The sequence below is a fragment of the Alterinioella nitratireducens genome, from assembly GCF_013155465.1.
GTDB lineage: Bacteria > Pseudomonadota > Alphaproteobacteria > Rhodobacterales > Rhodobacteraceae > Alterinioella > Alterinioella nitratireducens.
In genome coordinates this window covers 108,187-164,969 of sequence record NZ_JABJVX010000002.1, presented here as the reverse complement: position 1 = coordinate 164,969, position 56,783 = coordinate 108,187, and the positions used below count along the sequence as shown (strand labels likewise).

The window sequence follows — 56,783 nt, the reverse complement described above, 5'->3', positions numbered from 1 at the left end:
GAGCACATGCTCTACACCACCAATAATGACATGCCGGGGATCATCGGCACCCTGGGCCAGACCATGGGCGAAAACGGCGTCAACATCGCCAATTTCACCCTGGGCCGGTCCGGTGCGGGCGAGGGCGCGATTGCGCTGCTTTACCTCGATGAACAGCCGCCCGCGCATGTGCTGGAGAAACTGCGCGCCACCGGCATGTTCATGCAGGTCACGCCGATGGAGTTCACCGGTGTCTGACGCCGCGTGACGTGTCGCCGCGCGTCAGATCAGACGATAGCGACGCGCGGCGAATCCTCCTAAGGTTTCGCCAAATCCCAGTGGAGGCACATATGAACGATATTGTAATCCTGTCCGGCGCGCGCACCGCCATCGGCACGTTCGGCGGATCGCTGGCGGCCACACCGCCGATCGACCTCGCCAGCACGGCGACCAGGGCGGCGCTGGAACGTGCGGGCGTCGAAGGGGGCCAGATCGGCCATGTCGCCTTTGGCCATGTCATCAACACCGAACCGCGCGACATGTATCTGAGCCGCGTCGCCGCGATGGATGCGGGCATCCCCGACAGCACGCCCGCGATGAACGTCAACCGGCTGTGCGGGTCCGGCGCGCAGGCGATTGTCTCGGTGGTCCAGAACCTCGCGCTGGGCGATGCCGATTTCGGCGTTGCGGGCGGGGCCGAGAACATGAGCCGCTCGCCCTATATCCTGCCCGCCGCGCGGTGGGGCCAGAAGATGGGCGATGCGGGCGCGCAGGACATGATGCTTGGCGCGCTCTCCTGCCCGTTCGGCACCGGCCATATGGGTGTGACGGCGGAAAACGTCGCGGGAGAACATGACATCAGCCGCGAGGCGATGGACGCTTTCGCGATGGAAAGCCAGGAGCGTGCCGCCAAGGCCATTGCCGAAGGCCGGTTCAAGGACCAGATCACGCCGGTGCAGGTGCGGGTCAAGCGCGACATGGTCGATTTCGACACGGATGAACATCCCAAGGCCACCAGCCTCGAACAGCTGGCGGGCCTGCGCCCGGTGTTCCAGAAGGATGGCCGCGTCACGGCGGGCAATGCCTCGGGCATCAATGACGGCGCGGCGGCGATTGTGCTGGCGCGATCCGAGGCGGCGGAAAAGGCCGGGCTGAAACCGCGCGCGCGTGTGTTGGGCTATGCCCATGCCGGTGTGCGCCCCGAGGTGATGGGTATCGGCCCGGTGCCTGCGGTCGAGGCGCTGCTCAAGCGGATCGAATTGAGCGTCGAGGATTTCGACGTCATCGAATCGAACGAGGCGTTTGCCGCGCAGGCGCTGGCGGTGAACAAGGGGCTGGGGCTGGACCCGGCCAAGGTGAACCCCAATGGCGGCGCGATTGCGCTGGGCCATCCGGTCGGCGCGACCGGCGCGATCATCACCATCAAGGCGCTGCATGAGCTTGAGCGGATCGGTGGCAAGCGCGCGCTGATCACCATGTGCATCGGCGGTGGGCAGGGCATTGCCCTGGCGATCGAGCGTATCTGAAAGCCTATCCGACAAACAGAAACGCCCCCCGGCCTTGCGGCTGGGGGGCGGTCCCGTGAGCCAGGTCAGGGGCTCCGCGGGGGGACGCGGCCCAGGACCTGATCGGGGGGGAGAGACGGGTTATTCGTCTTCCTGGCTCATGGCCCGCTGTTGGGCAAAGATGCGCGCGGCGGTCGCGTTGGTGCTGTAGCTCTGGGTCGAGATCACTTCCGTCGTGCCGAGACCGGCCGCGGGATAGGGAAACTCGTCACTCGAGCGGGCTTCGGCCTGGAAGATGCCGCTGGCGTCGCCGCTGCTGGAACCTTGCAGGTAGAGCTCCATGTTGTTGGCGGCCTGACGCTCGAAGATGGCCTGGGCGGTGGGGTTGGCCGCGGCCAGGGTCGGAACGGCAAGGGCGGCAATGAGGGCGGTGGTGGTCAGGGTCAGGGTTTTCATAATGTAGTCCTTTCGGAGTGCGGTGTGTGTGTGTCGTGGTGAAGGTCGCTGCCTTCGATACAATCAAACCTATGCCTCCCGCTGCTGTGTTTCACCCAACGAACGCGCGAAAACCGCGTGATATTGGTGCGTTCATGCACATCGCGATCTGCCCCAACGGCGGCACCGTCATAGCCGGTTACAAAGCCGTGATGACGTGAAACTATGTCCCGTCGCACCGCGTTTATCGGCGAGGTTCCGGATGCGGAGGTCTGCCCGTCCGGCTCCGCCATTTCCCTTCTTTTCAGGACAAAAAAAGCCCCCTGCCGATTCGGGCAGGGGGCTGGTTGGACGTGGTCCGGGCAGGGCCAGGGAGAGAACGGGGGGAGGAGACCCTGCCCGGTTGTCGTCCGGGTCTTATTCGTCTTCCAGGCTCATCGCGCGCTGCTCGGCGAAGATGCGGGCGGCGGTGGCGTTGGTGCCGAAGCTCTGGGTCGAGATCACCTCGGTGCCGATATCGGCGGGCACGGTGGTCAGCTCGTCATTGGACCGGGCTTCGGACAGGAACAGCATTCCGGCGTCGCCACTGCTGCGCTCGGTCAGGGTCAGTTCCTGCTGCGAGGCGCGCTCGGCGGCGAAGATCGCCTCGGCAACGGGATTGGCGGCGGCAAAGGCCGGAGCGGCCAGGGTTGCGATCAGGGCGGTGGTGAGGGTCAGGGTTTTCATGTCGTGTTCCTTTCGGTGTGTGCAGTGTGTGTCATGTGTGGGGAAGGGTTTTGCCTTCCATGACATCCAATCTAGGCGTTCCATTACCGTGTTTCACCCAACAAGACCGCGACAAAGGCGTGAGATGAGTGCATCTGCGCACAACGACATCTGCCGGAATGGCAGGTGGGTAACGGGGGCTTACGGCGCTGTGATCCGGGCGCGGCTGAGGGACGAAAAAACCCCCCGGCCGGATGGCGGGGGGGTCAGTCAGGATCGGGTCGCCACAGGGAGAGAAAGACAACCCGGCCTTACGGGATCGTCCGCTTAGTTGGACGCGGCCTCGGCTGCGAAGATGCGGGCGGCGACGGCATTGGTGTCGAAGCTCTGGGTCGAGATCACTTCGGACCCGGCAGTTGCACCGAAGAGGTTCAGGTCGTCATCGGCCCGGGCTTCTGCGGCGAGGATTGCGTCGGCGGTGGCGTTGCCGACGCTGTTGCCGATCAGAACCAGTTCCTGCGACGAGGCGGCTTCCGCGTTGAAGATCGCTTCGGCGGCGGGGGCCGCGTTTGCCAGAACCGGGGCGGCCAGGGCAGCGACGAGGGCGGTGGAGAGTGCGAGAGCTTTCATTGTCTTAAGTCCTTCAGAAAGTGTGGTGTGTATGGTGTTGGCGGCTCGTGCCGTCCATGCAGTGCTATTTAAGGATCGAAATTCTGTGTGCCACCCCACAAGACTTAAAAAGAACATGCTTTTCAGTGCACCTATGCACATAGCTCTCTGCCAAATCTCACCGACGGAAATCAGGGACTAGAGTTCGTCGCGTTCATTCGCATTCACGCAACGCCCTCTAACCACTTGATGACGCATGTCCGAGAAGCTCAAAACCGGTTCCCACCTTTGAGCGACATGCTCTAAGGGGTCACGATCTCAAGGAAGACCGAGGCTGATTGCCCGCGCGCATCTATTACCGTCAGATCGACGAAGCCGGGATCGGGGTTGCCGAGGTCGACCTGCCGGTCATGGCTGGCGATCCGCGCGGGCGCGCCGTTCCAGAGCCATGTGAAGGGCGGCGTGCCCCGTTCGACGCGGGCGAGGAAGGGCAGACCGGACTGGCGGGCCAGTGTCGCGCCATCCGGCGGGAAGGCGATGCGCGGGGCCTCAGCGTTGGCGACAGGTTCGGCGCGGGGGGCGAAGCGGCGCAGGGGTTGGGGAAGCTCGGACAGCGGGACGGTCAACGCGCCGGGGGGTGGCGGTGGCAAAGGCGTGAGGTTGGGGGCGATGCGGGCGAAGGCTTCGAACAGCAGCGGCGCGGCAAGGTCGGCCCCGAAGGCCCCCGGCACCGAGGCGCCATCGGCGCGGCCAAGCCAGATCCCCACCACATGGGCCCCATCAAAGCCGAAGGCCCAGGCATCGCGATGGCCATAGCTGGTGCCGGTCTTGTAGGCCAGCCCGTTGCGCGGCGCGTTTGCGGGCGGTGCGACACCCGAGAGGATATCGCCCAGATACCAGGCGGCAACGGGCGACAGCACCTGCACTGGCGCGCCCCCCCGGTCGCCTTGCCGGTAATGCAGCGGCACCGATCCGCCGCCCGAGGCGATGGCCCCGTAAAGCCGCATCAGATCCTCCATCGTCGTCCCGACCCCGCCAAGGGCCACGGCCAGCCCCGGCTGACCGGCGGGCAATTCCGGCTGCATGCCCGCGCGGCGCATCCGGTTCATCATCTCGGCCGGTCCGATCTCCTCCAGCAGGCTGACCACGGGGGTATTGAGCGAGAATTGCAGCGCGCGGGCCACGGATATTTCACCCCGGAACTGGTTGTCGAAGTTCTGCGGCGCGTAGGAGCCGAAGCGCACCGGGCGATCTTGAATCATGGTTTCGGGGTGGATCAGACCGGCCTCGAAACCGAGCCCGTAGATCAGCGGTTTCAGCGTCGATCCGGGCGAGCGCAGGGCCTGTGTCATGTCGTTGAAGCCTTGCAGCGGATTGTCGGAATAGCCCGCCGATCCGACCGAGGCGAGCACCTCGCCCGTCGCATGGTCCATCACCATGATGGCGGCGTTCATCTGGTCCGATTGGCCGCGCACGGCCTGTACCGCCAGCCGTTCCATCGCGGCCTGCAGCTCGGCGTCCAGCGTCAGGTGATGCTGCGCGGCGGGGCGCTCGGCGATGATCCTGTCGGCAAGGTGCGGGGCCAGCAGCGGGAAGTCATGGCGGGTGCCGGGAAGGGGGGCGCGGTTTGCCCAGGCGGCCTCGTCCTCCTCCAGCATGTCGAAGCGGACCGCGCGCTCCAGCACGCGGCCCCGTGCGGCAAGGGCGGTCTCGGGGTAGCGATCCGGGCGGCGGTAGTTGGGCGATTGCGGCAGCGCCACCAGGAGCGCGGCCTCGGCGGTGGTCAGATTCTGCGGTTCATGCCCGAACCAGGTGAAACTGGCGGCGCGGATGCCCTCGATATTGCCGCCATAGGGTGCGAGATGCAGGTAGAGCGTGAGGATCTCGTCCTTGGAAAGCTGGCGTTCCAGCGCCAGCGCCAGCCGCATCTGGCGCAGCTTGCCGCGCCAAGACCCGGTGCCGCTATCCTCCAACAGGCGCGCGACCTGCATGGTGATGGTGGACCCGCCCGAGACGATGCGCCCGTTGCGCAGGGCCTGCAGAAAGGCGCGGCCAAGCGAGCGGGGATCGACGCCGGAATGTTCGTAAAACCGCCGGTCCTCGTAGGTCAGCAAAAGCTCGATGAACGCGGGGTCCACCTCGGCCAGCGTGACGGGCAGCCGCCAGCGGCCATCCTCGACCGTGTAGGCCCGCAGGAGGGTGCCGTTTCGGTCCAGCACCTCCACCGATGTGGCGGGCACCAAGGGCGGCAGCACCGTCGCGTCGATCCAGGCATCGGCCCGGTCGCGCCCGAGGGCACCAAGCCAAAGGGCCGCAACCAGAGCGATTAGCCACCTGACGCGCATTACTCGGTGATCACCACGGCGCCGGATGCGGTCTGCGCCCGGAACTGCGGGCGATACATATCCTCGACCGAGGCGGCGGGGTGGTGGAACTGGCCGGGTGTCACCGCGCGCACGATATAGCCCAGCGTGAAGCTCTCGCCGTTGACCCCGTCGATGGCGGCGAGGAAGCGATCCTGCCGGAACTCGGTATGCTCCGCCGCGTTGCTGACGGGGATCCCCTCCAGTGCGGGCAGGTCGCCGCCTTGCAGGAGGTTCGGGTTGTCGATCTCGAAACCCGCGGGCAGCGGATCGCTGACCATCAGCCGTGCGCGGCGGTCATCAAAGGGCGTGACTGTGATCAACGCCACCAGCCGCGTGCCGACGCTGACCTCAGACGGATCGGCAGGCGTGCCCTCCATCGTCACGTAGCGCCGCGCGATGCGGTAGCCGTTGCCGCCCGCCTGCGTCTCGCCCGCCGTTTGGCCATAGGTGGTCAGCAGCAGGGTTTCCTCGCGTTCGCCCGCATTGGTCACAGTTCGCGTGGTCTGGTCTCCGGCAACAAGGCGTTCCAGCAGCAGCCCGTCAACCGCCGCCCCGTTCAGCGTCAGGCCGGACCAGCTTGCCTGGTCAATGAGCGCATTGGCGGCCATCAGGGACCACGCCGCCTCCTGCGTCGAGACATGCCGCCCCGGCGCGGGTAGCGCACGGGCCAGGTCCATCAGCGGGATCGCGTCCGAGGACGAGGCGGCGGCGAGGGTCAACAGCCCCGTCGCGTCGCGCGCCCGCGTGCCGTAATCGGCGCGCCAACCGGTTTCCTCGGATTGGGTGAGTTGGCCCCGCAGCAGCGCATAGCCCGCCCGGAACATCGCATCGGCGCGCGGCTGGTCGCCATACATCGCCAAAGCCGCGCCCAGCTGACCCAGCGCCAAGGGCGTTGCGAAATCGCCCACCTTCACATCCGCGTAGTAGCGCAGATCGCTCATCGCTGCCGCGCCTTCGCGGGCCAGCACCATCAGCGCATAGGCAATCGCCTCGCCGCCGTTCTCGAAGTCACTGGCTGTGGCGACCTGGTTGCGCAGGTTGTCGATGGCGGCGCGGAAGGCGAGGTCCGGCACCTCGAACCCCTCGGCCCGCGCGCGGCTGAGGAAATCGGTCACGTACGCATCAAGCCACGGATCGCCGGAATAGGCCCCCCAGAGGCCAAAGCCGCCATTGCCCGCCTGATTGGCCAGGATCGCGTCGATGGCGTCCTGGATACGGGTGGCAAGGCCGGTGGCGGTCTCAAGCTCCAGCGTCTCGGCCACATCCGCCATATAGAGCAGCGGCATCGCGGCAGAGGTCAGTTGCTCGGTGCAGCCATAGGGGTAGCGGTCGAGCATCGCCAAGAGGCCCGGCGCATCGAAACGCGCCAGCGGTCCGGCAGACAGCACCGCCTGCCCCGATCCGGGCCGGTAGCCCGCCAGCACGGCGGCATCGAACCGGTAGCTTTCGCCGGGGGCGAGGGTGAAACGCGTGGTGGCCGATTCCACCGGGTCATTGACCTGCACCGGCAGGGTCAGCGTGCGGGCGAGGCGCTGACCATTCGGGGTGGTCAGCGTGACGGTAATCTGCTCGACCCCCTCGCGGTCGCCCGCCTGCAGCGGAATGCGCAGGCGCTCGGTCTCCTGGTCGCCAAGCGTCACGGTGGCAAGCCCGGTGCCGAGGCTGAGGCCGCCCGAGGCCGCGATCTCGATGGGCATTTCGCCGGTCGGGCCCTCGGCATGGGTCACCTCCAGCAGCAGCCGGGCAGAATCGCCGGGGGCCATGAAACGCGGCACGCTTGCGGTGACGACCACGGGATCGCGCACCAGCACATCCGCGGTGGCCTGCCCGACGCCGGTTTCCGACCACGCCACCGCGCTCACGCGCACGGTGCCGTTGAAGGCGGGCATATCGAACCGGGCGCGGATCATGCCGTCATCGCCCACGGTCAGCGGGCCGGTCTGGAAGGCAACCAGCGCCTCGGTCGGCGGCGGTGCCTGCATCCGCATCCCCAGGGCCGAGCCACCGCCGGAGCGGACCTGCCCCGGCTCGCCGCCGGTCTCGATGATGCGCCCGTAGAGGTCGCGCAGGGCCACGCCAAGGCGGCGCTGGCCGAAGTAATGCCCGCGCGGATCGGGCGGCTCGAACCCGGTCAGGTTGAGGATACCCAGATCGACGGCAGCGATGGAGGCGTAGACGGTATCGCCGGGTTGCAGGTTCTGCGCAGCCAGCGCGACCTCGAAACTGTCGCGCGGTTGCGCCGTGTTGGGGGCCTGCATGACAAGGTCCAGCGCATGATCCCCCGGCGCGACGCTGGCATGGGCCAGTCCAAGCGCGCGGGCAGGGGTGCGGGCATCCAGCCCCTCAAGGGGCCGCAGCAGGGTCGCGGTGACATAGGCGCCCGCGCCCCAGTCTTCGGTCACGTCCAGCGCGATCTCGGTCGGATCGTCGCCGACCTCGACCACCTGCATGTCAATCAGCCGGTTCGAAACGACACGGACCAGCGCCGTGCCCCCGCTGCGCGGCACGATGCGCAGGGTGGCGGTGTCGCCGACCGTGTAGCTTTCGGCATCCAACGAGACTTCCAACAGGTCCGGCGTGCCGGTCCCGTCGCCGGTGCCATACCATCCGGCGGAAAAACCGACCGAGCTGCTGGAATAGGGACCGTCCAGCGTCTCGATCCGCAGTTCGAACTGGCCCCAGTCCACCGGGGCGGCAATGTCGATGGGGGTGCTGCCCGCCACGGCCTCGCCGGTCGCGATCCGGGTGCGCGTGGTGACGGGCTCCCAGTACCAACTGCCGTTCTGCGTATACCACTGATAGCGCCGCTCGACCCGGTTCAGCGTCCAGCGCACCGGCACGCCCTCGGCCCCCACGGCGATGGCCTGGAACTGTGCTTCCGTGCCTTCGGGCAGGGTGCCGTCGAACATCTGGCGCAGGCCCAGAAGCGTGCCGGAGGGGGACAGCGCGCGGGTGATCTGGCGTTCCACCGGGCGGCCCGAGCCTTCGCTGACGCGCGCGGTGACGGTCAGGTTGCGCGGATGCGGCGCGCCGGTGATCTCCGGCAGGTCGAGGGGCAGCGCGGCGGCCCCGGTCTGATCCGTGCGCGCGCCCGAAGGCAGAGAGGTGAACTGCGCACCGGGCCTGTCGTCATGCCGCCCGAAGCTGTAGCCGGGATGGGCTTCCAGCGTGGCGGTGGGACGGATCACGATCTCGCCCTCGATGGGCAGATCGGAGGCGGGCGCACCAAAGAGGTAATCGGCCTGCACCTCCAGCACCGGGCTGGCATCGGCGGGCAGCGGGCCGTCCGGCAGGCCAAGCGCCACGTCGATGCGTTCGGGCAGGAAATCCTCGACCAGCAGGGTCTGCGTCGCCAAGGGCGCGGCATCCACATCGGCATGGACATCCAGCCGCCAGGTGCCGCGCGGGACGTTGCCGCCAAGCGGCATGGCCCAGACGTAACCGCCCGCGCCCGCCTCCTCCAGCAGGGTCCGGGCATACTCCACCCCGTCGGCGCGCGTCAGGATCGCGGTCAGCGGCAGGCCGGTGATCGCCCCGGCCCGCCCATCGCGGGCCAGCGCGGTGGCGTGGATGGTCTCGCCCGCGCGGTAGGCCCCGCGTTCGGTGGTCAGGAACACGTCGATGGCAGGCGCGGGCGCACGGCCCTCGACGCCCCGGTCGGAGAGGTCGAACTCGGCCTCGGTCAGCGACAGAAAGGCGAAATCCTGCCCGGTATCCACCGCCACCATCGCGGGCGCGGTCGAACCCCGTCCGGCGGCCAGGTCAGGGGGGAAATGCACGTAGCCCTGCGTGTCGGTCTGCAACGTCGCCAGGATGCGGTTGGAGCCGGAGATCAGTTGCACCGGCGTGCCCGCCAGCGCCGAGGTATCGGACAGCGCGCGCAGGATCACATGCACGCCATCCTCGCCCGTCATTGCCGAAATCCCCAGGTCCGAGACCAGGAACCATTGCGTCGCGGGCGGCTGGTCGCGCGTCACCGGGCCCGGAATCCTTGCCTCAAGCGCGTAGAGACCGGGCTCCAGCCCCGCCAGAACCTCGCCCATCGGCAGGCTGGTGGTGACATCCTCGTTGAGGCGCATGGTGACGTCGCCCGTGCCGGTCCAGACGGTCTCGGCCAGTTCGGTGGTGAAGCGGTCGATCTCCCATTCATTCAGGGGGCGGCCGAAATAATCCTCCTGCAAGCTGCGAAGGACGTTGCGGTCGGTGATCGCGTGCAATGACAGGTCCACCGCGTCGGTGTTCACCGTGACGATGGGCAAGGCCCCGTTTGCCGCGCGCGGCAGCACATAGGCACGCCCCGGAAAGCGGACGCCAGGGGTGCGGTCGCGGACATAAAGCGCAAGGGCGGCGGGGTGGCGCAGGGTCTCGCCCGAGGCGGCGGGCAGGCCCGCGCGCAGCGTCACCTCGTAGCGGGCCCCATGCTCAACGCCCGTGATGCAGAACTGCCGCCCCTCGGCCTGCACCGACAGGCCGGACGTGGTGGTTTGCAGGAACGCGCCCATATCGGCGCTTTCCGACAGGTCTTCCGAGAACACGGCGCAAATCCGCGGCGCCTCGGCGTCGCTTTCGACCTCGGTGGAGACCACCCGGAAGCCATAGAGCCGCACGGCCCGGTCCAGCGCCTCCTCCAGTGCCGCCATATCGGCGTTCTCCAGCGCCAGCCGCAGCGCCGGGATCATGTCGCGGCCCCTGTCATTCGCTTCCAGCGCCTCGGCCAGCACGGCCAGCGTCAGGGCAAGTTGCGGGCCACCTTCCGCGCGCAGCACGGCATTTGTCGCCGCGCGCAGGGCGGTCTGGTCGAGGTTGCGGCGCTCGCGGCTGGCGGGCGTATCGACGGCCAGCGCGAGGCGGGCGTAATCGGCCCAATGGTTCGGATCATCCGTCAGCGTGATCGCCGCGCCGGTAAAGCGCATCGCCTGCCGCAGATCGCCCGCCACGCGCTGATCGCGCGCCGCGTCCAGCAATTGCCGTGCGGTCCAGTGCTCTGCCGGGTGGTCCTGCGCGAGGCCACCCGCCTGCTGGCGGGCGCGGCTCAGGTCGGTTTCCGACAGGAAATCGAGCGCCGCGACGCGGGCAGGCAGCCGGTCCAGCACCCCCGGCGCGGTCTGCCGCACGGTGATCGAATCGACCAGGTCGAAAGGCTCGCTTGCCCCGATCTCGGATTTCGGGAAACAGGCGTTTCTGGCCCTGTTGAAGGTGGCGCCGACGCAATCGGGGTCGTTCAGGCAGGCGGCGGTGCAGGCCGCGAAACTGGTGTCGAAGATCGGCCCCAGATCGCCGCCCGGATAGTCCACGCCGCGCGCCAGCGAATAGAATCGCTCGGCCACCGGGGCCTGCTGCGCCAGTGCCGCGCCCGAGATGAAAAGACAGATTATCGCGGCCAGAAACCCTCGCATCGCATCCTCCTGCTCAAAAAAGCGAGATCGTTTCAGGTTCCGATTGCATCGGTTCTCCCTGCCTCATCCCTTTCAGGGCTGAATGCGAAAACCGATCCCTGATCCAATGAGAACCTGAAACGCTCTATATCAAAAATCTTTGTCTCAGCATCGCATGCCGGGTCGGGGTCTGTCCACGGAAAGGCCGCGGCGTTAATCCGATCTCAATAAAATTCACTGCAGTTTACGGGCGGATGACGCTGCGCGAGACAAGAGGGGCCCGATGACGCCTGCCGGAATGGAGGACCGTTTGGCGAAGGAACGCCGCGCGCGGCTGGCCGCCGAACGCCTCCTGGCGCAGAAATCGGAGGAGCTGTTTTCGGCCAACAGGCGCCTCGCCGCCCATGCCGACGCGATGTCGGACCAGGTCATCGAACAGCGCCAGGAAAACGCGGCACTGGTGGGCCAGACCACCAAGGTGCGCGCCGATCTTGAGGTGGCCACCGAACACGCGCAGCGGGCCGAACGGCGGCTCTGGGATTCGCTGGCCATCATCGAGGACGGCTTTGCCATCTATGACCGCGACTGGCGGCTGGTGGCGGCCAATGACGCCTTTATCCAGGTCTTTGACGGGATTGCCGAAATCGGCCCCGGCGCCAGCTATGAGGCGATCCTGCGCATCGCGGTGGACGAAGGCATCATCGACGTCGAGGGCACCGATCCCGATGACTGGATCGACGACATGATCGGGCGCTGGGAACAGGACCCGATCCCGCCCCGCACGCTCAGGCTCTGGAATGGCGGCTATGTCAAGCTGGTCGACAAGCGCTCGCCCGAGGGTGACATGGTCAGCCTCGCCCTCAACATCACCGCCGATATCGAGCGCGAGCAGGAACTGCGCGAAGCCCGCGACCTGGCGCAATCGGCGAACCGGGCGAAATCGGCTTTCCTTGCGAATATGAGCCATGAGATCCGCACGCCGATGAACGGCGTCGTCGGCATGGCCGACCTGCTGCGCGATACCGAACTGGACGAAGAACAGCGGATGTATGCCGATACGATCAAGAACTCGGGTGAGGCGCTGCTGGTCATCATCAACGACGTGCTGGATTACTCCAAGATCGAGGCCGACAAGCTGGTGCTGCATGAGGAGGCGTTCGACCTTGAAGGGATGATTCACGAGATCTTCCGCCTGCTCAAACCCACCATCCAGGGCCGCGATCTGGAATTGATCGTCGATTACGACATCTTCCTGCCCGAAAAGCTAATCGGCGACCGGGGGCGGGTCCGGCAGGTGCTGACCAACCTGATCGGCAACGCGGTGAAATTCACCGAGAAAGGCCGCGTCACTGTGCGCGTGCTGGGGGAGGAGGGCGAAGATGGCCAGATCGCCCTGCGCATCGCGGTCGAGGATACCGGGATCGGCATACCGCAGGAAAAACAGGCGCATGTCTTCGGCGAATTCAACCAGGTCGAGGATCAGGCCAACCGCAAATATGAGGGCACCGGGCTGGGTCTGGCGATCTCGGCCAAGCTGATCCGGCTGATGGGCGGCAAGATGTGGCTCGATTCGGTGCCGGGCGAGGGGTCCACCTTCGGGTTCCTGCTGCGGCTTGCCCGCGCCGAGGGTGATGACACAAGGCCGGTGCCGCCGCTGCCCGAGGGGTTGAAGCGGATCGCCGTGATCGGCCCGGAACTGCCTAGCCGCGCGGTTCTTGAACGCCAGCTTCTGAAACTGCGCGCCGAGGTGCAGACCGTGGTGGACCCGGCGCGCCTGAAGGGGCCAGTGGACCTGGCGCTGCTTTGCGCGGGGGATAAGGCCACGCTGTCGGCCTTGCGCGCCGCGGGGCATGACGGGCCGGTGACGCGCTGCTGCAGGGATTCGGGCTGTGACGGGATATTCGCGGGCCTTTCGCTTGCCGATCTGCGCGCGGCCCTGATCGCGGCCTGCGAGGCGGAGGAGGAGGAGGCACCGCCGCCCGACCTCATCATCCCCGAACAGACGCCCGCCCCGCGCAAGCTGCGGTTATTGGCGGCCGAGGACAACAAGACCAACCAGCTTGTGTTCGCCAAGATGATCAAACCGCTGACCCTGGAGATGGAAATGACGGGTAACGGGGCCGAGGCGCTGGCCGCCTACAAATCCGCGCCGCCCGATCTGATCTTCACCGACATCTCCATGCCCGAGATGGACGGGCTGGAGGCCGCCCGCCTCATCCGCGCCCATGAAGCGGAAACCGGCCTGCCCCGCGTGCCCATCGTCGCCATGACCGCCCACGCGATGGATGGCGACGAGTCGCGGATCTTCGAGGCCGGGATCGACCACTACCTGACCAAGCCGCTCAAGAAACCGCTGATCATCGAGAAGATCACCGCCCTTGCCCCTGACACCGTGCTGCCGGTCCTGCCCGAGGGTTAGAGCATGTCGCTCAAAAGTGGGAACCGGTTTTGAGCTTCTCGGACATGCGTCATCAAGAGGTTAGAGGGCGTTGCGTGAATGCGTATGAACGCGACGAACCCTAAAGCGACCAGCCCGCCAGCGCCTCGACCGGCTTCATGTGGCCGGTGTTGATGCCGCGCCGGTTCACGATCGGCCCATGCGTGTATTTCACCGCCACCGGATGGTTCGCGTCCAGCACGCCGAGGCCCACCAGGATCTGCGTCACCACCGCCTCCGCCGCGCGGGTGCCACCATCCTCGATCTTGACGGCGACGCCCATCCGGCGCTCCGGCACGATGGCGACGAAGACGGCTTCGGCCCCGGTCTTGACCGCGACCCGGCCCTCCATCGCGCGCATCAGGTTGGTGCAGGCCTTGCCCTCGCCCGCCACCAGGACCGGGTGCGTGGCCATGGCGCGGGTCAGGCGGGACATCGCCTTGTCACGCACATCGCCATCGCCGGTCGCTGCGGAGAACTTCGCCATGGCGCGGGCCAGCCCGGTCATGGTGCAGGCATGGTTGGGCGCGGAGCAGCCGTCGATGCCGTAGCCGGGGCTGTCCTCATCGGTCGCCTCCTCGACCGCGGCCAGCACGGCCCGTTGCACCGGGTGATCCAGGTCCAGGTATTCCGGCCCCGCGCCCAGGTGTCTGGTCAGCGTCAGGAACCCCGAATGCTTGCCAGAGCAGTTGTTGTGCACCTGGCACGGCGTCTGGCCCGCGCGGATCAAGTCGTTCGCGGTCTGCTTGTCATAGGGCTCATGCGACCCGCAGCGCAGCGCCGCCTCGGGGTCCAGCCCCAACTCATCCAACCATGCGCGCACCATGTCCGTATGCACCTTCGCGCCCTGGTGCGAGGCGCAGGACAGGGCCAGCCGCGCCTCGTCCAGCCCGAAGGCATCCGCGGCACCGCTTTCGACCAGCGGCAGTGCTTGCAGCATCTTGCATGACGACCGGGGCAGGATCACCGCCCGCGGATCGCCCCAGGAGGCCACGATATCGCCGCCCGAATCCCAGATAACGGCGTGGCCGCGATGCTGGCTTTCGCAGATCGCACCGCGCCAGATCTCCACCAAACTCTGTGCCTGTCCCATATTCCGCCCCCTCTGCGCTTCACGATCCGGCGATTTTCCGCCGCCGGGGCTTTTCCAGCCGCGTTTTTTCGGGTTAATCTCTCCCCCGCAGTTAAGGATTGGTGGACCTCAGGCGCAAGACCTGATCAACGGGCATGAGTGTCAACCAGAGGCAGAGACGGCTGGAGGCTGGATCATATGAAGAACTGGGTTGCGGGACTGGGTATCGCGTTGATGCTGTCGACGCCGCTTATCGCGCAGGAAGGGGGGGGCGAATCCTCCAACCGCGTCAACGCCGAAACCGATTGGAGCGTCTTTGTCGAAGACGACCCGACGCAATGCTGGGTGGTCTCCGCCCCGCGTGAAACGGTGAACACCCGCGAAGGACGCGTGGTGGCCGTGCGCCGCTCCGCGATCCTGCTTTTCGTCAGCTATTGGCCCTCCGAGAGCCGGATGGGCGAGGTCTCGTTCACCGGCGGCTATCCTTTCGCGGAAGGGTCCACCGTGACGCTGGAGATCGGCAACTCGACCTTTGAGCTCTTCGTCGATGGCGAAATGGCCTGGGCCGCGTCCGAACAGGACGACCAGCGCATCATCACCGCGATGAAGCGCGGCGCCGAGGCGGTTCTGACCGCGCGCTCCAGCCGGGGCACGCAGACGGTCGATACATTCTCGTTGATGGGTTTCACCGCCGCCGTCGAGGATGCCGAGGAACGCTGCGGCGCCTGATAAATCGCGCGGACCGGGTTTGCCATGGGCGTCGGATGCCTATATGTGTCCGCATCCCATCTGACACGGAGTCCGCCCAATGTCCGCCAGCGCCCCGATCACGCAGGATGTCCTGACCATTCCGCGCAAGGCCCCCGAAGGCCCGATGAACATCGTCGGGCTGACGCGGCCTGCCCTGCGCGACGCGCTGATCGCCACCGGCACGCCGGAGAAACAGGCGAAAATGCGGGTCGGGCAGATCTGGCAGTGGATCTATGAAAAGGGCGTGCGCGATTTTGCGCTGATGACCAACCTCGCCAAGGGCTACCGCGCCGAACTGGCGGAGCATTTCGTCATCGAGGTGCCCGAAGTGGTCAGCCGCACGGTCTCGGCAGATGGCACCCGGAAATACCTGGTGCGCATCGCGGGCGGGCACGAGGTCGAGGTGGTCTATATCCCCGAATCCGATCGCGGCACCTTGTGCGTGTCCAGCCAGGTGGGCTGCACCCTGACCTGTTCCTTCTGCCATACCGGCACCCAGAAACTGGTGCGCAACCTGACGGCGGGTGAGATCGTCGGCCAGATCATGATCGCCCGCGACGATCTGGGCGAATGGCCGGAACTGGGCCGCGCGCCGAAGAACGAGACCCGGTTGCTCAGCAACGTGGTCCTGATGGGCATGGGCGAGCCGCTCTACAATTTCGACAATGTGCGCGACGCGATGAAGATCGCGATGGATAACGAGGGGATCTCCCTCAGCCGCCGCCGCATCACCCTCAGCACCTCGGGCGTCGTGCCCGAGATCGCCAAGACAGCGCAGGAGATCGGCTGCATGCTGGCGGTGTCCTTCCACGCCACCACGGATGAGGTCCGCGACAAGTTGGTGCCGATAAATAAACGGTGGCCGATCAAGGAACTTCTTGAGGCGCTCAAGAGTTATCCCAAAGCCTCGAATTCCGAAAGGATCACGTTCGAGTATGTGATGCTCAAGGGCGTGAACGATTCGGACGAGGACGCGCGCCGCCTGGTGCAGCTGATCAAGGGCATCCCGGCCAAGATCAACCTGATTCCCTTCAACGAATGGCCCGGCGCGCCTTACGCGCGCTCGGACTGGGAGCGGATCGAGAAATTCGCCGATATCGTCTACAAGGCGGGCTATGCCAGCCCGATCCGCACCCCGCGCGGGGAGGATATCATGGCCGCTTGCGGGCAGCTCAAATCCGCCACCGAACGCGCCCGCAAAAGCCGCGCGCAGATCGCCGCCGAGGCCGGGATCACCGATTAACCCAGGCCCGGACGCGAAAAAGGCGGCCCCCGAAAGGACCGCCTTTTCCTAACCAAATAACCGTGGCCGGCTGATCAGTCAGCTGCGATTGCTGCTGCGATCAGGATCAGAGCCAGGATCGGAACGATGACGCCGCCAGCGGAGGAAGCAGTTTCTTCCACGATGACGACGGGTTCCAGGACGGGCTCAACATAGCCGCCCGCAAATGCGGACGTGGCGGCGACGGAAAGAGCGGCTGCAAGTGCGAGTTTTTTCATTGTATCCTCCAAGATACGCCCCAAAAGTTTTCGCGCGGTATTACGCATAGCGGGGCACCCAAGACTGTACCTCGTGACCCGGTTTAAGCAGCAATATCCTTGGATTGCAATGGCGTGAAACGGCCCGTTCCCCCAAGATCGCCGCGTTGTCGTCAAATAAGCAACACTTGGGTGCCGTTACGCATCAGGCCGCACAGCGCGGCAATATGCTCATTATAAAGGCCGATACAGTCGTTTGACGACCGCCGCGCGATCTTGCGCGTGTCATGCGTGCCGCGCAGGCGGGGAATATTGTCGGGACGAGGCCAGGCGCGTGCACCGGAGCCGGCGAAGATGCCCCGGCTCATCCCCGGTATTCGGGGCGCTTGACCTCGACGCCTTGGGAAAACCGCCGCCTTTTTCCTCAAGTTACAGGTTGCCTGTTGCACGCTCCATTCACGACCCCGGCGAAATGGCTGGTCTTGCCCGGTTGTGTTTGATCGGGCGCGGGTCGGGCTGTATGGCTTTGTCGCAACAAATCACCGATCAGGCAGTCACCCCCATGTTGCGACGCTCCTTCATCATGACGACGGCATTGGCTGCTCTTGCCGCTTGCGGGGCCACCACCACCGCGCCACGGCTGGGCTCTGACGGGCGGCCCCTGCCGACGATCTACCGAATCAATCCGCGCGATGCGGGCGATATCCAGTTCCGCGTCCTCGACAGCGTCAATGCCCTGCGCAGCGCGGCGGGTGTGCCCGAAATGCGCCTGAATGCCGAATTGAACGCCGCCGCCGCCACCCATTCGCGCGACATGTCGGTGCAGAACCGGCCCTGGCATTTCGGCTCGGACGGATCCTCGCCCATCGACCGGGCGGAACGGGCGGGGTATCGCGGCCGGGTGTTGGGCGAGAATATCTCGGAGACCTATGAATCCGAGTTGGAGACCGTCGCCGCCTGGATGCAGCAGCCCGATACCCGCGACGTGATCACCGATCCCGCCGCCCGCGACCTGGGCTTTGCCTATTTCCAGGAGCCGAGCGGCAAGATCTGGTGGACCATGGTGACGGGCGATGGCGACGGCACGGGCCAGGGCCTGCCCGCCAACCGGTCGTGAGCGCCGGTTTTTTCTGACAAAGCTGTCAAGAATTCCTGACAAACCTGTCAGAAATCCGGCCTGTCAGGGCAGGATGTCGATGGGTATCGCGTCCTGCGCCCCCCTGTAAGTGCCGGGCAATCCGCGTGCCTCGGGAATCACTTCCTATCCCGCTCGGCGGCGAGCAGCGCATCCAGCCCCGCCTTGTAGGTCGGGTATTTCAGCGTCACGCCCAGTTCCCGCTTCATCCGCGCGTTGCTGACCCGCTTGCTCTCGGCGTAGAAACTGCGCGCCATGGGGGACAGGTCGGCCTCGTCGAAGGGCGTGGCGGGGGGCAGGGGACGCCCAAGCAGATGCGCCGCATAGCCGATCACATCCTCGGGCGCGGCGGGGTCATCATCGCAGATATTGTAGATCGCGCCGGGATTGGGTGCAGATATGGAGGCCGCAAGCGCCTGCGCAATGTCCTCGACATGGATCCGGCTGAACACCTGCCCCGGCTTGATGATCCGCCGCGCGGTGCCATTGCGCACCTTCTCGAACGGCCCGCGACCGGGGCCGTAGATGCCCGGCAGGCGGAAGATATGCAGCGGCAGGCCATGGTCGCGCATCAATGCCTGCCACTGGCCCTCCGTCACCACCCGCGCCTGCCCGCGTCTGGTGGCAGGATCAGGCGGCGTGGTTTCATCCACCCAATCGCCGCCGTGATGGCCATAAACCCCTGTGGTTGACAGATACCCCACCCATTTCAGGGACCTGGCAACCGCCGCGATCTGGTCATGCAGGTGTTTCAGCACCGGATCGGCCCCGTCCTCGGGCCCCGCGCTGATCAGCAGATGCGTGGCCCTGGCGAGGTCGTCTGCCATGTCGCTGCCCGGAAAGATGCGCGGCGTGACGCCCCGCGCGCGCAACCCTTCGGCCTTTTCTTCGGACCGGGTCGTTGCGATGATCGGCGCGGGCAGGGCGTCGCGGTGGTTTTCCACCAGCACCTTGCAGGAATATCCCATGCCGAAAATGATCAGGCTCATCGCAATCTCTCCACCGCCCAGCGGGCTGCATCCTTCACCGTGTCGTCGGGGTCGTCCAGCAGCCCCTGCGCGGTGTCTAGCAACCCGGAATCCCCACTGTTTCCAATCGCATAGAGCACATTGCGGATGAACCGGTTGCGCCCGATCCGCTTGACCGGATTGCCCGAGAACATGGTGCGAAACGCGGCGTCGTCCAGCCTCGCCAGTTCCGCGAGCTTCGGGCTTTGCAACTCGGGCCGCCCTGCATAGCGCATCTCGCGCGCCTCCACCGCGAACTTGTTCCAGGGACAGATTGCAAGGCAATCGTCACAGCCGAAAATGCGATTGCCCATCAGGGGGCGCAGCGCCTCGTCCACCGGTCCGTGATGTTCGATGGTCAGGTAGGAAATGCAGCGCCGCGCATCCAGTTGATAGGGCGCGGGGAAGGCATCCGTGGGGCATATATCCAGACAGGCGGTGCAATTGCCGCAATGATCAGCCTCGGCGGGATCGGCGGGCAGCTCCAGCGTGGTGAAAATACTGCCCAGAAAGAACCAGTTGCCCAGGTCGCGCGCCAGAAGGTTGGTGTGCTTGCCCTGCCAGCCAAGGCCGGATGCCTGGCCAAGCGGTTTCTCCATCACCGGGGCGGTATCGACGAAAACCTTGATTTCTTCCTCCGGCACCTGCTCCAGCAACCAGCGCCCGACCCGTTTGAGCCGCTTCTTCAGGGCATCGTGGTAATCGCGGTTCTGCGCGTAAACGCTGATCGTGCCGCAATCCTGCGCTTTCAGGGGCTCCAGCGGGTCGATCTCGGGCGTGTAGGGCTCGGCCAGCATGACCACCGATCGCGCCTCCGGCCACAAGGCGGTGGGATCGCCGCGCCAGCCCATGCGCGCCTCCATCCAGCCCATCTGCCCGTGACGCCCCTTTGCGACATACTCCGCCAGCCGCCCCGCCGCCTGCGGGATCGCATCCGGGCGGCAGACGCGCATCTTGGCAAAGCCCTCCTCCAGGGCCTTGGCCTCCAGTTGCGTCTTCAGATCGGTCAAAAGTCCAGGTTTGCGTAATGTGGCGGCTGGATGAAGCCCGGTACCTGATCGGCCAGGATCGACCGGAAGGCGGGGCGCGACTTGATCTTGGCGTACCAGTCCTTGACGATGGCCGAGCGGTTCCAGTCCACGTCCGAGATGTAATCCAGGCAGGACAGATGCGCTGCGGCGGCGAAATCGGCGAGCGTCAGGCTGTCGCCCGCAAGCCAGCGGCGATGATCCAAGAGCCAATCCATGTAGTCGAGGTGGAACTTGATCTTCTGCGCGCCGGTCTTGACCGATTTGCCGTCCGGGTAGCCGCCGCGCATCACCTTCTTGTTGACCCGTTCATAGACCAGGTTCGCCGTCACCTCGTGATGGAACTTGTCGTCGAACCAGGCGCAGAGGCGGCGCACCTCGGCCCGGCCCTTGGGATCGCCAGGCATCAGCGCGGGCGTCGGGTTGGTTTCCTCAAGATATTCGCAGATCGCCTGGCTCTCGCTCATGTGCAGCCCGTCGATCTTGAGGATCGGCACCTTGGCGGCGGGGTTGCGGCGCACGAATTCGTTCGATGGCTCCCAGTACTTCTCCTCGATCAACTCCACGTCGATCTTCTTTTCCGCCAGGACCAGGCGGACCTTGCGGCAGAACGGGGACAGGGCGAAATGGTAAAGACGGGTCATGGCCTGCTCTTCTTGATCTTATGCCCAACCTCTTTCGCCTGAATGCCCCGGAAATTCAACGCGCAAAGCACGCATCGCGGCCATCCGCGCCAATCGTTGCCGCCCCTTCGGCGATAGAGCGCGCACGCATCAGCACGGATTGCGACGGGTTCGAGGCCGATCTGTCCTGCGGATTGGGCAGGACGGCGGCCAGCCGCGCGGCCTGTTGCGGGTTCAGATCGGCGGCGGGGATGCCGAAATAATGCTGCGCGGCGGCCTCGGCCCCGAAAACACCCTCACCGAATTCGACGATATTGAGGTAGACCTCCAGCACGCGGCGCTTGCTCCAGAGCGTCTCCATCACCGGGGTCATCAGCGCCTCGAGCGCCTTGCGGGGCCAGGACCGGCCCTGCCACAGGAAGGCGTTCTTGACCGTCTGCTGGCTGATGGTCGATCCGCCGCGCGCCGCGCCTGCCGCGATGGCCGCGCGGATCGCGTCCATGTCGAACCCCCAATGCAGGCAGAAATTCGCATCCTCCGCCGCCACCACGGCGCGGGCCAGATGCACCGAGATCTCCTCCATCGGGCGCCAGTCCTGCGTCACGCCGACCCTGCGCCCCTCGCTGATCATGTAGGGCGTGGTCGGCGGGGCCACGACGCCATATAGCGCGATCCACGCCACTGCCAGCACGGCGGCCAGCAATATGCCGCGCGTCACCAGCCGCAGCGCGCGCCGCCACAGCGGCCGCCGCTTTGTCTTCCTCTTCCGGGCCAATCTGCCCCTCCTGCCCATCGTCTTCGTCAAAATACCTCTGCCGGAGGCACCTGCGAAACCCCTAATCCTGCGCGCCGTCTGCTGTCATGAAAATGTCGCTTGAAGCCGCAAAAAACCGGTGTCACGCTTGGGCATGGAAAAAGTGACTGAAATCAACACATGGGCCGACTGCGCCGCCGATCTGGTCGCCGTCGCCGCCGGACGCAAACCCGCCGATCTGGTGATCCGGAACACGAGGCTTGCCAATGTGCAGAGCCGCGAGGTGCTGGACGGCTGGGAGGTGGCGGTGATCGCGGGCCGCTTCGCCTATGTCGGGCCGGATGCGGGGCACTGCATCGGGGATGGCACAGAGGTCATTGACGCCAAGGGCCGCTACCTGATCCCCGGTCTTTGCGACGGGCATATGCACATAGAATCGGGCATGCTGACGCCCGCCGAATTTGCCCGCGCGGTCGCGCCCCACGGCACCACCACCATGTTCACCGACCCGCATGAGATCGCCAATGTGCTCGGCCTGCGCGGGGTGCGGCTGATGCATGACGAGGCGCTGATGCAGCCCGTGAACATCTACACGCAGATGCCTTCCTGCGCGCCGTCGGCACCGGGGCTGGAAACGACAGGGTATGAGATCAGCGCCGAGGATGTGGCCGAAGCAATGACCTGGCCCGGTATCATCGGCCTGGGTGAGATGATGAATTTTCCGGGCGTGGTGAATGGCGACCCCCAGATGCTGGCCGAGATGGCCGAGACGATGCGCGCAGGCAAGACCGTGGGCGGGCATTACGCCAGCCCCGACCGAGGCCCGGCCTTCCACGCCTATGCAGCGGGCGGGCCTGCGGATGATCACGAAGGCACGCGGGAGAGCGATTCCATCGACCGCGCGCGGCAGGGCATGCGCTCGATGATGCGGCTGGGATCGGCCTGGTATGATGTCGAAAGCCAGATCACGGCAGTGACGGAAAAAGGGCTGGACCCGCGCAACTTCATCCTCTGCACCGATGATTGCCATTCCGGCACGCTGGTGAACGATGGCCACATGAACCGGGTGCTGCGCCACGCGATTGAGTGCGGTTGCGATCCGATGGTCGCGCTTCAGATGTGCACGATCAACACCGCCACGCATTTCGGGCTGGAACGCGAGCTTGGCTCGATCGCGCCGGGGCGGCGGGCCGACATGATCCTGACATCTGACCTGGCGGCCCTGCCGATCGAGCAGGTCTTCGCGCGCGGGGTGATGATAGCCCAGGAGGGCCGGATGCTGGCCGATTGCCCGCATCTCGACTGGCCCGAGGACGCCCGCCAGACGGTGCATCTGGGCAAGGAATTGACCGCCGCGGATTTCGGGATCGAAGCCCCCGAAGGGGCCAATTCGGCCCGCGTCAGAGTAATCGGCGTGGTCGAGAACCAGGCCCCGACCGAGGCGTTGATCCGGGAACTGCCGGTGATCGACGGGCTGGTCGAGGGCGAGGGTGGCACCTGCCAGATTGCGCTGGTGGAACGCCACCGCGCGACAGGCGGCGTGGTCAATGCCTTCGTCTCGGGCTTCAACTACGAGGGCCGGATGGCCATGGCCTCGACCGTGGCGCATGACAGCCACCACATGATCGTCGTCGGCACCGACCGCGAAAACATGGCGCTGGCCGCGATGCGGTTGGGTGAGGTCGGCGGCGGTGTCACCTTTTACAAGGACGCAGAGGAACAGGCGCTGGTCGAACTTCCCATCGCCGGATTGATGTCCGACAGCCCCGCCCACGAGGTCGCCGCCAAGGCCGACAGGCTGGTCGCCGCGATGGCCGCCTCTGGTTGCAGGCTCAACAATGCCTATATGCAGCATTCGCTTCTGGCCCTGCCGGTGATCCCGGCGCTCCGTATCTCGGACCTGGGGCTGGTCGATGTCAGCACATTTCAACTCACTTCCCTTTTCGCAGAGGAACCTGCATGACCCTGCATTCCCGACACTTGCCGATCCAAAGCCCGCCCAAGGCCGAACCGAGGGTCTTTACCGATGCGCGCGAGGCGGTGGCCTATCTGCAGGAGTGCTACGCCCATGCGACGGCGTTCCTGGCGCAGAAATTCAACGCCGTTGTCGGCGGCGAAATGCCCGATTGCCGATTCCGCGCCTTCTACCCCGAGATCCGGATCACCACGACCAGCTTCGGCCAGGTCGACAGCCGCCTGTCCTTCGGCCATGTGTCCGAGCCCGGCACCTATGCCACCACGGTCACCCGGCCCGACCTGTTCAAGCATTACCTGACGCAGCAGATCCAGCTTCTGCTCGACAATCACAGCGTGCCCATCGGGATCGGGCAATCGACCACGCCGATCCCGGTGCATTTCGCGGTGCTGGACGATGCCGATATCCAGATCCCGCAGGAAGGCGCGATGCGCTTTCCGCTGCGCGACGTGTTCGACGTGCCCGATCTCAGCACCACGAATGACCGGATCGTCAATGGCTACGGCTTTCACAACGAGGACGGATCGGGCCCGCTGGCCCCCTTCACCGCGCAGCGTATCGACTATTCGCTGGCGCGGCTGTCGCATTACACCGCCACCGCGCCCGAGCATTTCCAGAACCATGTGCTGTTCACCAACTACCAGTTCTATGTCGACGAGTTCGTCGCCTATGCGCGCGAGGTGCTGCGCGACGCGGCCAGCGGCTACACCGCCCTGGTCGGCCCCGGCAACCAGGTGATCACCGACCCCGACGCGGCGTTGCATGAGCTGGCCAAGCTGCCGCAAATGCCCACCTTTCACCTCGTGCGCGAGGGCGGGGCGGGCATCACCCTGGTCAATATCGGCGTCGGCCCGTCGAATGCCAAGACCGCGACCGACCATATCGCCGTGTTGCGCCCGCATGTCTGGCTGATGGTCGGCCATTGCGCGGGCCTGCGCAATTCGCAGAGCCTTGGCGATTACGTGCTGGCCCATGCCTATCTGCGCGAGGATCACGTGCTGGATGACGACCTGCCGGTCTGGGTGCCGATCCCGGCGCTGGCCGAGGTGCAGATCGCGCTGGAACACGCGGTCGAGGCGGTCAGCGAGTTCGAGGGCTTCGACCTCAAGCGCATCATGCGCACCGGCACGGTGGCCACCATCGACAACCGCAACTGGGAATTGCGCGACCAGTCCGGCCCGGTGCAACGGCTGAGCCAGTCCCGCGCCATCGCGCTGGATATGGAAAGCGCCACCATCGCCGCCAACGGGTTCCGGTTCCGGGTGCCCTATGGCACGCTTCTGTGCGTCTCGGACAAGCCCCTTCATGGCGAATTGAAGCTGCCTGGCATGGCCAGTTCGTTCTACAAAACGCAGGTTTCGCGGCATCTTCTGATCGGAATCCGCGCGATGGAGGCGTTGCGGGAAATGCCCCTGGAACGGCTCCACAGCCGGAAATTGCGCAGTTTCGAGGAGACAGCGTTCCTCTGAATGGGCAAAAAGCCACAAAAAACGCTGTTTTCTTGGGTTTTCGGCACACTAATCGTTGTGTGCCCCCCCTACATTCGGTTACCGTCTTGCCAACGAGCCCCATGGGTTCGGGCAGTTTAGGAGAAAACAAACATGGCACAGAAACCCATGACCAAGACCCAACTCGTGGCCGCTCTGGCAGAAGAGATGGGAAGCGACAAGAAAGCGGCCGCCGCCGCGCTGGACGCCGTATCCTCGGTTGTCAGCAAGGAGGTCGCCAATGGCGGCGCGGTGACCCTTCCGGGCATCGGCAAGGTCTATTGCCGCGAGCGGCCCGAGCGTATGGTCCGCAACCCCGCAACGGGCGAGCAGATCAAGAAGGACGCCGACAAGGTGGTGAAAGTGACGATCGCCAAGGCGCTGAAGGACAGCGTCAACGGCTGATTGCCTTCCCCGTCAAGAACATGCGAAGGGTCGTCCATCGGGCGGCCCTTTTGCTTTGGATGGAAGAACCATGGATCTGCGCGCCATTGCGATGGGATTGCTCTTCGCGCTTATCTGGTCCTCGGCCTTCACCTCGGCCCGGATCATCGTCGAGGCCGCGCCGCCGCTGGCCTCGCTGGCAGTGCGCTTTGCGATCTCGGGCGGGATCGGCGTGGTGCTGGCGCGCGCGCTCGGCCACAGTTGGTCCCTCAGCCGGGCACAATGGCGCGCCGTGATCATCTTCGGGGTCTGCCAGAACGCGCTTTATCTGGGCCTGAACTTCGTCGCCATGCAGTGGATCGAGGCGGGGCTGGCGGCGATCATCGCCTCCTCCATGCCGTTGATCGTGGCCGCCGCCAACTGGGCCGTCTTCCGCGAGCGCCTGCCTGCCATCGGTGTCCTGGGCCTCTTCGCCGGTTTCGGCGGTGTGGCGCTGATCATGGCGCAGCGGCTGTCGGGCGGGGTCGATGCGACCGGCGTGGCGCTCTGCCTCATCGGGGCGCTGGCGCTGGCGGTGGCAACGCTGTCGGTGCGCGGAGCGTCGACAGGGGGCGGCAGCGTGCTGATGGTTGTGGGGTTGCAGATGCTGGTCGGCAGCGCGGCGCTCTTGCCCTTTGCGCTGGTGCTGGAAACATGGGAGGTCACCTGGTCCTGGCAACTTGGCGTGGCCTTCACCTACACGGTCTTTGCGCCGGGGCTGCTGGCGACGCTCATCTGGTTCGTTCTGGTCAGCCGCATCGGCGCGACCCGCGCCGCGACGTTCCATTTCCTGAACCCGTTCTTCGGCGTCGCCATCGCAGCGCTGATCCTGGGCGAGGCGCTGACTGGCGCCGACATCCTGGGCGTGGCGATCATTGCAGGCGGTATCCTGGCGGTGCAGTTGGCGCGGGTGGGCAACGCAGGTGTCAGGTGAGGACGAGCGGTTGCTGCGCCACCGATCGGGGCGATCTCCAGGGGCTGATGGATCAGGGGGCAGAGTGGCGTGTCAGACGCTGCCGGGATCGTTGGTCGATGTGACCTGGACATTGTCCACGCCCCAGCTTTCATCGCCGACATCTTGGTCGAGGGTTGACCCGAAACCGACGCTCATCGACGGGCCGGGATTCGTGACCTCGACCCGGACCGAGAAACTCTGATCGGTCCAGCCGCTATTATAGCCGGAGTTTCCGCGTGTCCCGTTCGGTGTCAGGGTCACGGAATAATTGCCATCGCTCGTCACCCATGACCCGGTCGTGCCGCTGGTGCGATAGTCGAAATTGTGGGCGCTGATCGGGTTGCCGTCGATGAAGAGGATGAATTCCTCGCTGTCCCAACTGTCGATGGCGTGCATGTCGAACTCGACCACGGCGCTGTCATATCCCGAGAGCAGGTCGTAGGTGCGCGTCACCATTTCTTCGCCGTTCGACCCGCCATAGGGGCCGAGGATGCCGCCGAAGGCGTCCTCGCTGCCATCGACCTGGCCCCCGACCCAGAACCCGGCGGAGTTCTCGAAATCGTCGAAATAGGTCTGGCGGGCAAAGCTTGTATTGACGATATTGCCGCGCAGGGCGGCTTCGATGTCACCGGCGATATTCTCGACACCGACGGCGCTGGAATTGACCGCGGCGAGGCCCGAGCCGACCATGGCGGCGGACAGCACGACGTAATCGGTCGTGACAGCGCCCGATTCAGAGCGGATGAAGTCGGTCAGAAGCATGGATCCGGTCCCGTATATTGTCCCCCGACAAGGATCAATAATCCGGAATCATGGTTAAATTAGGAAAGAAATCAGCCGATTTGCCCGCGATTTGCCCCAATCTGACCGCGATGCAGAAGCAGGTGATCGAGGATCACGGCCGCCATCATCGCCTCGCCCACGGGCACGGCGCGGATGCCGACGCAGGGGTCATGGCGGCCCTTGGTGACGATTTCGGCGGCTTCGCCCGATTTGGTGATGGTCTTGCGCGGCGTCAGAATGGACGAGGTCGGCTTGACCGCGAAACGCACCACCACGTCCTGCCCGGTTGAGATCCCGCCCAGGATGCCGCCCGCGTGGTTGGAGTTGTAGACCGGGCCATCCGGCCCCATCGCGATTTCATCGGCATTGGCTGATCCGGTCAGGGTCGCGGCGCCCATGCCCGCGCCGATCTCGACGCCCTTGACGGCATTGATGCTCATCATCGCGGCGGCAAGGTCGGTGTCCAGCTTGGCATAGACCGGCGCGCCGAGCCCCGCGGGCACGCCGCGCGCCGTCACTTCGATGATCGCGCCGACGCTGTCGCCGGATTTGCGCAACTCGTCAAGGTATGCCGCCCATGTCTCGGCAGCCCTGGAATCGGGCGTCCAGAATGGGTTCTGTTCGATCTGGTTCCAGTCGAAATTGCCGCGGTCGATGCCGTGCGGCCCCATCTGCACCATGTAGCCGGTGATTTTCAGCCCCGGCGCCAGTGTATCGAGCGCCGCCCGCGCGATGCCGCCCGCCGCCACCCGCGCCGCCGTTTCGCGTGCGCTGGAGCGCCCGCCGCCGCGCGGATCGCGGATGCCGTATTTCTGCCAATAGGTGATGTCGGCATGGCCGGGGCGGAATTTCTCGGCAATGTCACCGTAATCCTTGGACCGCTGATCGGTGTTGCGGATCATCAGCTGGATCGGCGTGCCGGTGGTCTGCCCCTCATAGGTGCCCGAGAGGATTTCCACCTGGTCGGGTTCGCGCCGCTGCGTGGTATATCTGTTCTGCCCCGGTTTGCGCTTGTCCAGCCAGTGCTGCAGCATCGCCGCGTCGATGCGAACCCCCGGCGGGCAGCCATCCACTGTTGCGCCCAATGCGGGCCCGTGGCTTTCGCCCCAGGTGGTGACGCGGAAGAGGTGGCCATAGCTGTTCATCGACATCGGCGCGCGATCCTTGGTTGTTCGGCCAAGGGGGTAGCGCGCCGCAGGCCCGATGCCAAGCCCATCCCTTGCCAAGCGCGGGCGTAGGGATTAGGTGCAGGGATACCTCGGGGGGGCCGGAAGGCCTGAGATGCTGCTTCAGCGGACCCGTTGAACCTGAACCGGTTAGGACCGGCGGAGGGAAGGTCTGGGATGCTCTCAATACCTCACTTCGCCCGTCGCAATGAAAGGCAAAGTGACCATGAAAACGCCCCTCATCGCCTCGGGATTGATCCTTGCGGCTGGCATGGCCAGCGCGGATACACCCGTCTTGACGATCTACACCTATGACAGTTTCACCTCAGATTGGGGCCCCGGCCCGGCGGTCGAAGCCGCGTTCGAGGAAACCTGCGGCTGCGACCTGCAATTCGTCGGCGCGGGCGACGGGGCCTCGCTGCTGGCGCGGCTGCGGCTGGAGGGCGACAGCACCGATGCCGATATCGTGCTTGGCCTCGACACCAACCTGATTGCCGCCGCGCGCGAGACCGGCCTTTTTGCCGATCACGGGGTGGACGCCTCAAACCTGACCCTGCCGGTGGCGTGGCAGGACGACCAGTTCCTGCCCTTCGACTGGGGCTATTTCGCCTTCATCCACGACACCGACATGCAGAATGTGCCGACCAGCTTTACCGAGCTGGCCGAAAGCGATGCGCGTATCGTGATCCAGGACCCCCGCTCCTCTACCCCTGGCCTCGGGCTGTTGATGTGGGTGAAATATGTTTACGGCGATGCGGCGGAAGCCGTCTGGGAAGCGCTGGCCGACAATATCGTCACCGTCACGCCGGGCTGGTCCGAGGCTTACGGGCTGTTCCTGGAGGGCGAGGCCGATATGGTCCTGTCCTACACCACCTCGCCCGCCTATCACCTGATCGCCGAGGAGGATGACACCCGCACCGCGGCGCTGTTCGACGCGGGCCATTACCTCCAGATCGAGGTGGCGGCCATGGTCGAAGGCTCGGACCATGCGGACCTTGCGCGCGACTTCCTGGCCTTCATGCTGACCCCGGCGTTCCAATCCGTCATTCCCACGACCAACTGGATGTACCCTGCCGCCCTGCCCGCGTCGGACCTGCCGGAGGGGTTCGACACGCTGATCCAGCCGCAACCGGGCCTGATCTTTACGCCGGAAGAAGCTGCCGCCCTGCGCGATGAAGCATTGGAAGAATGGCGCGCAGCGCTCAGCCAGTAGGGATCTCGGCCTGGGCGGGGGCGGCTGTCGCGGCCCTCGTCCTGACCGTGATCGCCGTGCCGCTTGGCGCGGTGATGTTGCGCGCCGATGCGTCATCGGGGCTTGGGCCTGCCGATTGGGCGGCGGTGCGCTTCACCGTGGGGCAGGCGTTCCTGTCGGCGCTGTTCAGCGTCGGGCTTGCCATTCCCGTCGCCCGCGCGCTGGCGCGGCGGAATTTCCGGGGCCGCAGCGCCTTGATCGCGCTTATGGGCGCGCCCTTCATCCTGCCGGTGATCGTCGCGGTCCTGGGACTGCTGACCGTCTTCGGGCGGCAGGGTGCGCTCAGCGAGATCCTGCGCCTCTTCGGCCTACCGGGGGTGGAGATCTACGGGCTGCACGGTGTCGTGCTGGCGCATGTCTTCTTCAACCTGCCGCTGGCGGTGCGGCTGATCCTGCAGGGCTGGCTGGCGATCCCGGTGGAGCGTTTCCGCCTGGCCGCGACGCTTGGGTTTTCCTCGCGCGACATCGGGCGGCACATGGAGCGCCCGATGCTGCGCAATGTCCTGCCGGGTGCGTTCCTGGTGATCTTCCTCATTTGCACCACGTCCTTCGCGGTCGCCCTGACGCTTGGCGGGGGGCCGCGTGCCACGACGGTGGAACTGGCGATCTACCAGGCGTTCCTGTTCGATTTCGACCTCGGACGTGCGGCGCTGCTTGGGGTGGTGCAGGTGGCGATCTGCGTGATAGCGGGCGTCTTCGTCCTCTGGGTTGCGACGCCCAATGCGATTGGCACGGGCCTCGATCAGCCGGTGGAACGCTGGGATGGGCAGAGCCGCGCCGCGCGCCTGCTGGATGGCGCGTTCATCACCGCCGCCGCGTTGTTCCTGTTGCTGCCGCTGACGGCCGTCGTGCTGCGCGGGGCGGGGGCGATTGCCACGATGCCGCCGTCGATCTGGGTCGCGGCGCTGCGCTCCATCGCCTTGTCGCTGGTGACGGCCAGCGTTGCCGTGGGGATGGCCCTGCCGATGGCGATGCTGATCGCGCGAGGCCGTGCGCGGGGTTTCCTTGAGACCATCGGCGCGCTGTCCATCGCCGTCTCTCCGCTGGTGATCGGCACCGGGCTGTTCCTGATCCTGCGCCCCATTGCAGGGCCGACCGATATGGCGCTGCCGGTGACGGGCCTGGTCAATGCGCTGGCGGCGCTGCCTTTCGTGCTGCGGGCGCTGGTGCCTGCGGTGGAGCAGGCCGAGGCCGGATATGGGCGGGTGGCGCTGTCGCTTGGCCTCTCCGGTCCGAACTACCTGCGCCATGTCCTGCTGCCCCGCCTGCGCCGTCCGCTTGGCTTCGGTGCCGGATTGGCCGCTGCGTTGTCGATGGGCGATCTTGGGGTGATCACGCTCTTCGCGGCGCCGCAACAGGGCACGTTGCCGTTGGAGATGTATCGGTTGATGGGATCGTATCGCACCGACGACGCGCAGGGGGCGGCGCTGCTGCTCCTGGTGCTGAGCCTCGCGATATTCTGGATCTTCGACAGGGGAGGGCGCGTGAATGCTGCGGTTTGAACAGGGGCTGCTGCGCTTCGACGATTTCACGCTGGAGGCCGATTTCGAGGTTGCAAAGGGCGACCGGCTGGCCGTTCTGGGCGCGTCGGGCAGCGGCAAGTCGACCTTGCTGAGCGCCATTGCCGGGTTCCTGACGCTGGATCGGGGCCGCGTGATCGTGGATGGCGTGGACGTGACCCGGACACCTGCCCCGAAACGCCCGTTGAGCATCCTCTTTCAGGAGGGAAACCTGTTTCCGCATCTGACAGCCTTCGACAATGTCGCGCTTGGGCTGCGCACGGATCTGCGGCTGGACGAGGGGACGCGGGCCAGGGTGAACCAGGCGCTGGACCGTGTCGGGCTGGCCGAAATGGCGGCGCGCAGGCCGGGCGATCTGTCGGGCGGGCAGCGCTCGCGCGTGGCACTGGCGCGGATGCTGCTGAGGGGCAAGCCGCTGGCCCTGCTGGATGAGCCCTTCGCCGCGCTCGACCCCGGATTGCGGGCCGAGATGCTGGCGCTGATGGGCGAGCTGTGCGCCGATACCGGGCTGACGTTGGTCATGGTCAGCCACGACCTGCGCGATGCGGAGCGGTTGTGTTCGCATCTGCTGTTGCTGGAAGGCGGGCAGGTGGCGCTGCAGGGCGCGATGGCGGATGTGCTGCGCGACCCGCCCGAAATCCTGCGGCCCTGGATGTGACCCTCAAGACGAAAAACGCGCCCCGGATCGGAGCGCGTTTTCAGTTTCTGTCCTGAAGCAAAGGCTTCAGTTTTCCTTGGCCCGACGCTTGATCGGTGCCCAGAGACGCTTGTTGGTCAGGTAGAGCAGCACCGCCAGCAGACCCAGAAGCAGCACGGCGGTAAAGCCCATCTTCTTGCGGGCCATCATCTGCGGCTCGGCGGTCCACATCAGGAAGGCGGCGACATCCTCGGCCATGCTTTCCGCGTCATTGGGCGAGCCGTCGTTGAATTCGACCAGACCGTCAAAAAGCGGCGGCGACATCGACAGCAACCCGCCGGGAAAGACGTCGTTGCCGTAGAGGTAGATGCCCGCGACCTCTTCGTCATTCCCGTTATAGCCGGTGAGCAGCGAGGTGATGTATTCCGGGCCGCCCATGCCGAAGAGGAACTGGTTGATTCCCAGGCCGTAGGGGCCGCTGAACCCGGCCCGTGCCTTGGCCATCAGCGACAGGTCCGGCGCGCCGGCACTGTCAATGACCGGGAAGTTGTCGTTCGGGGTGGCCGGGCGGTAGTCGCGCAGATCCTCGTCCCAGACCTCGATGAAGTTCTGTTCGATATAGGCGCGGACCTGGTCCTCGGAGATGCCGGGGCCGCCTTCGTCAGAAAGCGAGCGGATCGGCACGTAGCGCAGCCCGTGGCAGGCCGAGCAGACCTCGGTAAAGACCTGAAGCCCGCGTTGCAGCTGGTTCTGGTCATAGGCTCCGAACGGCCCCTCGAAGGAGAAGCTGTAATTGGTGACTTCACCTTCCACGACTGCGGCAAGTGCTGCCCCACCCGAAAGCGTCAGGGCGGTGAGTGTGGTCAGGGCAAGTTTCTTAAACATTGCGTGCATGTCCTTTTCTATCACTCGGCCGGGGAGGTGACGGTGTCGCCATCCGCGTCCGGCTTGCCGTAATGCGCATCGAAGTCCTCTTCGATGGTGGCGGGTGTCGGCAGCGGTTTCTCGAAGATGCCCAGAAGCGGCAGGATCACCAGGAAATAGGCGAACCAATAGGCCGAGCCGATCAGGGCGATGTAGGGATAGATCCCCTCGGCCGGCATTGCGCCCGCCCACATCAGCACCATGAAGTCGATCGCAAGCAGCCAGAACCACCATTTGAACATCGGGCGATAGCGGCCCGAGCGCACGCTGGAGGTATCCAGCCACGGCACCAGCGCCATCACGGCGATGGCCCCGAACATGGCGATGACGCCGAAGAACTTGGCATCGACGATACCGCCGGTCAGCCAGTTGGCCGCGATGACCACCCAGACCTCGGAATCGAAGGCGCGCAGGATTGCGTAGAAGGGCAGGTAATACCATTCCGGCACAATCTCCGCAGGTGTCGAGAGCGGGTTGGCCTCGATATAGTTGTCGGGGTGGCCAAGGTAGTTCGGCATGAAGCCCACAACCGCGAAGAAGGCCACCAGCACGACGGCCAGCGCGAAGAAATCCTTGATCACGAAGTAGGGCCAGAACGGCAGTGTGTCGGCATCGGCCTCCTTGCGGGAGGAGCGGCGCACTTCAACACCCGTGGGGTTGTTGTTGCCGGTGGTGTGGAAGGCCCAGATATGCACCACGACCAGTCCGGCAATGACGAAGGGCAAGAGGTAGTGCAGCGACAGGAAGCGGTTGAGCGTGGCGTTGCCCACCGACGGCCCGCCAAGCAGCCAGGTCTGGATCGCCTCGCCGACGAAGGGGATCGCGCCAAAGAGGCCGGTGATCACGGTGGCGCCCCAGAACGACATCTGACCCCAGGGCAGAACGTAGCCCAGGAAGCCGGTCGCCATCATGAGCAGGTAGATCAGCATGCCGATGATCCACGTCACCTCACGCGGGGCCTTGTAGGAGCCGTAGTAGAGGCCGCGGAAGATGTGCAGGTAGACCGCGATGAAGAACAGCGACGCGCCATTCATGTGGATATAGCGAATGGCCCACCCGCTGTTCACGTTGCGCATGATGTGTTCGATCGAGGCGAAGGCCAGATCGACATGCGGGGTGTAGTGCATCACCAGGATGACACCGGTGACGATCTGCAAGACCAGGCAGAAGGCCAGCACGATGCCCCAGATCCACATCCAGTTGAGGTTCTTCGGCGTGGGGATGAACAGCGTGTCATAGAGAAGGCCGATGACCGGCAAGCGGCGTTCAAGCCACTTTGCGCCATTGGACTTCGGTTCGTAATGGTCGTGGGGAATGCCCGACATGTTCTGCTCCCTTAGCCCAGAAGAATGGTGCTGGCGTCGATGAATGCCGCATTGGGAACGTGCAGGTTCTCGGGTGCGGGTCCCTGGCGGATGCGGCCCGCCGTGTCGTAATGCGATCCGTGACAGGGACAGAACCAGCCATCGAAATTGCCCGCCTCTCCCAGGGGGACGCAGCCCAGATGGGTGCAGACGCCCCACATCACCAGCCATTCGCCGGCATCCTCGCCCTCGAAGGGGGCGAGCGTGCGGTTCGAGTCCGAGGCGTCGGCCCCGGTGGCGGCATTGACGTTGCGCGATTCGGTATCGGGAAGGTCCGACAGGTCCACGGCGCGCGCTACGGTGATTTCTTCCTCGGTGCGGCGACGGATGAAGATAGGCTTGCCCAGGAAGAGGACAGTCAATTGCGTCCCCGGCGACAGGTCACCGACATCGACGCGCAGCGTCGAGGCGGCCTGCACATCGGCGGACGGGTTCATCTGATTGACCAGCGGCCAGACGGCAGCACCGGTGGCGACCACACCCACGCCACCAGTGGCGTAGTAAAGAAAGTCGCGGCGGGTGCTGGGATGATCTTCTGCGTTTGACACCGAAAGCGTCTCCCTCAACATCGGGCCCGGGATTGGTGGGCCGAAAAACCTAGCGAGGCCGCGATAAACGCAGCCGATCTAGGGCCTTTTATAAGCTGCGACACGCCCGCGTCCAGCGGACAAACGCGCACAGACCGCCCGAATTCCGCCCGAATTGTCGCAGTAGGGGGCGAAACGCACGCCTGAGGGTTGAAACCACGGGGCGCAATCCCGGCGCACGCGAGCCGCGCGGGGGAATCAGCGCAGGCGCATCTCCATCTTGCGGTGCGCGATGCCCGCGTCGTCGAACTCTGGCCCATGGGCGGCGAACCCGAGCGCCTCGTAGAAGCCGATCGCGTGGGTCTGCGCCTCCAGCGTGACGCGGGCGCTGCCCATCTGCCGGGCAAGGTCCAGCGCGTGGGCCATGATGCGATGCCCCAAGCCGGTGCCGCGATGCGACGCGATCACCGCCACCCGCTGCACCTTGACCGTGTCGCCAAGCGGGCGCAGGCGGGCGGTGCCCACGGGCTGTCCGTCCTGCAGCGCAAGGATGTGGTGGCAGTCATCCTCCAGCCCGTCCCATTCCTCGGCTTCGCTGACGCCCTGTTCGCCCATGAAGACGGCGCGGCGCAGGGCAAAGCACATCTCGCGCTCGGCCCGGGTCGTCGCGGTGCGGATGATCATGCCTTTGGCGCGGTGGCCTGCATCGCGGGGCGCTGCGCGAATCCGGCCTCCCATCCGGCCAGAGCGTCCCGGCCCGCGCGCCACGCCTTGTCCGGGTGGCGGAAATCCAGATAGCCAAGCGCGCAGCCCATGGCGATATGGCCCATGTCCATCGGTCCGGCCAGGTGGCTCATCCAGCGGGCCTCGACCGCATCCAGCGCGCGGGCGATCTTGTCCCACTGCGCGTCCATCCAGGGCTGATACCAGTTTTCCTCGGGGCGCAGGCGTTTCTCGTAGACCGAGATCACGGCGGCCTCCATGATGCCATGCGCGGTGGCCTCCAGCGTCAGCGTCTCCCAGATGCTGGCATCGGGGTAGAACGCGGCATTTGCACGGGCGTTCAGGTAGCGGGCGATGACCCGGCTGTCATAGATCGCGGGGCCATCGTCGCGCAGCAGGGCGGGGACCTTGCCCACCGGGTTGGCGGCGGCGAGGGTGGTGTCGGTCGCCATCGGCGTGGTGGTGACGAAGATCTCCTCCACGTCCGCCTGGCCGGTTTCCTGAAGCAACACGCGGATGATGCGCACGAAGGGCGACGCGCTGGATGAGAGAAGGGTGATCATGGCAGGGGCTCGATTTCGGATGGTTTGGGGCTGTGGCGGCAATCTCCACCTGTAGCGCCCCTGGATACAAGCCCGAAGTTGCATCGCGGACCCCTCGGCCCGTGATCGGGCTCAATAGAAACAGGGAGTGTCGCATTGGGCATGCCCCCCATCATGAGAAGTTCCCGCCATGCCTGAGACGAGCATACGGGACTGCGCCCCTTCCCGGATGTCAGCCGATCCGGCGCAGTTTCAGCCGGGTCCAGGCGGTCGCGTCGATGGCAACACCCCGGCCATTGCCCAAGCGGTAGGCCCTGCGCCAGCGCCAGGTCGAATTGACCTGTCCGTCATCGGTGCGCATGGTCAGCCCCTCGGGCGTTTCATCCATCAGATCCTCGACCCGCTGGTCCAGCCGACCATGCGAGGTGGCGCGCGCGATGGCGTATCCGGCCAGCGCGATGGAGCCGTATTTCAGGGCGAGACCGGCAATGGGCATGATGGGAACGGGCATGGGGCACCTCCTGCTTTCCTTGCCATCAAAGGTAGGCACGGGCAGGCCACATGTCTAATGCTTCACCCCGGCCCCCCGCATCAGGGCGGCCAAAAGGGCGGTTTCTTGCCCAATCGGGCTTGAGGCAAGGTGATCGGCAGCCGCGTCGCGCACCGCGCCCTCCTTGTTCTGGCCAAGTTTCCAGGTTCCGTCGATCTGGCTGACGTCGAAGCGGAAAGGCCGGATCATCCGCATCATTCGGTCGAGTGCGTCGGGGGTCATCTTGTCGGCGGTCCAGGGCTGTTTCGGCAAGAGCTGCGCTTCGAAATGGGCGCTGAGCCGGTCGAGCGCGCCGCGCAACTGCGCTGCCTCCAACGGCACGAGGGTGCCCCGCAGATGCACCGCGACATAGTTCCAGGTCGGCACCTGGTCGGGCGCGCCATACCAGTCGGGCGAGATATAGCCATCGGGGCCCGTGACGGCGATGACGGCAGGGGTGGGGGCGTTGACTGCGCGTGAGATGGGATTGGAGCGGACGAGGTGAAGCTCTGCCACCGCGCCCGCTTCGTCCAGCACGAAGGGCACGTGAGAGACCAGCGGCGCGGGATCGGCGTTGAGGATCAGCGTGCCGAAGCCGCGCTCGCGCGCGAAGCCGATATTGCGGGCGCGCGGCTCGGCTCGGAATGTGGGGTTGGGGTGCATCGGGCGCGCTCCTTCAACGTCAGAAGGCTTGCCTAGCGCGGCAAGCTCTGCAAAAGCTAGTCCCGTTCTCAGGGCGGGGTGCAATTCCCCACCGGCGGTATATCGGGTCAACCGATGAGCCCGCGAGCGCCCTTGCACCGCGCAAGGGGTCAGCAGACCCGGTGAGAGGCCGGGGCCGACGGTGACAGTCCGGATGAAAGAGAACGTGCGCAGCCTGCCCCTTGTTCGGCGCGGTGTCTGCGTCCGTGATCGCCTTGGGTGGATTTGTGTCGAACCTGAAGGAGATCACCATGACACCCACCCGATATGCGTTCGTGAAAGCCAATTGGCATGCCGGGATCGTCGATCAGGCGCTGGCAGGCTTCACCGAGCTTATCCCCGCCGACCATGTCGACGTGTTCGACGTGCCCGGCGCCTTTGAAATGCCCCTTCTGGCGCGCGACCTGGCCATGACGGGGCGCTACGCGGCCATTGCCTGCGCCGCGCTGGTCGTCGATGGCGGCATCTACCGGCACGAATTCGTGGCGCAGGCCGTGGTCGATGGGCTGATGCGGGCCGGGATGGATAGCGGCGTGCCGGTGCTGTCGGTCTCGCTGACGCCGCACCAGTTCCAGGAGACGGCGCATCATGTCGGCATCTACAAGGCGCATTTCATCCAGAAGGGGCGAGAGGCGGCAGGGGCCGCGCTGATGATCGGCAGGACACGGGCGGCGCTGGCGGCCTGATGGGGGTGGCGCGGTCAAACCCTGCCCCGCGGCCCATATCCGAACCGGTGAACCTGGCGGCGCGATCAGAGCCTCCGGCGGGGATATTTTCGGAACAAAGATGCCAGGAGCGGTGCCCGGCGTGTCGGATCACGCGCTGAGTTGCGTGGTTGAGTGGCCCGTGATGCGGGCGGTGACGATCTGGCCCTCGGGCTGGTCGGAGGCGAAAGTCACCTCGGTGAATTGCTCGGTCCGGCCCATGCGCGGGTTCTCCAGCAGCACCTTGTGGGTGCGCCCGACCTGCTCGGCCAGATGCGCCCGCACACGCGCAGCCCCCGCCGCCCTGAGCCGCGCGGCACGATCCTTGATCAGGTTGCCATTCACCTGGTTGGGGATCTTCGCCGCCGGCGTGCCTGGACGCCTGGAATAGGGGAAGACATGCAGCCAGGTCAGGCCGCATTCCTCGACCAGCTTCAGGGAATTGCGGAACATTTCCTCCGTTTCGGTCGGAAAGCCAGCGATGATATCGGCCCCGAAGGTCATGTCCGGGCGCAGGCGGCGCGCCTCCTCGGCAAAGCGGATGGCATCGTCGCGCAGATGGCGGCGCTTCATCCGTTTCAGGATCATGTCGTCGCCATGTTGCAGGCTGAGATGCAGATGCGGCATCAGGCGCGGCTCACGCGCGATGGCCTGCATGAGGTTCTCGTCCACCTCGATGGAATCGATGGAGCTGATCCTGAGGCGCGGCAGGTCGGGCACCAGTTTCAGGATGCGCATCACCAGATCGCCAAGGCGCGGAAGGCCGGGCAGGTCCGCCCCCCAGGAGGTCAGGTCCACCCCCGTCAGCACCACCTCGTTATAGCCGCGATCCACCAGCCGCTTGATCTGATCGACCACGACACCGGCAGGCACGGACCGCGAATTGCCCCGGCCATAGGGGATGATGCAAAACGTGCAGCGATGGTCGCAGCCGTTCTGCACCTGCACATAGGCGCGGCTGCGGGTGCCGAAACCGTCGATCAGGTGGCCCGCGGTCTCGGTCACGCTCATGATGTCATCGACCATGACCTTTTCGGTCTGGCCGATGAAATCGCCGGCAAGGCCCGCCCAGGTCGCAGGCTGCATCTTCTCGGTGTTACCGATCACCAGATCGACCTCCGCCATGTCGCGGAAGGTTTCGGGTTCGGTCTGCGCGGCGCACCCTGTGACGATCACGCGGGCCTCGGGGTGGTCGCGGCGCAGGCGCCGTATCTCCTGCCGGGCCTTGCGCACGGCCTCGGCGGTGACGGCGCAGGTGTTCACGATGACGGCATTGTCGATGCCCGCCTCACCGGCAAGCTCCCTCATCGCCTCTGTCTCATAGGCGTTGAGGCGGCAGCCGAGCGTGTGGAAGACGGGCGCGGTCATTCTGCCAGCCCGTTCAGGAAGTCGGGCGTCAGCACGCCGTCGAAGACATGCGCCGTCGGCCCGGTCATCCAGACCCCATCCTCGCGCCAGTCGATGAAGATGCGCCCGCCATCGAGGTCCACCGTCACCTTGCGCCCCGTCAGTCCGCGCCGCGCGGCGGCCACGGCGGTCGCGCAGGACGACGAGCCCGAGGCCAGCGTCACCCCCACACCGCGTTCCCAGACCCGCATCCGTAGATGATCGGGGCCGACGAGATGCGCGAACTGCACATTGGTGCGTTCGGGGAATAGCGGGTGATGCTCCATCTCGGCACCGCGCGCCGCAAGGTCGATTGCTTCGGCGTTATCGACGAAGAACGTGCAATGCGGATTGCCCATGCCGGTGGCGACCGGCGCCCCCTCGATGGGCAGGGTCAACGTGTCCATCTCGCGGGCAAGCGGAACCTCGCGCCAGTCCAGCTGCGGCACCCCCATATTGACCGAGGTCAGTCCGCCCCCTGCATCCACCGCCTGCAAGATGCCGCGCTCGGTGCGCAGGGTCAGGTCGGCGGCCCCGGTCCGGTCCATCTCATACCGCGCGATACAGCGCGTGGCATTGCCGCACGCCCCGGCGGTCGAGCCATCGGCATTGTAGAAGGTCAGGTCCAGATCGGCCCCATTGCCCGTCTCAATCACCGCCAACTGGTCGAAGCCCACACCCCGATGCCGGTCGGCCAGCGCCCGTGCCAACGCAGCCGAAACGCCCGCGCCGGTTGCCCGCGCGTCGATGACGACGAAGTCATTGCCGGCCCCGTGCATCTTCATGAAGGGCAGGCCGGTCTGGTGCGTGCCTTGAGCCATGCGCGGCATATACGCCGCCCTCGCCCGATTTGAAATCCCGCACGTGCCGATTTTCGCTTGACGCCCTGCGGAGGGGTTTATAGAGAAGCCGCCTGTGACGGGCAGCCCACCGGGCCACCCTTTGCATCAGAGTGGGCCGTTAGCTCAGTTGGTAGAGCAACTGACTTTTAATCAGTGGGTCGCAGGTTCGAATCCTGCACGGCTCACCACTGTTTTCAAAGACTTGAGAGACGTTTCGCCAACGTCTGGGTTCCGTCCAGGCTCATTGCCGGGATAGGGTCGCGGGCCGATGTCGTCATGGCTGCTCGTGCGTCGTCGGCAACTTGGAAAGTCCGGCTTCCGGACATGGCGGGCGAACAGCCCGAAATAGAACAGAATTCAGACGTTGAGGAATTCCAGACTTGTCTGGGGCTTTGTCTTGGATAGGCTTCGGACAGTGTGTATTTTTTGCCAGGGTGGAACACTCCAGGTTGAACGGTTTTGGTCCAGTGCAAATCGGACAGGTCTTGGCCCCGCCATGCTGCTCTCCTGTCGCAAGATCAGGCGATAAGTCATGCAACCGCCCCTTGGTCGCCTCTCTTTCCCGGGTACTTGCCGTAATCGCCTTGTCCTTGGGCTCTCCCGCATTTGGGCAGGGCGCAGGTGTGGAAGCCGCCAGCGCGTTTGTGCTTCCCAGAGACGTTGTGGAACGACGTGACGCCAACCCCTTTCGGTTTGCGGGTGAGGTTGTGATCCCCTCGGCCCGTAGCTGGCCGCGGTATGAAGAAGCGCTGGAGAGGCATCCAACCACCGAATCCTGTCTTACCGAAGATGCGCGTGGTGGCGGCTCGCTGAATCTTCTGGCTTATGACTGGATGGGTATCGATGGGCGCTACGCACACGACGTCTGCCTGTTTCGTGTTTGGACGGCTCTTGGGTCGCCCGACGTGATTGCGTCCTGGATGTCTGAATTTAACTTCACTGTTCGGGAGGGTGAATACCCGCCGGAAAGTGCTGGCGTGGACCGGTTTGGAAGGATCATTTCCGGGTACTGGAGTTGGGAGGAAACGACCGCTCGGTCGTCGCTTGGGGGGCGAGGGATTCAAAGGCTCTTGGACAATGTTTTCTTTGAGCCGACCATTGTTCTGACAGCGACGTTCCAGCCCGGCGGAGGTTTGGACTACGCCGCGGTGTCCTATATTCGGGAGTGATATAGATGTCTCAGCTGGTCCTGGCTGGTAGTCAAGATCACGAGGGACCATCTCGGTGTGTTGGCGGCAGATCGGCCCGGTATCGAGCGGCTCAAGCCAGAAGACCAGGAGACGTCCAGCATTCCCCATGAAAGCGGCAAAGTCCGCCGCTTCGTTCTGGCCCAGCCCCTTTTGGGCCATTGTACCGGCCCTTCTTCTGCCAATGTATCCTCCGATTTCGTCGGCGGTGTTTGAAGCCGTCTCTCATATAACTCAATTCGAAGGGTCTGACCTCCTGTGCGAGGCGCGCATGACAAGCGGGCATTCGATACGCTCGTCAATGGGCTCGTCACCCTCCGACAAGAGCCGTTCGACGCACCATTGGCCCATTTCCCTATGGGGAAGCAGGACGGTTGAGAGGGGTGGCGCGAGGTGCTGCGCGATTTCCTGATCGTCGTAGCCCATGACCGCGATCGTCTGCCCGACGATCTCGCCGATCTCCTTCAGGGCCTCATAGCAGCCGACCGCTGCCAGATCGTTTGCACAGAAGATCGCATCGGGACGCGCATCCGCCGACATGAGTTTCAGGGTCGCCTCACGCCCGCCGCTCGGCATGAAGTTCCCGGCGACGATCAGCGATGGGTCGACGGGGATGCGCGCCGCCCGCAAGGCGCGTTCATATCCCTCCAGACGCTGGTCGGAGGCCTCCATCCACGTCTCGCCGGAGATGAAGGCGATGCGCCTGTGGCCTTCCTCGATCAAGGCAGCGGTAGCCACCTCGCCTCCGCGGCGCTCGGCCGGAACGATGGAGGAAAATCGTCCAAGGGAATCGTAACAGTTCAGAAGCACGGCGCGATGGCGGGCCAGCGCATCGGGCGGATGCGCTTCACGCGTCAGGATCGAGCCGTAGATCACACCGTAAGCGTTGTCCTGTGCCCATTTCTTGAGGATCTCGGATTCGTATTGCGGGTCGCCGCCTGTCATGACGACCTCGACCATGATGTTGTTCTTCCAGGCCTCTTCCTGAACGCCCTCGATGGAGATGGCGGCAAAGGGGCTTGTCGCGATCTCGTCGATCATCAGGCCGATGATGCCGGGGCCGACGGTCTTGGGAGGGCGGCCCGCCCCGCGTGGACGGTAGCCGAGATGGTTGACCGCCTCCATCACGCGTTTGCGTGTATCGCGGCTGATCCGCATATCCTCGAGCCCGTTCAGAACGAATGACACCGTGGATTGCGAGACACCGGCCAGCGTTGCCACATCTTTCATCGTGACACGTGATTTCTTGTTGCTTTCCATGCGGTCCCGAAACTTGTTGCGTTCTGCTAATAAATATTGCTAATAATTATAGCACAAGTAGAATCGGCATCTGATCAGGGAGGTGAAGATGCGCGACCGCTCCAGATCACGTATGTCTCAGACACAGGCCGCAGCGATCCTGCTGGCCCCGTTCCTGATCACCTATACCCTGTTCCTCATCTACCCGTTCTTTCGGGGGGTCTGGATCAGCCTGCATGACTGGAACCTGCTGGCCGTCGCCTTCAACCCGGATGCGACGGAGTTCGTCGGCTTCCGCAATTACGAGCGCGTCATGTGGGGCCGGAACATCGAATGGGGCCTTTTCGCCGCGCCGTTCTGGCAGATCACCGGCCTGATCGGCCTTGCGCTTTCCGTCATCCTTCGCCGGGTGGACCGTCTGAGCCGCTTCAACGCCATCGCCCTCGGGCTGGCGTCGCTGCTCCTGGTTTTCCTCCCCGGTTTTCATCCCGGCGAAGGAGGCCGCTGGTATGACCGGCGGTTCTGGCCGACGGTCGGCAATACGCTGGTTTTTGTCGGGCTGGCCGTGCCTGGGGTCACGATCTCGGCCCTGGTTCTGGCCGCCGCGATGAACCGGGAAACGCGGGCCATGGGCGCTCTGCGAACCCTGTTCTTTCTCAGTCAGGTTCTCTCGGTCACGGTGGTCACCTTGATCTGGCAGATCATGTTTTCCCCGCGTCAGGGCCTGATTGCGAACATCACGGAGACCTTTGGCGGCACCCCGATCAACTGGCTGACAGATCAGCAATTCGCCATGGCGGCCATTGTCATCGCGACGATCTGGTGGTCGCTCGGCATCGCCATGATCCTGTTTCTGGCCGGGCTGCAGGACATCTCGCAGGACATCTACGAGGCGGCGGCCCTTGATAATGCGCGCGGTGTCAGGGCCTTCTGGTATGTCACCCTGCCGAACCTCAAGCGCACCATTACCCTGGTGGTGATCCTCCAGATCATCCTGCATTTCCAGGTCTTCGGCCAATCGCATCTGATGACGCAGGGCGGTCCGAACGACACCACGCAGGTGCTGGTCCGCTACATCTACCAGACCGGGTTCCGTGACAGCGAGTTGGGACGGGCCAGCGCGATGGCGGTCTTTCTCTTCGTCATCATGGGTACGTTCTCGGTGATCCAGTTCATTGTCGGCCGGGAGAAGTCGTGATGAACCGCAGCTATTACTGGCTTGTCCTCGGCCTTTCGATTCCCGCCTTCCTCTGGCTCGTCCCGACCATCTGGATGGTATCGCTGTCGTTTCAGCCGAACGAGGTTCTGGCGCGCTCGACCTCGACCACGGCCTTCGGCCTGATCCCGCTGCCGTTCACGGCGGATAATTACGCCGCGCTCTTTGCCTTCGGTCAGACGCCCTGGTGGTTCCTCAATTCGCTGATTGTGGCGCTCGGCATGACCTTTGGCGTGCTGGCCGTCTCGACGACCGCCGGATATGTTCTGGCGCGGATGGAGTTTCCGTTCAAGCGCACGATCACGGTAATCTGTCTGATCGGCTTGATGGTACCCGAGCAGGCCGTCTTCATCCCGCTCTACACGATGTTTGCCGACCTGGGCTGGCACAACAGCTATCGGGCGCTGATCCTGCCGCGCATGGCGGTGCCGATCGGCGTCTTCCTGATGTTGCAGTTCTTCCGGGCGATCCCCAAGGACATCGAGGAGGCGGCGCGTCTGGACGGTGTCGGCTGGCTCAAGATCTTCTGGTACGTGATGCTGCCGCTCGCGCGCCCCGCGATGATGACGCTGGCGATCCTGACGTTTCTCTATGCCTGGAACGATTACCTCTGGCCGCTCGTCTCGGCGCAGCAGCAGGAATACTTCACCATCACCCTGGGCCTTGCGTCCATTCAATCGAACTTCGCGCAATCGGAAGGGTTGGGCCGTGTCATGGCCTCGGGCGTCATCGCCTCGCTTCCGGTCGTCATTCTGTTCCTGATCTTCCAGCGCTACGTGGTCCAAGCCATGACCGTCGGCGGATCGAAGGGCTAACACCAAACTTAGGGAGGACTAACATGAAACACGTGCTATTCACCGCGATTGCGGCGGCGACAATGGCCACCGGCGCGTCCGCGCAGGAAATATCCCTCGCGCGCTTCTTCGGAGCCTGCGAAGACGCCGGAACCGACACCACCGTCACCACCGGCGAGGCCTGCATCATCCAGTCGATCATCAATGCCGCCGATGCCGAGCTGGACGGTATCACGATCACCACATTGCCGACCGACTGGGGCAATTACTACGACCAGCTCAAGGCGGCCTATGCCGGTGGCACCCCGCCCGATATCCACGTCATGCATCGCCATCGGGTGCCGGAATTCGCGGGGCTCGGCGCGCTGCGCGAGATCTCGGGCGACCTGGAGGCCGCGGGCATCGACCCCGCAGACTGGTCCCCCGCCGCACTGGACGCGGTCAGCTATGAGGGCGGCATCTACGGTGTCCCGATGGATGTCCATGCCAATCTCTGGCACGTCAACATGGAGATCATGGAGGCCGCCGGCCTTGTCGAAGACGGCCGGCCGATCCTGCCGACCTCGCCCGAGGAGCTGCTGGAACACGCGCAGATGGTCCGAGAGGCGACCGGGCAAGACTATCTCGCCGCCGATTTTGCCCAGTTCCCGCTTGGCGTCCGGCTGGTGCTGGCGCTGATCTGGCAGCAGGGCTCGAACGTGTTCGACGAGGACGGCACCGCCACCATCGACACCGAGGAGGCGCGCAACGCAATCGCCGCGGTCACGCAACTGTTCGATGCCGGTCTGGCGAACCCGCAGCTCAACTATGCCGACAGCCAGCAGGCTTTCCTCAACGGCGAGGCGGCCATTCTGGTCAACGGCACCTGGGTCGTCGATCTCTACACGGCCGAGGCGGAACAGGAGGGAACCGGCCTGAACAGCTATTACGTTGCCGATTTCCCGACCATCTTCGAGACCGGCGCAACCTGGGCCGACAGCCACATATGGGCCATTCCCGCCTCGCTGGAGGGCGAGGAGTACCAGGCCGCCTTGCGGGTTCTCGCCTTCATCAACGATCACAATATCGACTGGGCCCGTACCGGCCACATAGCCATTCGCGAGTCGGTGATCACCAGTGACGCCTATGCGTCCCTGCCGCATCGGTCCGAATATGCCGGCACCGCCGAGCTGGCACAGGACATGCCGTCATCCGACCGTTACGGCGCGATCCAGGACGTCCTGAACCGCGAGCTGCAAGCGATCTGGCTGACCGGCAAGCCGGTGGCAGACGCCCTGGCCGATGCCGAGATCGACGTGCAGGACCTTCTGGACCGCTAACCCGCCTTGCCGCCCTGCCGACTTCCGGTGGGGCGGCCTTCTTCACGCGCATATCGGGTGTCATGACATGGATCGCTGGACGGAAGCAGACGCAAGGGACTGGTGGCAGGCGCGGCCCTGGGTCTGCGGGTTCAATTTCCTGCCCTCCACCGCCGTCAACTTCATCGAGATGTGGCACCCCGATACCTTCGACCTTCCCACGATCGAGCGCGAACTGACCTGGGCGGCCGAGATCGGGTTCACCGCGGTGCGGTTCAACCTTCACTATCTCGGTTGGGTGCATGACCGCGATGGAACTATCGACCGGCTGGATCGGGTGATGGGCGTGGCGCATGGGCTTGGCCTCGACACGGTCCCGTGCCTCTTCGACGATTGCGGCTTCGGCGGCGATGAGCCGGTCTGGGGCCCGCAGCCCGATCCGGTGCGGGGCATCCATAACAGCCGCGCGGTTGCCTCGCCGGGGCGCGCGATCGTTCTTGATGCGCGCCAGCGGCCCCGGCTCGAAGCCTATCTGCGTGACATCATCCGAACCTTCCGAGACGATCGGCGCATCCTGTTCTGGGATCTCTACAACGAACCGGGCAACCGGATGAATTTCTCTGACACCGGCTATGCGCATTACGCGTCCGAGCTGGAGACCGGGGCCCTGTCCTTGATGGAAAGCTGCTTTGAATGGGCGCGGGCGGAAAGCCCGGTCCAGCCGCTCTCGGTTGCGGCCTGGACGACCCCCCTGCCGGGCGATGACAGCCACCCATACCAGACCGAGATCGACCGCAGCGCATTGCTGCATTCCGATATCATTACCTTTCATGCCTATTGGAGCCGCGGACGAGTGGCGCAGTTCATCGACTATCTGGAAGTCCTGGACCGTCCCATCCTGTGTACGGAATGGATGGCCCGCGCCGTCGACAGCCGGATCACCGATCAACTCCAACTGTTTCACGACCGCGGCGTCGGGTGCTTTCAATGGGGCCTTGTGAAGGGTCGCACGCAAACATGGCTGCCCTGGCCCGATGCGCTGGTGCGGGCGCATGGCGGAACGCCGGATCGGAGCATCTGGTTTCACGATCTGCTGCACGAGGATGGCAGCCCCTATGACCGGCATGAGGTCGACACAATCCGCAACCTGACCCGACCCGGTCATGCGGCGACAAGGAGGGCGACGAGATAATGTCAGGCGTAAGGATGGAGGAAGTGGTCAAACGCTACGGGGATGTTCAGGTCATCCACGGCATCGACCTCGAAATCGCGGATGGTGAGTTTTGCGTGTTCGTCGGCCCCTCGGGCTGTGGCAAATCCACCCTGTTGCGGATGGTCGCCGGACTTGAGGACACGACCGAAGGGGCGATGCATATCGGCGGCCGCGAGGTGACCCGGCTGGACCCGGCCGAGCGTGGCGTGGCCATGGTGTTCCAGACCTACGCGCTCTACCCGCATATGACGGTGCGGGAGAATATGACGTTCGGCCTGCGCATGAACGGCCACCCGAAATCCGAGATCGCCGAGAAGGTCGCCGAAGCCACCCGTATCCTGAAACTGGAAGACTACCTGGACCGCAAGCCCGCCGCACTGTCGGGTGGCCAACGGCAGCGGGTCTCGATCGGGCGCGCCATCGTGCGGGGGCCGGAGGTGTTTCTGTTCGACGAGCCATTGTCCAATCTCGACGCAGAACTGCGCGTCGAGATGCGGGTCGAGATCGCCCGCCTGCACAAGGATATCGGCGCAACGATGATCTACGTCACCCACGATCAGGTCGAGGCGATGACGCTTGCCGACAAGATCGTTGTCCTGCGGGCGGGCCGGATTGAACAGGTCGGTGCCCCTCTCGATCTCTACCGCGATCCTGACAACCGGTTCGTGGCGGGGTTCATCGGATCCCCGGCAATGAATTTCGTCACCGGCGTGGTGCAAGATGGCGCTGTCGACGTCCCCGCCCTCGGTGGCACGGTTTCACCGCAGGTCGAGCTTCCCGCAGAAGGCACCGAGGTGATCATCGGCCTGCGTCCGGAACACGCGAAGATCGACCCGAACGGGACCACCCTGACGGTCGAGATCACCGAGGCGCTCGGCGGGATCAGCTATGCCTATCTGACGTCGTCGGCCGGAGAAAAACTGATCATCGAGGAACGCGGCGAGATCTCCTCGGCACTTGGCGATACAGTGTCGCGCACCTTCGAGCCGCATCACCTGTATGTCTTTGACAAGGACAGTGAAACACGCATTCGTTGAAGGGACCAGATTGAAGTGGTCCCATCTTTTCGGACAGATCTGCAGCGTTTCCTGGGTGTATCGGGTTTCGGTTTCATGCTGCGCCTCTCGTTGGTCCAAGCCCGACCAAGGCGCTTTGAACGGAACCCCTCAACCCAACTGCAGTCCGCAGACCGTCGGAGCGCGGGATTATTCCTGGTCCGGGCCGAAGGGGTGGAAGCATGCGACCGAGTGACCGGGATTGCCGCTCAACTTCGGAACCTCTGCCCGACATCGCTCGGTCGCGCGGGGGCAGCGGGCTGCGAAGGCGCAGCCTTCGGGCGGGTTGAGCGGATCCGGCAATTCCGTCTCTCGGCCCTCCGGCGCCGTCAGGGCGCGACCGACGACCGGGGCGCTGTCGGCGAGCAGCCGCGTATAGGGATGACGCGGCGCCCGGAATACATCCTCCGCCCGTCCAAGCTCGACCACCGACCCGAAATACAGCACGGCGATGCGGTTGGAGACGGCCTCGACCACGGCAAGGTCATGGGAAATGAACAGATAGGTCAGGCCAAGCCGTGCCTTCAGATCGGCCAGCAGGTTGAGCACCTGCGCCTGCACCGAGACATCCAGGGCCGAGACCGGTTCATCCAGGATCAGGATGCGCGCCTCGGCGGCCAGGGCGCGGGCGATCCCGATGCGCTGCGCCTGACCGCCGGAAAACTCATGCGGGTAACGGTCCAGGAACTCGTGCCGCAGCGAGACCAGATCGAAGATTTCGGCAATCCGTGCGGCCCGCTGTCCCTTGTCCATGCCATGCAGCAGCTTGAGGGGCGCCTCCATGATCTGCCGGATGGTCTTGCGCGGGTTAAGTGAACTGATCGGGTCCTGAAAGACGTATTGGATGCGTTTGCCGAATTCCGCCGGATCGGCCTTGTCCAGCGCCGACCCCTCGATTTCAATTCTGCCCGTGCTCGGCTCCAGCAACCCCACAAGCATCCGCGCCAATGTGGATTTCCCGCAGCCGGATTCGCCCACGATGCCCAGGGTTTCGCCCGTGGCGACATCAAGGGTCAGGGGGTGCACCGCGCGCACGCCGGGGCGTTCGGGGCCAAAGAGCGTTCGGCCCAACGGGAAGGTCTTGGACAGCGCCTCAAGACGCAGGGCCGGGGTCATTGCGCCGCCTCCCTCTGATCGACGGGATAGAGGCAGCGCACGGCGCGGGCGTTATCGGCGTCAAAGGCAATGTCGCCCTGCGTGCAGTCGGGCCGCGCACGGTCGCAGCGGGGGGCGAAGGCGCACCCTTCGGGCAGGCGATCCACGGCAGGCGGCAGGCCGGGGATGGCCTCCAGCCTGCGCCGTCCGCCGCCAAGTTCCGGCACGCAGGCCATCAGCCGCGCGGTGTAGGGGTGGCGCGGCGCATCGAGGATCGCGCGTGTCGGTCCCTGCTCGACGATGCGGCCCGCATACATCACGGCCACCCGGTCGCAAAGCTGACCCACGACACCGAAATCATGGGTGATGAAGATGATCGCCAGCCCGCGTTCACGCCGCAGATCGTCCAGCAGCGACAGGATCTGCGCCTGCACGGTCACGTCGAGCGCGGTGGTGGGTTCATCCGCGATGATCACCTCGGGGTCATTGGCCAGGGCCATGGCGATGCCCACGCGCTGGCGCATCCCGCCCGACATCTCGTGCGGGTAGTCGTTCACGCGCGCCGGGGCGTTGGGGATGCGGACCGCTTCCAGCAATTCGATGGCTTTCCTGCGCCCCTCCTCGCGGCTGATGGAGCGGTGGCTCGAAATCGCTTCGATCAACTGGTCGCCGACGCGGTAGAGCGGGTGCAGCGTGGCCTGGGGATCCTGGAAGATATAGGCGACCTTGCGCCCGCGCAGGCTGCGCAGCGTGGCATAGGGCGCGCCGACCAGATCCTCGCCGTCGAGCCAGACGGAGCCGTTGGTGATCAGACCCGGCGGCGAGGCCACTAGCCCCATGACCGAGAGGGCGGTCACCGATTTTCCCGACCCGCTTTCGCCGATGATGCCAAGGCATTCACCGGGCTTGACGGCCAGGGATACGCCGCCGACGGCCCGGTAGACCCGATCCTTGACGTGGAACTGCGTTTGCAATTCGCTCAGCGCCAGGATGCCCTCCTGTGTCTGCGGTGCGGGCGTGCGATCCCGCGCGACCAGCGTGGCGGGCAGCGGGCGGTTCAGCGCGCCGGATTTCAACCTCGGGTCCAGGGCATCCCGCACCCCGTCGCCCAGAAGGTTGATCGCCATCACGATGACCAGGATCATCATGCCCGGCACGATCGAAGTATGCGGGTTGGTGATCAGGGCCGAGCGCGCCTCGCCCAACATCGAGCCAAGATCGGCGACGGGCGGCTGCGAGCCGAGCCCCAGGAAGCTCAGGCCCGCCGTTTCCAGGATCATCCAGCCGATGGTGGTGGACATGGCGACAACAATGACCGGGATCACATTGGGCAGGATCTCGGTCAGGATGATGCGCGCATCCGACATGCCCGAAAGACGGGCCGCATCGACAAATTCCTTATGCGCGATACTGACGGTGATGCCGCGAATGTTGCGGGCGAAGAAGGGGATGTTGACGGCGGCCACGGCAATCAGCGCATTGACCAGGCCCGGCCCGAGCGCCGCGACAATGGCCAGCGCCAGCAGGATGTAGGGAAACGCCATCAGCATGTCGACGCCGCGCATGATGATGTTGTCGGTGCGGCCGCCATAGTAGCCCGCGATGATGCCGATGGCCGCGCCAAGCGTGGCGGCGACCAGGGCGGCGGCAAAGCCCACGGCAAGCGACAGGCGGGTGCCCCACATCAGCCGTGACAGCAGATCCCGGCCAAGATGATCGGTGCCGAGAGGCGCGCCCTCGGAAAAGGGCCTGACAAAGCGGTTCGAGGTGTCGGTGATGTTGGGCTCCGCCAGCGGCAGGAGCGGGGTCAGAAGCGCCAGCAGGATCACGACCGCCATCACGATCAGACCGCCGAGGGCCAGCCTGTTGCGGGCAATGAGCGCGAGAAAGCTCATGTCTTGATCCTCGGGTCGAGGAGGGATTGCGCGACATCCACGACGATATTGAAGAAGACGTAGCAGGCCGCGACGATGACCACGCCCCCCTGGACCAGCAAAAGGTCGCGCCGCAGGATCGCGTCGACCAGCATCCGGCCAATGCCGGGCCATTGAAAGACGACCTCGATATAGACCGCGCCCGAGAGGACGAAGCCCGCCTGAATACCAAGGACGGGGATGATCGAGACCATCGCGGCGCGCAGCGCGTGACGCCAGACCACGCCGCGTTCCGAGACACCCTTGGCGCGCGCCGTGCGGATGAAATCCTGGCGCAGCACCTCCAGCATGGCAGAGCGGGCCAGCCGCGCGATGACCCCGGTTGCCACCACCGAAAGGGCGAAGGCGGGCATCGCGAGATGGTCAAGCAGGGCCCAGATGTCGCGGGTGCCGTAGATCGGCCACATCCCCGAGGCCGGGAACCAGCGCAGGTTCACCGCGAAGATCAGGATCATCATCATGCCCAGGAAAAACGAGGGGATCGAGATGCCAAGCAGGACGACGAAGGTGATGGCCTTATCCGCGAAACCATATTGGTTGGCCGCCGAAACCGTCCCCGCGATGATGCCCAGAATCGAGCAGATCACAAAGCTGGTGCCGGCCAGGACAAGCGTCGCGTTGAAGCGTTCCAGCACCTCGTCCAGCACCGGACGGTTGAGCGCGAAGCTGCGCCCGAAATCGCCCTGCAACATGTTGCCAAGCCAGATAAAGTATTGCTGTATCAAGGGCTTGTCGAGGCCCAGATCCTCGTTCAGCGCAGCCACGTTATCGGGTGTGGCGAAGCTGCCGAGGATGGCCAGGGCCGGGTCGCCGGGGATCAGGGCCATGATCGCGAACACGATCACCGAGATGCCCAGAAGCACCGGAATGGCCGAGAGCAGGCGGCGGAGGATGTAACGGCCCATGGCGGGTTTCTCCGGCGGTCAGGGGCGGAAAACAAGGGGGGTGCCCCCCATGCACCGGGGCGTACACCCCCCGTACATCCCCCGTGCAGACAAATCGCGCCGCGGCGCGGGGACAGGAAGATCCCCCGCCGCGGTGCCGACGCCAGGTTAGTCCTTCACCACGTCCTGCAGCAACAGGAAGAAGGACGGCTCAAGCGAGAAGCCCTCGACCGCATCCGAGGTCACGGCGTTCTGCACCCAGTTGGCCACGAAGACCCAGGGCGCGTCCTCCTGCACGATCACCTGCATCTCGCGGTAAAGCTCGGCGCGGCGGTCCTGATCGGTGGCGCTGCGGGCCTCTTCCAGCAGCGCGTCGACCTCGGGGTTGGAATAGTAGCCCGAGTTGAAGCCGCCCTCTTCAGGCCAGGCACCGGTGCGCAGCGCGAGATAGGGCAGCGTGTCGGGATCGTTGGTCATCCACGCCATTTCGGCCATGTCTGCCTCGCCCTCAAGACCGGGGTTCACGCGGCCCAGGAAGGTGTTCCATTCGTAGGTTTCGATCGTGACGTCAAAGCCCACGGCCTCCAGGTCGGCCTGGATGGCGGTGCCCATGGCGACAGGGTCGAGCATGCCGGAGCCGCCTTCGGTGACGTAGAAGGTCACTTCCGGGTTCTCCACGCCCGCCTCGGCCAGCAATTCGCGGGCGCGGTCGGGGTCGTAGGGATAGGGCTCAAGCTCCTCGTTATAGGCCCAGGCGAAGGCGGGCGGTGTCGGGCCGGCGGCCACGGCGGCGGTGCCTTCCAGCACCTCCTCGACCAGGGCGGTCTTGTTCACCGCGTAATTCGCGGCCTGGCGCACCAGCTGGCTGGTGAACGGGCCTTCGCGCATGTTGAGGATCAGGAACCAGACATGCGGTCCGGCCTGTTCGACAATTGTGAACTCGTCGCCCTGAAACTCGGACAGCGCCACCGGGGGCACCTCGACCATCATGTCGATGCCACCCGAGAGCATTTCGGCCACGCGGGTGTTCGCGTCGGTGATCGGGCGGAACACCACGGCCTGAAGCGCGGGCGCGCCATCCCAGTAATCGGGGTTGGCCTCGATCACGACAGCCTCGTTGGAGCGCCATTCCGCGAAGGTGAACGCGCCGGTGCCGGACGGGTTGCGGCCGAACTCGGACCCGTGCTCCATCACCGCCGCAGGCGAGACGATCAGGCCGGTGGGATAGGCGAGGTTCGACAGGAACGGCGCGTAGGGTTCGCTCAGCGTGAACCGGACGGTCATATCGTCCACGGCCTCGACCGTGTCGATGGACGAGAAGAAGAACGACAGCGGGAAGGGGCCGGTGTCGGAATAGGGGTGGTCCTCGTCAAGCATCCGCTCGAAATTGAACACCACGGCCTCCGCGTCGAAGGGGCTGCCATCGTGGAAGCTGACCCCGTCACGCAAGTTGAACGTATAGACGGTGCCGTCCTCGGAAATATCCCAAGATGTCGCCAGGGCCGGTTCGACCTCCAGCGTGCCAGAGGCATAGCGCACCAGCCCGTCATAGATATTCATCAGGATGCGGAAATCGTTGACGGCGGTCACGGCATGGGGGTCGAGCGCTTGCGGTTCGGCCACCTGGCCCACCACCAGAACGCCCGGCGGCGTTTGCGCCGCGACAGGGGTCAATGCGGCAAGCCCAAGCGCGATGGCCGCACCACCGGCCAGCACAAGGCGCCGCGTCAGGTTCAGAAGTCTCATGATATCTCACCTCTCCTATGGTCTTTCTCAGCGGTGCCCATCGTTACGCCGCATTTATAATGATAAATTGCATAACGCCAAATTATCATGATAAATGCAAGAGGGTTGAGCCGGAGGATGGCGAATGACGATCTCGGTCCTTGCGATTGATGAAAAAACAGGCTGGATCGGCGGGGCTGCCGCCACCGGAAGCTTGTGCGTGGGCGGCTGGGTTCTGCGCGGGCACGCTGATTCGGGCATGTCGGCAAGCCAGGGCACGGCCCCCTCGACCCTGTGGGGCGAAGACGTTCTGGCGCGGATGTCCGCCGGGGCGGCGGCAGCGGTCGATGCGGTCACATCGCCCGATACGGGCCGCGCGCATCGGCAGTTGGCGGCCCTCGATCCGCAGGGCGGCACGGCGGCGTTTACGGGCGCCGAAAGCGTCGTCTATGCCGGATCGGCCGAGGCACCGGGCGTCGTGGTCGCGGGCAACATGCTGACCGGGCCCGAAGTGATCACCGCAGCGCTTGCGGCCTGTCAGCAAGCTGACGGGCCGCTGCCGAAACGGTTGCTGGCGGCGCTGGACGCGGCGGCGGCGGCGGGCGGGGATGCCCGTGGGCTGGCCTCGGCGGCGCTGCTGGTCGTCGGGCGCGATTTCGCGCCCCTGTCGCTGCGGATCGACCACTCGATGCAGCCCCTCGCAGCCTTGGCCGATCTCTACCGGCTGAGCCAAAGCGACCCCTATCATGGCTGGACAGAAGTGGTGCCGGTGCTGGACGATCCATATCGCGCGCCGTCCCCGGCGGATGTGCCCGACATGCCCCAGCCGATGGTCAAGGCGGCCCCCGGCGCAGGCCGGTAGCGGGCAACCTCATTCCTCGATAAAGCGGCGCAGCACCTGTGCCTCCTGCGCCTGCATCAGGTCCTCGGCGGTCTCCATATGCGCGCGCATGATGGCGCGGGCATCCTCGGCGTTTCCGTTCCGCAGCGCCGCAATCAGGTCGGTCTGGTAGGCCAGCCCCTTGTCGTAAAGCTCACGGTTGGGCGGATCGTAGAGACGGCGATAGACCGTAAGATCGGTCAGGATGCGGCCCATGAAGCTGACCACGAAGGCGAGCAGCGCATTCGAGGAGAAATTGGCCAGTTTGCGGTGAAAGGCAAGCGAGGCGACATGCTGGTCGCGTTCCTCTTCCGCGGATCGGGCGGGTTCGGGGTAGCGGGCGACGACCTCCTCCAGCTCGGCAAGTTGGTCGCCGGTCAGCCGACCGGCCAGCGAGGCCGCGAGTTCCGGCTCCAGCACGCGGCGAAGCTGGTAGATGTCGGCGACCGAGAGATCCTTGAAATAGAAGTAATTGGCAAGCAGCGCCTTGGCCCGATCCGCCGTCACCTCGCCCACGAAGGATCCGCCGCCCGGGCCGGTGCGGGTTTCGATCAGGCCCTGCGCTTCAAGGATGCGCATCGCCTCGCGGATGGTGCCCTTGGACATGCTGAACTGCGCCATCATCGCGGTTTCGCTTGGAAGGCGGTCGCCCTTCTTCATGTTGCGCTCAACGACCCAGTCCTTGATGGCGTCGGCCACGCGAACCGGGCGCGACCGGCGATTTCTCCGCTGGACGCCATTGGGTGGCCGGTCCGTATAGGGCAGAAAAGTCGGTTCGTTCATGGTCGATCTGGCCCATTGGCTGCTGCGGGTGTTCCCCGGTCAGTCTGCTGATGCGCGGTCCAACTTGCAACGGCAATGGGTGGCGACCTGTCTCGGCGCCGCCACTGCCGCTGTTGCCACGGGGGGCCGCGGGCGCTGACCATGGTGCCGCGCCGATCCACTTCGGCCTCTTGCGGCGCATCAAGAAAGCTGATGGTAACACAAGATCAATTCGTTTGCCTGAACTTGCCGCAACCGGGATACTCGCCCCCGAAACGGGGGGGCGTCCATTGCATATCGGGGTGATCGGAACGGGGATCGTGGGCGTTGCCACGGCTGCCTGGCTGCAACGCGACGGGCAATCCGTGAGTTTCATCGACCCGAACGACGCGGGCTCGCAGACCTCCTTCGGCAATGCAGGTTCGATCTCGCCCAGTGCAGTGCTGCCGGTGGGGATGCCGGGGATGTGGAAACGGGTGCCGAAATGGCTGACCGATCCCGAGGGGCCGTTGGTCATCCGCACCCATTACCTGCCGCGCGTCCTGCCCTGGCTGATGCGCTTTCTGCGCCATATGTCCGAGGCCGAGGTGACAAGGATCGCGGGCGCGATGCGCGGGCTGCTGGCGCCCACCTTCGATTGCTACACGCCGCTTTTGCAGCGCGCGGGCGCGACGGGGCTGATGCGCAGGGATGGCTGTCTCTATGTCTACAGCTCGCGCGCGGCGGCGGAACGCTGGCGCTTCGGCACACAACTTCGCCGCGACCTCGGCGTCGAGATGCGCCCCGTCGAGGGCGAGGAATTGTTCGAGCTTGAACCCGCCCTGCGCGGCCGCTTCGGATTTGGCCAGTTCGCGCCGGAAAACGGCTCCACCATTGATCCGCAGGCACTGGTGCAGGCGATCTATGCGCAGGCGATCGAGGACGGGGCGGCGCATCTGCGCGCGCGGGCCACCGGGTTCGACCTCGCCGATGGCCAGGTGCGCCGGATCACCCTGGATCAGGGCGATCCGCTTGCGGTTGACGGGGTGGTCATCGCCGCCGGGGCATGGTCGGGGAAGCTGGCGCGCAAACTGGGCGCGCGCGTGCCGCTGGAAAGCCAGCGCGGCTATCACGTCACCATCCCCGATCCCGGCGTGACGCTGAACCGCAACGTGATGGCGGTGGAACAGAACATCATGGTCAACCCGATGCGGATGGGGCTGCGGCTGGCCGGAACGGTGGAGTTCGCGGGCCTCAACGCGGCCCCCAATCCGGGCAGGGCCGAGGCGCTGATCGCGGTCGGGCGCAAGGTGTTCGGTGCGTTGAAGACCGAAACCTACACCACTTGGATGGGGCACCGCCCCTGCATGCCGGATTCCATGCCGGTGATCGACCGCGCCCCGCATGCCGAGAACGCCTGGTTCGGCTTCGGTCACGGCCATGTCGGCATGTGCGGCGGCTCGACCACGGGGCGCGAGATTGCCCATATGGTCGCGGGCCGCGCGGCGCAGGTCGATCTGCACCCGTTCAGGGCAGACAGGTTCGGGCTGTTCTGACACAAGGGGCAGGCAACCGGCATTGGGGGAAACATGCACACGCGGATCTTCACGGGCCACGATCTTGCCGCCTCCATCCTGGACACGCTCAACCCCCGGCCCGGCGATGGCCTTTGCGTGTTGGCCGATCCGACCGCGTCTGGCGCGATGGCCTTTGCCGACCGCATCCTGACCCTTGCGCAACGGATCGGCCTTCCGGTCGAGATCACCGATTATCCCAAGTCCGCGCAGGCGGAGGCAACGCTCATCAAGGCCCATGACCGGCC

At 65.2% G+C, this 56,783-nt stretch carries 52 protein-coding genes, 1 tRNA gene and 2 riboswitches (2 of these 55 only partly in view); of the genes, 24 read left to right on the top strand and 29 right to left on the bottom strand.

Translation table 11 applies throughout. The features are described from left to right. Positions 1–237 carry the 3' portion of a phosphoglycerate dehydrogenase gene (serA, locus tag HNS34_RS03980; protein ID WP_172318256.1) on the top strand. 1,359 nt of this gene lie to the left of the window's left edge, so only the last 237 of its 1,596 coding nucleotides appear in the window; the start codon falls outside the window, past its left edge; its stop codon occupies positions 235–237. 92 nt (positions 238–329) lie between these two features. Then, entirely contained in the window at positions 330–1,505 is a 1,176-nt protein-coding gene (locus HNS34_RS03975; RefSeq protein WP_172318254.1) for an acetyl-CoA C-acyltransferase family protein, read from the top strand. Between the two features lie 120 nt (positions 1,506–1,625). Here HNS34_RS03975 and HNS34_RS03970 read toward each other — a convergent pair whose 3' ends face one another. The 5 genes from HNS34_RS03970 to HNS34_RS03950 form a co-directional block, all read right to left on the bottom strand. Further along, the gene (locus HNS34_RS03970; protein ID WP_172318252.1) at positions 1,626–1,940 is read right to left on the bottom strand and encodes a hypothetical protein; all 315 of its coding nucleotides are present in this window, start codon (positions 1,938–1,940) and stop codon (positions 1,626–1,628) included. 396 nt (positions 1,941–2,336) lie between these two features. Continuing rightward, entirely contained in the window at positions 2,337–2,645 is a 309-nt protein-coding gene (locus HNS34_RS03965; protein ID WP_172318250.1) for a hypothetical protein, read from the bottom strand. A 306-nt stretch (positions 2,646–2,951) separates the two neighbouring features. Continuing rightward, complete coding sequence (locus tag HNS34_RS03960; RefSeq protein WP_172318248.1) at positions 2,952–3,254, bottom strand: hypothetical protein; 303 nt, start codon at positions 3,252–3,254, stop codon at positions 2,952–2,954. Between the two features lie 281 nt (positions 3,255–3,535). Further along, positions 3,536–5,578 (bottom strand): penicillin-binding protein 1C, encoded by a 2,043-nt coding sequence (gene pbpC, locus HNS34_RS03955; protein ID WP_172318246.1) that lies wholly within the window; start codon positions 5,576–5,578, stop codon positions 3,536–3,538. After that, a complete protein-coding gene (locus HNS34_RS03950; RefSeq protein ID WP_172318244.1) occupies positions 5,578–10,995 on the bottom strand; it encodes an alpha-2-macroglobulin family protein in 5,418 nt (1,805 codons plus the stop codon). Before HNS34_RS03950 ends, pbpC begins: the two co-directional genes overlap by 1 nt. Positions 10,996–11,257: 262 nt before the next feature. On the opposite strand from HNS34_RS03950, the gene HNS34_RS03945 reads away from it, so the two are divergent. Next, the gene (locus HNS34_RS03945) at positions 11,258–13,393 is read left to right on the top strand and encodes an ATP-binding protein (protein WP_172318242.1); all 2,136 of its coding nucleotides are present in this window, start codon (positions 11,258–11,260) and stop codon (positions 13,391–13,393) included. A gap of 100 nt (positions 13,394–13,493) precedes the next feature. On the opposite strand, the gene HNS34_RS03940 is transcribed toward HNS34_RS03945, so the two are convergent. Next, complete coding sequence (locus HNS34_RS03940; protein WP_172318240.1) at positions 13,494–14,504, bottom strand: asparaginase; 1,011 nt, start codon at positions 14,502–14,504, stop codon at positions 13,494–13,496. A 177-nt stretch (positions 14,505–14,681) separates the two neighbouring features. Here HNS34_RS03940 and HNS34_RS03935 point away from each other — a divergent pair, with 177 nt between their 5' ends. Together HNS34_RS03935 and rlmN are read left to right on the top strand one after the other, a co-directional pair. Continuing rightward, a complete protein-coding gene (locus HNS34_RS03935) occupies positions 14,682–15,212 on the top strand; it encodes an invasion associated locus B family protein (protein ID WP_172318238.1) in 531 nt (176 codons plus the stop codon). Between the two features lie 79 nt (positions 15,213–15,291). Continuing rightward, the gene (gene rlmN / locus HNS34_RS03930; RefSeq protein WP_172318236.1) at positions 15,292–16,476 is read left to right on the top strand and encodes a dual-specificity RNA methyltransferase RlmN; all 1,185 of its coding nucleotides are present in this window, start codon (positions 15,292–15,294) and stop codon (positions 16,474–16,476) included. 74 nt (positions 16,477–16,550) lie between these two features. Here the strand turns inward: rlmN and HNS34_RS03925 are convergent, their stop codons facing one another. Then, on the bottom strand, positions 16,551–16,733 hold the full coding sequence (locus HNS34_RS03925) for a hypothetical protein (RefSeq protein ID WP_172318234.1): 183 nt from the start codon (positions 16,731–16,733) through the stop codon (positions 16,551–16,553). A 152-nt stretch (positions 16,734–16,885) separates the two neighbouring features. Then, positions 16,886–17,080, bottom strand: coding sequence for a L,D-transpeptidase family protein (locus HNS34_RS03920; protein WP_407925850.1), 195 nt, complete (start codon positions 17,078–17,080; stop codon positions 16,886–16,888). 194 nt (positions 17,081–17,274) lie between these two features. On the opposite strand from HNS34_RS03920, the gene dalA reads away from it, so the two are divergent. Beyond that, on the top strand, positions 17,275–17,829 hold the full coding sequence (gene dalA, locus HNS34_RS03915) for a divisome-associated lipoprotein DalA (RefSeq protein WP_172318232.1): 555 nt from the start codon (positions 17,275–17,277) through the stop codon (positions 17,827–17,829). Positions 17,830–17,966: 137 nt separating this feature from the next. Here dalA and HNS34_RS03910 read toward each other — a convergent pair whose 3' ends face one another. The 4 genes from HNS34_RS03910 to mtgA are packed head-to-tail and all read right to left on the bottom strand — an operon-like array spanning position 17,967 to position 21,298. Next, complete coding sequence (locus HNS34_RS03910; protein ID WP_172318883.1) at positions 17,967–18,842, bottom strand: SDR family oxidoreductase; 876 nt, start codon at positions 18,840–18,842, stop codon at positions 17,967–17,969. Further along, positions 18,833–19,864 carry a tRNA epoxyqueuosine(34) reductase QueG gene (gene queG, locus HNS34_RS03905; protein WP_172318230.1) on the bottom strand — a complete coding sequence of 344 codons (1,032 nt, stop codon included), beginning with the start codon at positions 19,862–19,864 and terminating at the stop codon, positions 18,833–18,835. Before queG ends, HNS34_RS03910 begins: the two co-directional genes overlap by 10 nt. Continuing rightward, entirely contained in the window at positions 19,861–20,526 is a 666-nt protein-coding gene (gene fzlA / locus HNS34_RS03900) for an FtsZ-binding protein FzlA (protein WP_172318228.1), read from the bottom strand. Before fzlA ends, queG begins: the two co-directional genes overlap by 4 nt. 55 nt (positions 20,527–20,581) lie before the next feature. Then, positions 20,582–21,298 carry a monofunctional biosynthetic peptidoglycan transglycosylase gene (mtgA, locus tag HNS34_RS03895; RefSeq protein ID WP_172318226.1) on the bottom strand — a complete coding sequence of 239 codons (717 nt, stop codon included), beginning with the start codon at positions 21,296–21,298 and terminating at the stop codon, positions 20,582–20,584. A 115-nt stretch (positions 21,299–21,413) separates the two neighbouring features. On the opposite strand from mtgA, the gene HNS34_RS03890 reads away from it, so the two are divergent. The 4 genes from HNS34_RS03890 to HNS34_RS03875 all read left to right on the top strand — a co-directional run bounded on the left by HNS34_RS03890 (position 21,414) and on the right by HNS34_RS03875 (position 26,078). Further along, positions 21,414–23,222 (top strand): adenine deaminase, encoded by a 1,809-nt coding sequence (locus tag HNS34_RS03890; protein WP_172318224.1) that lies wholly within the window; start codon positions 21,414–21,416, stop codon positions 23,220–23,222. Continuing rightward, positions 23,219–24,703 (top strand): AMP nucleosidase, encoded by a 1,485-nt coding sequence (locus HNS34_RS03885; RefSeq protein ID WP_172318222.1) that lies wholly within the window; start codon positions 23,219–23,221, stop codon positions 24,701–24,703. Before HNS34_RS03890 ends, HNS34_RS03885 begins: the two co-directional genes overlap by 4 nt. A gap of 132 nt (positions 24,704–24,835) precedes the next feature. Next, a complete protein-coding gene (locus HNS34_RS03880) occupies positions 24,836–25,126 on the top strand; it encodes an HU family DNA-binding protein (RefSeq protein WP_172318220.1) in 291 nt (96 codons plus the stop codon). A 70-nt stretch (positions 25,127–25,196) separates the two neighbouring features. Beyond that, positions 25,197–26,078, top strand: coding sequence for a DMT family transporter (locus HNS34_RS03875; protein WP_172318218.1), 882 nt, complete (start codon positions 25,197–25,199; stop codon positions 26,076–26,078). 72 nt (positions 26,079–26,150) lie between these two features. Here the strand turns inward: HNS34_RS03875 and HNS34_RS03870 are convergent, their stop codons facing one another. Together HNS34_RS03870 and aroC are read right to left on the bottom strand one after the other, a co-directional pair. After that, positions 26,151–26,861: a hypothetical protein gene (locus HNS34_RS03870; RefSeq protein ID WP_172318216.1), complete on the bottom strand. Its 711-nt coding sequence runs from the start codon at positions 26,859–26,861 to the stop codon at positions 26,151–26,153. A gap of 71 nt (positions 26,862–26,932) precedes the next feature. After that, a complete protein-coding gene (aroC, locus tag HNS34_RS03865; RefSeq protein WP_172318214.1) occupies positions 26,933–28,033 on the bottom strand; it encodes a chorismate synthase in 1,101 nt (366 codons plus the stop codon). A 98-nt stretch (positions 28,034–28,131) separates the two neighbouring features. After that, a riboswitch (TPP riboswitch) is annotated at positions 28,132–28,233 on the top strand. A 41-nt stretch (positions 28,234–28,274) separates the two neighbouring features. Here aroC and thiB point away from each other — a divergent pair. From thiB to HNS34_RS03850, 3 genes are read left to right on the top strand one after another with little or no spacing between them, the layout of a single operon-like run. Further along, entirely contained in the window at positions 28,275–29,261 is a 987-nt protein-coding gene (thiB, locus tag HNS34_RS03860) for a thiamine ABC transporter substrate binding subunit (RefSeq protein WP_172318212.1), read from the top strand. Further along, entirely contained in the window at positions 29,237–30,802 is a 1,566-nt protein-coding gene (locus tag HNS34_RS03855) for a thiamine/thiamine pyrophosphate ABC transporter permease ThiP (protein WP_172318210.1), read from the top strand. The genes thiB and HNS34_RS03855 overlap by 25 nt, the downstream gene beginning before the upstream one ends. Continuing rightward, positions 30,789–31,478, top strand: coding sequence for a thiamine ABC transporter ATP-binding protein (locus tag HNS34_RS03850; protein WP_172318208.1), 690 nt, complete (start codon positions 30,789–30,791; stop codon positions 31,476–31,478). The genes HNS34_RS03855 and HNS34_RS03850 overlap by 14 nt, the downstream gene beginning before the upstream one ends. A 66-nt stretch (positions 31,479–31,544) precedes the next feature. Here HNS34_RS03850 and HNS34_RS03845 read toward each other — a convergent pair whose 3' ends face one another. From HNS34_RS03845 to HNS34_RS03815, 7 genes are all read right to left on the bottom strand, one after another. Next, on the bottom strand, positions 31,545–32,342 hold the full coding sequence (locus HNS34_RS03845) for a cytochrome c1 (protein WP_172318206.1): 798 nt from the start codon (positions 32,340–32,342) through the stop codon (positions 31,545–31,547). Between the two features lie 20 nt (positions 32,343–32,362). Then, positions 32,363–33,706, bottom strand: coding sequence for a cytochrome b (locus HNS34_RS03840; RefSeq protein WP_172318204.1), 1,344 nt, complete (start codon positions 33,704–33,706; stop codon positions 32,363–32,365). Between the two features lie 11 nt (positions 33,707–33,717). Continuing rightward, positions 33,718–34,293 carry a ubiquinol-cytochrome c reductase iron-sulfur subunit gene (petA, locus tag HNS34_RS03835; protein WP_172318202.1) on the bottom strand — a complete coding sequence of 192 codons (576 nt, stop codon included), beginning with the start codon at positions 34,291–34,293 and terminating at the stop codon, positions 33,718–33,720. A gap of 237 nt (positions 34,294–34,530) precedes the next feature. Further along, positions 34,531–34,956, bottom strand: a complete 426-nt coding sequence (locus HNS34_RS03830; protein ID WP_172318200.1) for a GNAT family N-acetyltransferase — start codon at positions 34,954–34,956, stop codon at positions 34,531–34,533. Beyond that, a complete protein-coding gene (locus HNS34_RS03825; protein ID WP_172318881.1) occupies positions 34,953–35,555 on the bottom strand; it encodes a glutathione S-transferase family protein in 603 nt (200 codons plus the stop codon). The genes HNS34_RS03830 and HNS34_RS03825 overlap by 4 nt, the downstream gene beginning before the upstream one ends. A 214-nt stretch (positions 35,556–35,769) precedes the next feature. Then, the gene (locus HNS34_RS03820) at positions 35,770–36,048 is read right to left on the bottom strand and encodes a hypothetical protein (RefSeq protein ID WP_172318198.1); all 279 of its coding nucleotides are present in this window, start codon (positions 36,046–36,048) and stop codon (positions 35,770–35,772) included. A gap of 54 nt (positions 36,049–36,102) precedes the next feature. Next, complete coding sequence (locus tag HNS34_RS03815) at positions 36,103–36,729, bottom strand: FMN-binding negative transcriptional regulator (RefSeq protein WP_172318196.1); 627 nt, start codon at positions 36,727–36,729, stop codon at positions 36,103–36,105. Positions 36,730–36,789: 60 nt separating this feature from the next. Then, positions 36,790–36,938, top strand: a riboswitch (FMN riboswitch). A gap of 81 nt (positions 36,939–37,019) precedes the next feature. Between HNS34_RS03815 and HNS34_RS03810 the strand changes: the two genes are divergently transcribed. Continuing rightward, positions 37,020–37,454, top strand: coding sequence for a 6,7-dimethyl-8-ribityllumazine synthase (locus tag HNS34_RS03810; RefSeq protein ID WP_172318194.1), 435 nt, complete (start codon positions 37,020–37,022; stop codon positions 37,452–37,454). 129 nt (positions 37,455–37,583) lie between these two features. Here the strand turns inward: HNS34_RS03810 and mtaB are convergent, their stop codons facing one another. Further along, the gene (gene mtaB, locus HNS34_RS03805) at positions 37,584–38,840 is read right to left on the bottom strand and encodes a tRNA (N(6)-L-threonylcarbamoyladenosine(37)-C(2))-methylthiotransferase MtaB (RefSeq protein ID WP_172318192.1); all 1,257 of its coding nucleotides are present in this window, start codon (positions 38,838–38,840) and stop codon (positions 37,584–37,586) included. Continuing rightward, on the bottom strand, positions 38,837–39,688 hold the full coding sequence (gene dapF / locus HNS34_RS03800; protein ID WP_407925849.1) for a diaminopimelate epimerase: 852 nt from the start codon (positions 39,686–39,688) through the stop codon (positions 38,837–38,839). Before dapF ends, mtaB begins: the two co-directional genes overlap by 4 nt. Before the next feature lie 124 nt (positions 39,689–39,812). On the opposite strand from dapF, the gene HNS34_RS03795 reads away from it, so the two are divergent. Both HNS34_RS03795 and HNS34_RS03790 read left to right on the top strand, forming a co-directional pair. After that, positions 39,813–39,888: transfer RNA gene (locus HNS34_RS03795), tRNA-Lys, on the top strand. Between the two features lie 435 nt (positions 39,889–40,323). After that, complete coding sequence (locus HNS34_RS03790) at positions 40,324–40,869, top strand: hypothetical protein (protein WP_172318188.1); 546 nt, start codon at positions 40,324–40,326, stop codon at positions 40,867–40,869. Between the two features lie 252 nt (positions 40,870–41,121). Here the strand turns inward: HNS34_RS03790 and HNS34_RS03785 are convergent, their stop codons facing one another. Further along, entirely contained in the window at positions 41,122–42,117 is a 996-nt protein-coding gene (locus HNS34_RS03785) for a LacI family DNA-binding transcriptional regulator (RefSeq protein WP_172318186.1), read from the bottom strand. 142 nt (positions 42,118–42,259) lie between these two features. Between HNS34_RS03785 and HNS34_RS03780 the strand changes: the two genes are divergently transcribed. From HNS34_RS03780 to HNS34_RS03760, 5 genes are all read left to right on the top strand, one after another. Further along, entirely contained in the window at positions 42,260–43,324 is a 1,065-nt protein-coding gene (locus HNS34_RS03780) for a carbohydrate ABC transporter permease (RefSeq protein WP_214647413.1), read from the top strand. Beyond that, positions 43,324–44,157 carry a carbohydrate ABC transporter permease gene (locus HNS34_RS03775; protein WP_172318184.1) on the top strand — a complete coding sequence of 278 codons (834 nt, stop codon included), beginning with the start codon at positions 43,324–43,326 and terminating at the stop codon, positions 44,155–44,157. Before HNS34_RS03780 ends, HNS34_RS03775 begins: the two co-directional genes overlap by 1 nt. 23 nt (positions 44,158–44,180) lie before the next feature. After that, positions 44,181–45,455 carry an extracellular solute-binding protein gene (locus HNS34_RS03770; protein ID WP_172318182.1) on the top strand — a complete coding sequence of 425 codons (1,275 nt, stop codon included), beginning with the start codon at positions 44,181–44,183 and terminating at the stop codon, positions 45,453–45,455. 67 nt (positions 45,456–45,522) lie between these two features. Next, positions 45,523–46,626: a glycoside hydrolase 5 family protein gene (locus HNS34_RS03765; RefSeq protein ID WP_172318180.1), complete on the top strand. Its 1,104-nt coding sequence runs from the start codon at positions 45,523–45,525 to the stop codon at positions 46,624–46,626. After that, on the top strand, positions 46,626–47,684 hold the full coding sequence (locus tag HNS34_RS03760) for an ABC transporter ATP-binding protein (protein ID WP_172318178.1): 1,059 nt from the start codon (positions 46,626–46,628) through the stop codon (positions 47,682–47,684). Before HNS34_RS03765 ends, HNS34_RS03760 begins: the two co-directional genes overlap by 1 nt. A 168-nt stretch (positions 47,685–47,852) precedes the next feature. Here the strand turns inward: HNS34_RS03760 and HNS34_RS03755 are convergent, their stop codons facing one another. From HNS34_RS03755 to HNS34_RS03740, 4 genes are all read right to left on the bottom strand, one after another. Beyond that, positions 47,853–48,818 (bottom strand): ABC transporter ATP-binding protein, encoded by a 966-nt coding sequence (locus HNS34_RS03755; RefSeq protein WP_172318176.1) that lies wholly within the window; start codon positions 48,816–48,818, stop codon positions 47,853–47,855. Continuing rightward, on the bottom strand, positions 48,815–50,692 hold the full coding sequence (locus tag HNS34_RS03750) for a dipeptide/oligopeptide/nickel ABC transporter permease/ATP-binding protein (protein ID WP_172318174.1): 1,878 nt from the start codon (positions 50,690–50,692) through the stop codon (positions 48,815–48,817). The genes HNS34_RS03755 and HNS34_RS03750 overlap by 4 nt, the downstream gene beginning before the upstream one ends. Further along, a complete protein-coding gene (locus tag HNS34_RS03745) occupies positions 50,689–51,636 on the bottom strand; it encodes an ABC transporter permease (protein ID WP_172318172.1) in 948 nt (315 codons plus the stop codon). Before HNS34_RS03745 ends, HNS34_RS03750 begins: the two co-directional genes overlap by 4 nt. Before the next feature lie 147 nt (positions 51,637–51,783). Then, positions 51,784–53,361 carry an ABC transporter substrate-binding protein gene (locus tag HNS34_RS03740; RefSeq protein ID WP_172318170.1) on the bottom strand — a complete coding sequence of 526 codons (1,578 nt, stop codon included), beginning with the start codon at positions 53,359–53,361 and terminating at the stop codon, positions 51,784–51,786. A gap of 124 nt (positions 53,362–53,485) precedes the next feature. Between HNS34_RS03740 and HNS34_RS03735 the strand changes: the two genes are divergently transcribed. Continuing rightward, on the top strand, positions 53,486–54,202 hold the full coding sequence (locus tag HNS34_RS03735) for a DUF1028 domain-containing protein (protein WP_172318168.1): 717 nt from the start codon (positions 53,486–53,488) through the stop codon (positions 54,200–54,202). A gap of 9 nt (positions 54,203–54,211) precedes the next feature. On the opposite strand, the gene HNS34_RS03730 is transcribed toward HNS34_RS03735, so the two are convergent. Continuing rightward, positions 54,212–55,003, bottom strand: a complete 792-nt coding sequence (locus HNS34_RS03730) for a FadR/GntR family transcriptional regulator (protein ID WP_172318166.1) — start codon at positions 55,001–55,003, stop codon at positions 54,212–54,214. 215 nt (positions 55,004–55,218) lie between these two features. Between HNS34_RS03730 and HNS34_RS03725 the strand changes: the two genes are divergently transcribed. Then, positions 55,219–56,517: an NAD(P)/FAD-dependent oxidoreductase gene (locus tag HNS34_RS03725; RefSeq protein ID WP_235952614.1), complete on the top strand. Its 1,299-nt coding sequence runs from the start codon at positions 55,219–55,221 to the stop codon at positions 56,515–56,517. A 33-nt stretch (positions 56,518–56,550) separates the two neighbouring features. Further along, positions 56,551–56,783, top strand: partial view of a bifunctional 5,10-methylenetetrahydrofolate dehydrogenase/5,10-methenyltetrahydrofolate cyclohydrolase gene (locus HNS34_RS03720; protein ID WP_172318164.1) — the beginning only. 559 nt of this gene lie beyond the right edge of the window; only the first 233 of its 792 coding nucleotides appear in the window; the start codon lies at positions 56,551–56,553; the stop codon falls past the right edge of the window.

Coding starts and splice junctions, on each gene's coding strand:
- HNS34_RS03975 (WP_172318254.1), top strand. CDS start 330: ATGAACGATATTGTAATCCTGTCCGGCGCGCGCACCGCCATCGGCACG.
- HNS34_RS03970 (WP_172318252.1), bottom strand. CDS start 1,940: ATGAAAACCCTGACCCTGACCACCACCGCCCTCATTGCCGCCCTTGCC.
- HNS34_RS03965 (WP_172318250.1), bottom strand. CDS start 2,645: ATGAAAACCCTGACCCTCACCACCGCCCTGATCGCAACCCTGGCCGCT.
- HNS34_RS03960 (WP_172318248.1), bottom strand. CDS start 3,254: ATGAAAGCTCTCGCACTCTCCACCGCCCTCGTCGCTGCCCTGGCCGCC.
- pbpC (WP_172318246.1), bottom strand. CDS start 5,578: ATGCGCGTCAGGTGGCTAATCGCTCTGGTTGCGGCCCTTTGGCTTGGT.
- HNS34_RS03950 (WP_172318244.1), bottom strand. CDS start 10,995: ATGCGAGGGTTTCTGGCCGCGATAATCTGTCTTTTCATCTCGGGCGCG.
- HNS34_RS03945 (WP_172318242.1), top strand. CDS start 11,258: ATGACGCCTGCCGGAATGGAGGACCGTTTGGCGAAGGAACGCCGCGCG.
- HNS34_RS03940 (WP_172318240.1), bottom strand. CDS start 14,504: ATGGGACAGGCACAGAGTTTGGTGGAGATCTGGCGCGGTGCGATCTGC.
- HNS34_RS03935 (WP_172318238.1), top strand. CDS start 14,682: ATGAAGAACTGGGTTGCGGGACTGGGTATCGCGTTGATGCTGTCGACG.
- rlmN (WP_172318236.1), top strand. CDS start 15,292: ATGTCCGCCAGCGCCCCGATCACGCAGGATGTCCTGACCATTCCGCGC.
- HNS34_RS03925 (WP_172318234.1), bottom strand. CDS start 16,733: ATGAAAAAACTCGCACTTGCAGCCGCTCTTTCCGTCGCCGCCACGTCC.
- HNS34_RS03920 (WP_407925850.1), bottom strand. CDS start 17,080: ATGAGCCGGGGCATCTTCGCCGGCTCCGGTGCACGCGCCTGGCCTCGT.
- dalA (WP_172318232.1), top strand. CDS start 17,275: ATGTTGCGACGCTCCTTCATCATGACGACGGCATTGGCTGCTCTTGCC.
- fzlA (WP_172318228.1), bottom strand. CDS start 20,526: ATGACCCGTCTTTACCATTTCGCCCTGTCCCCGTTCTGCCGCAAGGTC.
- mtgA (WP_172318226.1), bottom strand. CDS start 21,298: ATGGGCAGGAGGGGCAGATTGGCCCGGAAGAGGAAGACAAAGCGGCGG.
- HNS34_RS03890 (WP_172318224.1), top strand. CDS start 21,414: ATGGAAAAAGTGACTGAAATCAACACATGGGCCGACTGCGCCGCCGAT.
- HNS34_RS03885 (WP_172318222.1), top strand. CDS start 23,219: ATGACCCTGCATTCCCGACACTTGCCGATCCAAAGCCCGCCCAAGGCC.
- HNS34_RS03880 (WP_172318220.1), top strand. CDS start 24,836: ATGGCACAGAAACCCATGACCAAGACCCAACTCGTGGCCGCTCTGGCA.
- HNS34_RS03875 (WP_172318218.1), top strand. CDS start 25,197: ATGGATCTGCGCGCCATTGCGATGGGATTGCTCTTCGCGCTTATCTGG.
- HNS34_RS03870 (WP_172318216.1), bottom strand. CDS start 26,861: ATGCTTCTGACCGACTTCATCCGCTCTGAATCGGGCGCTGTCACGACC.
- aroC (WP_172318214.1), bottom strand. CDS start 28,033: ATGTCGATGAACAGCTATGGCCACCTCTTCCGCGTCACCACCTGGGGC.
- thiB (WP_172318212.1), top strand. CDS start 28,275: ATGAAAACGCCCCTCATCGCCTCGGGATTGATCCTTGCGGCTGGCATG.
- HNS34_RS03855 (WP_172318210.1), top strand. CDS start 29,237: ATGGCGCGCAGCGCTCAGCCAGTAGGGATCTCGGCCTGGGCGGGGGCG.
- HNS34_RS03850 (WP_172318208.1), top strand. CDS start 30,789: ATGCTGCGGTTTGAACAGGGGCTGCTGCGCTTCGACGATTTCACGCTG.
- HNS34_RS03845 (WP_172318206.1), bottom strand. CDS start 32,342: ATGTTTAAGAAACTTGCCCTGACCACACTCACCGCCCTGACGCTTTCG.
- HNS34_RS03840 (WP_172318204.1), bottom strand. CDS start 33,706: ATGTCGGGCATTCCCCACGACCATTACGAACCGAAGTCCAATGGCGCA.
- HNS34_RS03830 (WP_172318200.1), bottom strand. CDS start 34,956: ATGATCATCCGCACCGCGACGACCCGGGCCGAGCGCGAGATGTGCTTT.
- HNS34_RS03820 (WP_172318198.1), bottom strand. CDS start 36,048: ATGCCCGTTCCCATCATGCCCATTGCCGGTCTCGCCCTGAAATACGGC.
- HNS34_RS03815 (WP_172318196.1), bottom strand. CDS start 36,729: ATGCACCCCAACCCCACATTCCGAGCCGAGCCGCGCGCCCGCAATATC.
- HNS34_RS03810 (WP_172318194.1), top strand. CDS start 37,020: ATGACACCCACCCGATATGCGTTCGTGAAAGCCAATTGGCATGCCGGG.
- mtaB (WP_172318192.1), bottom strand. CDS start 38,840: ATGACCGCGCCCGTCTTCCACACGCTCGGCTGCCGCCTCAACGCCTAT.
- dapF (WP_407925849.1), bottom strand. CDS start 39,688: ATGCCGCGCATGGCTCAAGGCACGCACCAGACCGGCCTGCCCTTCATG.
- HNS34_RS03785 (WP_172318186.1), bottom strand. CDS start 42,117: ATGAAAGATGTGGCAACGCTGGCCGGTGTCTCGCAATCCACGGTGTCA.
- HNS34_RS03780 (WP_214647413.1), top strand. CDS start 42,260: ATGTCTCAGACACAGGCCGCAGCGATCCTGCTGGCCCCGTTCCTGATC.
- HNS34_RS03775 (WP_172318184.1), top strand. CDS start 43,324: ATGAACCGCAGCTATTACTGGCTTGTCCTCGGCCTTTCGATTCCCGCC.
- HNS34_RS03770 (WP_172318182.1), top strand. CDS start 44,181: ATGAAACACGTGCTATTCACCGCGATTGCGGCGGCGACAATGGCCACC.
- HNS34_RS03765 (WP_172318180.1), top strand. CDS start 45,523: ATGGATCGCTGGACGGAAGCAGACGCAAGGGACTGGTGGCAGGCGCGG.
- HNS34_RS03760 (WP_172318178.1), top strand. CDS start 46,626: ATGTCAGGCGTAAGGATGGAGGAAGTGGTCAAACGCTACGGGGATGTT.
- HNS34_RS03755 (WP_172318176.1), bottom strand. CDS start 48,818: ATGACCCCGGCCCTGCGTCTTGAGGCGCTGTCCAAGACCTTCCCGTTG.
- HNS34_RS03750 (WP_172318174.1), bottom strand. CDS start 50,692: ATGAGCTTTCTCGCGCTCATTGCCCGCAACAGGCTGGCCCTCGGCGGT.
- HNS34_RS03745 (WP_172318172.1), bottom strand. CDS start 51,636: ATGGGCCGTTACATCCTCCGCCGCCTGCTCTCGGCCATTCCGGTGCTT.
- HNS34_RS03740 (WP_172318170.1), bottom strand. CDS start 53,361: ATGAGACTTCTGAACCTGACGCGGCGCCTTGTGCTGGCCGGTGGTGCG.
- HNS34_RS03735 (WP_172318168.1), top strand. CDS start 53,486: ATGACGATCTCGGTCCTTGCGATTGATGAAAAAACAGGCTGGATCGGC.
- HNS34_RS03730 (WP_172318166.1), bottom strand. CDS start 55,003: ATGAACGAACCGACTTTTCTGCCCTATACGGACCGGCCACCCAATGGC.